Source organism: Serratia bockelmannii, from assembly GCF_008011855.1.
Lineage (GTDB): Bacteria > Pseudomonadota > Gammaproteobacteria > Enterobacterales > Enterobacteriaceae > Serratia > Serratia bockelmannii.
This window is the reverse complement of sequence record NZ_VOUX01000033.1, coordinates 1-55770: the sequence shown is the minus strand read 5'-3', so window position 1 is coordinate 55770 and position 55770 is coordinate 1. Positions and strand designations below refer to the sequence as shown.

At 61.4% G+C, this 55770-nt stretch carries 53 protein-coding genes and 1 pseudogene (1 of these 54 only partly in view); 30 read left to right on the top strand and 24 right to left on the bottom strand.

The window, feature by feature from the left end; translation table 11 throughout:
- Both FOT55_RS16865 and FOT55_RS16860 read right to left on the bottom strand, forming a co-directional pair.
- Positions 1–1176, bottom strand: partial view of an HlyD family secretion protein gene (locus FOT55_RS16865; RefSeq protein ID WP_049295529.1) — the 5' portion only. 111 nt of this gene lie to the left of the window's left edge; the window shows 1176 of its 1287 coding nt (coding positions 1–1176); it begins with the start codon at positions 1174–1176; the stop codon falls past the left edge of the window.
- A 430-nt stretch (positions 1177–1606) separates the two neighbouring features.
- Positions 1607–2521, bottom strand: coding sequence for a LysR family transcriptional regulator (locus FOT55_RS16860; protein WP_147823756.1), 915 nt, complete (start codon positions 2519–2521; stop codon positions 1607–1609).
- A 103-nt stretch (positions 2522–2624) separates the two neighbouring features.
- Here FOT55_RS16860 and FOT55_RS16855 point away from each other — a divergent pair, with 103 nt between their 5' ends.
- Positions 2625–3791, top strand: a complete 1167-nt coding sequence (locus FOT55_RS16855) for an MFS transporter (RefSeq protein ID WP_147823755.1) — start codon at positions 2625–2627, stop codon at positions 3789–3791.
- Here the strand turns inward: FOT55_RS16855 and guaD are convergent.
- Together guaD and FOT55_RS16845 are read right to left on the bottom strand one after the other, a co-directional pair.
- Entirely contained in the window at positions 3773–5089 is a 1317-nt protein-coding gene (gene guaD, locus FOT55_RS16850) for a guanine deaminase (protein WP_147823754.1), read from the bottom strand. The genes FOT55_RS16855 and guaD overlap by 19 nt on opposite strands.
- Positions 5090–5255: 166 nt before the next feature.
- Positions 5256–5471 (bottom strand): hypothetical protein, encoded by a 216-nt coding sequence (locus FOT55_RS16845; protein WP_141997976.1) that lies wholly within the window; start codon positions 5469–5471, stop codon positions 5256–5258.
- 46 nt (positions 5472–5517) lie between these two features.
- Here FOT55_RS16845 and fecI point away from each other — a divergent pair, with 46 nt between their 5' ends.
- The 5 genes from fecI (at position 5518) to ydfG (ending at position 11058) form a co-directional block, all read left to right on the top strand.
- Complete coding sequence (fecI, locus tag FOT55_RS16840; protein WP_025302726.1) at positions 5518–6042, top strand: ferric citrate uptake sigma factor FecI; 525 nt, start codon at positions 5518–5520, stop codon at positions 6040–6042.
- Positions 6039–6995 carry a ferric citrate uptake sigma factor regulator FecR gene (fecR, locus tag FOT55_RS16835; RefSeq protein WP_147823753.1) on the top strand — a complete coding sequence of 319 codons (957 nt, stop codon included), beginning with the start codon at positions 6039–6041 and terminating at the stop codon, positions 6993–6995. The genes fecI and fecR overlap by 4 nt, the downstream gene beginning before the upstream one ends.
- 115 nt (positions 6996–7110) lie before the next feature.
- Entirely contained in the window at positions 7111–9462 is a 2352-nt protein-coding gene (gene fecA, locus FOT55_RS16830; RefSeq protein WP_147823752.1) for a TonB-dependent Fe(3+) dicitrate receptor FecA, read from the top strand.
- 199 nt (positions 9463–9661) lie between these two features.
- Positions 9662–10183 carry a GNAT family N-acetyltransferase gene (locus tag FOT55_RS16825; protein WP_025302723.1) on the top strand — a complete coding sequence of 174 codons (522 nt, stop codon included), beginning with the start codon at positions 9662–9664 and terminating at the stop codon, positions 10181–10183.
- A gap of 125 nt (positions 10184–10308) precedes the next feature.
- Positions 10309–11058: a bifunctional NADP-dependent 3-hydroxy acid dehydrogenase/3-hydroxypropionate dehydrogenase YdfG gene (gene ydfG, locus FOT55_RS16820; protein ID WP_147823751.1), complete on the top strand. Its 750-nt coding sequence runs from the start codon at positions 10309–10311 to the stop codon at positions 11056–11058.
- Between the two features lie 36 nt (positions 11059–11094).
- On the opposite strand, the gene FOT55_RS16815 is transcribed toward ydfG, so the two are convergent.
- Positions 11095–11421 (bottom strand): YnfA family protein, encoded by a 327-nt coding sequence (locus tag FOT55_RS16815; RefSeq protein WP_025302721.1) that lies wholly within the window; start codon positions 11419–11421, stop codon positions 11095–11097.
- A gap of 148 nt (positions 11422–11569) precedes the next feature.
- On the opposite strand from FOT55_RS16815, the gene FOT55_RS16810 reads away from it, so the two are divergent.
- Together FOT55_RS16810 and FOT55_RS16805 are read left to right on the top strand one after the other, a co-directional pair.
- Positions 11570–11938, top strand: a complete 369-nt coding sequence (locus tag FOT55_RS16810; RefSeq protein ID WP_019455910.1) for a DUF1283 family protein — start codon at positions 11570–11572, stop codon at positions 11936–11938.
- A gap of 89 nt (positions 11939–12027) precedes the next feature.
- Positions 12028–12327: a DUF1161 domain-containing protein gene (locus FOT55_RS16805; RefSeq protein WP_019455911.1), complete on the top strand. Its 300-nt coding sequence runs from the start codon at positions 12028–12030 to the stop codon at positions 12325–12327.
- 50 nt (positions 12328–12377) lie between these two features.
- On the opposite strand, the gene FOT55_RS16800 is transcribed toward FOT55_RS16805, so the two are convergent.
- A complete protein-coding gene (locus tag FOT55_RS16800) occupies positions 12378–13844 on the bottom strand; it encodes an MDR family MFS transporter (RefSeq protein ID WP_147823750.1) in 1467 nt (488 codons plus the stop codon).
- A 510-nt stretch (positions 13845–14354) separates the two neighbouring features.
- Here FOT55_RS16800 and FOT55_RS16795 point away from each other — a divergent pair.
- The 5 genes from FOT55_RS16795 (at position 14355) to clcB (ending at position 19218) form a co-directional block, all read left to right on the top strand.
- A complete protein-coding gene (locus FOT55_RS16795; RefSeq protein ID WP_043143261.1) occupies positions 14355–15071 on the top strand; it encodes an ABC transporter permease in 717 nt (238 codons plus the stop codon).
- Between the two features lie 64 nt (positions 15072–15135).
- Positions 15136–15993: a glycine betaine ABC transporter substrate-binding protein gene (locus FOT55_RS16790; protein ID WP_187181970.1), complete on the top strand. Its 858-nt coding sequence runs from the start codon at positions 15136–15138 to the stop codon at positions 15991–15993.
- An 11-nt stretch (positions 15994–16004) separates the two neighbouring features.
- Positions 16005–16655, top strand: coding sequence for an osmoprotectant ABC transporter permease OsmW (osmW, locus tag FOT55_RS16785; protein ID WP_147823748.1), 651 nt, complete (start codon positions 16005–16007; stop codon positions 16653–16655).
- Positions 16652–17791, top strand: a complete 1140-nt coding sequence (osmV, locus tag FOT55_RS16780; RefSeq protein ID WP_016927861.1) for an osmoprotectant ABC transporter ATP-binding protein OsmV — start codon at positions 16652–16654, stop codon at positions 17789–17791. Before osmW ends, osmV begins: the two co-directional genes overlap by 4 nt.
- A gap of 125 nt (positions 17792–17916) precedes the next feature.
- Positions 17917–19218, top strand: a complete 1302-nt coding sequence (gene clcB, locus FOT55_RS16775; protein ID WP_025302717.1) for a voltage-gated ClC-type chloride channel ClcB — start codon at positions 17917–17919, stop codon at positions 19216–19218.
- On the opposite strand, the gene FOT55_RS16770 is transcribed toward clcB, so the two are convergent.
- Positions 19215–19607, bottom strand: coding sequence for a helix-turn-helix domain-containing protein (locus FOT55_RS16770; RefSeq protein ID WP_043143268.1), 393 nt, complete (start codon positions 19605–19607; stop codon positions 19215–19217). The two genes, clcB and FOT55_RS16770, sit on opposite strands and share 4 nt — an antisense overlap.
- Before the next feature lie 69 nt (positions 19608–19676).
- Between FOT55_RS16770 and FOT55_RS16765 the strand changes: the two genes are divergently transcribed.
- Complete coding sequence (locus tag FOT55_RS16765) at positions 19677–20171, top strand: DUF2938 family protein (RefSeq protein WP_141997966.1); 495 nt, start codon at positions 19677–19679, stop codon at positions 20169–20171.
- A gap of 5 nt (positions 20172–20176) precedes the next feature.
- Here FOT55_RS16765 and bioD read toward each other — a convergent pair whose 3' ends face one another.
- The 3 genes from bioD to FOT55_RS16750 form a co-directional block, all read right to left on the bottom strand.
- Positions 20177–20842 (bottom strand): dethiobiotin synthase, encoded by a 666-nt coding sequence (gene bioD, locus FOT55_RS16760; RefSeq protein ID WP_147823747.1) that lies wholly within the window; start codon positions 20840–20842, stop codon positions 20177–20179.
- A gap of 144 nt (positions 20843–20986) precedes the next feature.
- Positions 20987–22204, bottom strand: coding sequence for a sugar metabolism global transcriptional regulator Mlc (mlc, locus tag FOT55_RS16755; RefSeq protein WP_025302713.1), 1218 nt, complete (start codon positions 22202–22204; stop codon positions 20987–20989).
- Positions 22205–22363: 159 nt separating this feature from the next.
- A complete protein-coding gene (locus FOT55_RS16750) occupies positions 22364–23254 on the bottom strand; it encodes a LysR substrate-binding domain-containing protein (protein WP_025302712.1) in 891 nt (296 codons plus the stop codon).
- 147 nt (positions 23255–23401) lie between these two features.
- Here FOT55_RS16750 and FOT55_RS16745 point away from each other — a divergent pair, with 147 nt between their 5' ends.
- Entirely contained in the window at positions 23402–24670 is a 1269-nt protein-coding gene (locus FOT55_RS16745; protein ID WP_031300458.1) for an MFS transporter, read from the top strand.
- Positions 24671–24721: 51 nt separating this feature from the next.
- Here the strand turns inward: FOT55_RS16745 and FOT55_RS16740 are convergent, their stop codons facing one another.
- Together FOT55_RS16740 and FOT55_RS16735 are read right to left on the bottom strand one after the other, a co-directional pair.
- Positions 24722–26008, bottom strand: coding sequence for a glycoside hydrolase family 10 protein (locus FOT55_RS16740; RefSeq protein ID WP_187181957.1), 1287 nt, complete (start codon positions 26006–26008; stop codon positions 24722–24724).
- Between the two features lie 126 nt (positions 26009–26134).
- Positions 26135–27931, bottom strand: a complete 1797-nt coding sequence (locus tag FOT55_RS16735; protein ID WP_147823746.1) for a glycoside hydrolase family 3 protein — start codon at positions 27929–27931, stop codon at positions 26135–26137.
- Positions 27932–28297: 366 nt separating this feature from the next.
- Between FOT55_RS16735 and tus the strand changes: the two genes are divergently transcribed.
- The gene (gene tus / locus FOT55_RS16730; RefSeq protein ID WP_049295509.1) at positions 28298–29236 is read left to right on the top strand and encodes a DNA replication terminus site-binding protein; all 939 of its coding nucleotides are present in this window, start codon (positions 28298–28300) and stop codon (positions 29234–29236) included.
- Here the strand turns inward: tus and FOT55_RS16725 are convergent.
- The 3 genes from FOT55_RS16725 to FOT55_RS16715 all read right to left on the bottom strand — a co-directional run bounded on the left by FOT55_RS16725 (position 29226) and on the right by FOT55_RS16715 (position 31266).
- Positions 29226–29594: a VOC family protein gene (locus FOT55_RS16725; protein ID WP_147823745.1), complete on the bottom strand. Its 369-nt coding sequence runs from the start codon at positions 29592–29594 to the stop codon at positions 29226–29228. The two genes, tus and FOT55_RS16725, sit on opposite strands and share 11 nt — an antisense overlap.
- A gap of 90 nt (positions 29595–29684) precedes the next feature.
- Entirely contained in the window at positions 29685–30374 is a 690-nt protein-coding gene (locus tag FOT55_RS16720; protein WP_025302706.1) for a helix-turn-helix transcriptional regulator, read from the bottom strand.
- Position 30375: 1 nt separating this feature from the next.
- Entirely contained in the window at positions 30376–31266 is an 891-nt protein-coding gene (locus FOT55_RS16715; protein WP_025302705.1) for a LysR family transcriptional regulator, read from the bottom strand.
- Positions 31267–31369: 103 nt separating this feature from the next.
- On the opposite strand from FOT55_RS16715, the gene FOT55_RS16710 reads away from it, so the two are divergent.
- Positions 31370–32035, top strand: coding sequence for a peroxiredoxin-like family protein (locus tag FOT55_RS16710; protein ID WP_147823744.1), 666 nt, complete (start codon positions 31370–31372; stop codon positions 32033–32035).
- Positions 32036–32083: 48 nt separating this feature from the next.
- Here FOT55_RS16710 and fumC read toward each other — a convergent pair whose 3' ends face one another.
- Positions 32084–33481, bottom strand: a complete 1398-nt coding sequence (gene fumC, locus FOT55_RS16705; RefSeq protein ID WP_025302703.1) for a class II fumarate hydratase — start codon at positions 33479–33481, stop codon at positions 32084–32086.
- Between the two features lie 231 nt (positions 33482–33712).
- The gene (locus tag FOT55_RS16700; protein ID WP_025302702.1) at positions 33713–34045 is read right to left on the bottom strand and encodes a hypothetical protein; all 333 of its coding nucleotides are present in this window, start codon (positions 34043–34045) and stop codon (positions 33713–33715) included.
- Between the two features lie 476 nt (positions 34046–34521).
- Between FOT55_RS16700 and manA the strand changes: the two genes are divergently transcribed.
- On the top strand, positions 34522–35700 hold the full coding sequence (manA, locus tag FOT55_RS16695; RefSeq protein WP_025302701.1) for a mannose-6-phosphate isomerase: 1179 nt from the start codon (positions 34522–34524) through the stop codon (positions 35698–35700).
- 140 nt (positions 35701–35840) lie between these two features.
- On the top strand, positions 35841–37373 hold the full coding sequence (locus tag FOT55_RS16690; protein WP_025302700.1) for a YdgA family protein: 1533 nt from the start codon (positions 35841–35843) through the stop codon (positions 37371–37373).
- Between the two features lie 44 nt (positions 37374–37417).
- Here FOT55_RS16690 and FOT55_RS16685 read toward each other — a convergent pair whose 3' ends face one another.
- Positions 37418–38581 carry a serine hydrolase domain-containing protein gene (locus tag FOT55_RS16685; protein WP_049208133.1) on the bottom strand — a complete coding sequence of 388 codons (1164 nt, stop codon included), beginning with the start codon at positions 38579–38581 and terminating at the stop codon, positions 37418–37420.
- 102 nt (positions 38582–38683) lie between these two features.
- Here FOT55_RS16685 and FOT55_RS16680 point away from each other — a divergent pair, with 102 nt between their 5' ends.
- Positions 38684–39592: a LysR family transcriptional regulator gene (locus FOT55_RS16680; protein ID WP_025302698.1), complete on the top strand. Its 909-nt coding sequence runs from the start codon at positions 38684–38686 to the stop codon at positions 39590–39592.
- A 26-nt stretch (positions 39593–39618) separates the two neighbouring features.
- On the opposite strand, the gene blaSRT is transcribed toward FOT55_RS16680, so the two are convergent.
- Positions 39619–40755, bottom strand: a complete 1137-nt coding sequence (blaSRT, locus tag FOT55_RS16675) for an SRT/SST family class C beta-lactamase (protein WP_025302697.1) — start codon at positions 40753–40755, stop codon at positions 39619–39621.
- Between the two features lie 206 nt (positions 40756–40961).
- On the opposite strand from blaSRT, the gene FOT55_RS16670 reads away from it, so the two are divergent.
- A complete protein-coding gene (locus FOT55_RS16670) occupies positions 40962–41843 on the top strand; it encodes a LysR family transcriptional regulator (protein ID WP_043143290.1) in 882 nt (293 codons plus the stop codon).
- Here the strand turns inward: FOT55_RS16670 and FOT55_RS16665 are convergent.
- Positions 41840–42871, bottom strand: coding sequence for a Mal regulon transcriptional regulator MalI (locus tag FOT55_RS16665; protein ID WP_147823743.1), 1032 nt, complete (start codon positions 42869–42871; stop codon positions 41840–41842). The genes FOT55_RS16670 and FOT55_RS16665 overlap by 4 nt on opposite strands.
- 223 nt (positions 42872–43094) lie before the next feature.
- Here FOT55_RS16665 and malX point away from each other — a divergent pair, with 223 nt between their 5' ends.
- The gene (gene malX / locus FOT55_RS16660) at positions 43095–44714 is read left to right on the top strand and encodes a maltose/glucose-specific PTS transporter subunit IIBC (protein WP_025302694.1); all 1620 of its coding nucleotides are present in this window, start codon (positions 43095–43097) and stop codon (positions 44712–44714) included.
- Positions 44707–45888 carry a MalY/PatB family protein gene (locus FOT55_RS16655; protein WP_025302693.1) on the top strand — a complete coding sequence of 394 codons (1182 nt, stop codon included), beginning with the start codon at positions 44707–44709 and terminating at the stop codon, positions 45886–45888. Before malX ends, FOT55_RS16655 begins: the two co-directional genes overlap by 8 nt.
- 32 nt (positions 45889–45920) lie before the next feature.
- On the opposite strand, the gene FOT55_RS16650 is transcribed toward FOT55_RS16655, so the two are convergent.
- Both FOT55_RS16650 and FOT55_RS16645 read right to left on the bottom strand, forming a co-directional pair.
- The gene (locus tag FOT55_RS16650) at positions 45921–46289 is read right to left on the bottom strand and encodes an NUDIX hydrolase (RefSeq protein WP_142590429.1); all 369 of its coding nucleotides are present in this window, start codon (positions 46287–46289) and stop codon (positions 45921–45923) included.
- Positions 46286–46881 (bottom strand): annotated as a pseudogene (locus tag FOT55_RS16645) (NUDIX domain-containing protein). The gene FOT55_RS16650 and the pseudogene FOT55_RS16645 overlap by 4 nt, the downstream one beginning before the upstream one ends.
- Before the next feature lie 97 nt (positions 46882–46978).
- Here FOT55_RS16645 and FOT55_RS16640 point away from each other — a divergent pair.
- The 3 genes from FOT55_RS16640 to FOT55_RS16630 all read left to right on the top strand — a co-directional run bounded on the left by FOT55_RS16640 (position 46979) and on the right by FOT55_RS16630 (position 49524).
- Positions 46979–47734 carry a DeoR/GlpR family DNA-binding transcription regulator gene (locus FOT55_RS16640; RefSeq protein ID WP_049201919.1) on the top strand — a complete coding sequence of 252 codons (756 nt, stop codon included), beginning with the start codon at positions 46979–46981 and terminating at the stop codon, positions 47732–47734.
- A gap of 135 nt (positions 47735–47869) precedes the next feature.
- Positions 47870–48868 (top strand): adenosine deaminase, encoded by a 999-nt coding sequence (gene add / locus FOT55_RS16635; RefSeq protein WP_016927887.1) that lies wholly within the window; start codon positions 47870–47872, stop codon positions 48866–48868.
- Positions 48869–48978: 110 nt separating this feature from the next.
- Positions 48979–49524, top strand: coding sequence for an AAA family ATPase (locus FOT55_RS16630; protein ID WP_147823742.1), 546 nt, complete (start codon positions 48979–48981; stop codon positions 49522–49524).
- An 11-nt stretch (positions 49525–49535) separates the two neighbouring features.
- Here the strand turns inward: FOT55_RS16630 and FOT55_RS16625 are convergent, their stop codons facing one another.
- Positions 49536–50540: a bile acid:sodium symporter family protein gene (locus tag FOT55_RS16625; RefSeq protein WP_147823741.1), complete on the bottom strand. Its 1005-nt coding sequence runs from the start codon at positions 50538–50540 to the stop codon at positions 49536–49538.
- A gap of 72 nt (positions 50541–50612) precedes the next feature.
- A complete protein-coding gene (locus FOT55_RS16620; protein ID WP_147823740.1) occupies positions 50613–51653 on the bottom strand; it encodes an oxidoreductase in 1041 nt (346 codons plus the stop codon).
- Between the two features lie 222 nt (positions 51654–51875).
- Here FOT55_RS16620 and FOT55_RS16615 point away from each other — a divergent pair, with 222 nt between their 5' ends.
- From FOT55_RS16615 to rsxC, 4 genes are all read left to right on the top strand, one after another.
- Positions 51876–52316: a DUF2569 domain-containing protein gene (locus FOT55_RS16615; protein ID WP_016927891.1), complete on the top strand. Its 441-nt coding sequence runs from the start codon at positions 51876–51878 to the stop codon at positions 52314–52316.
- Between the two features lie 135 nt (positions 52317–52451).
- The gene (gene rsxA / locus FOT55_RS16610) at positions 52452–53033 is read left to right on the top strand and encodes an electron transport complex subunit RsxA (RefSeq protein ID WP_004938443.1); all 582 of its coding nucleotides are present in this window, start codon (positions 52452–52454) and stop codon (positions 53031–53033) included.
- The gene (gene rsxB / locus FOT55_RS16605; RefSeq protein ID WP_004938428.1) at positions 53033–53605 is read left to right on the top strand and encodes an electron transport complex subunit RsxB; all 573 of its coding nucleotides are present in this window, start codon (positions 53033–53035) and stop codon (positions 53603–53605) included. Before rsxA ends, rsxB begins: the two co-directional genes overlap by 1 nt.
- Positions 53598–55770: electron transport complex subunit RsxC (gene rsxC / locus FOT55_RS16600; RefSeq protein ID WP_147823739.1), on the top strand; the 2173-nt coding region annotated here is incomplete at its 3' end. The genes rsxB and rsxC, both read left to right, overlap by 8 nt.

The following is a 55770-nucleotide window of genomic DNA, read 5'->3' as shown; positions in this document are numbered from 1 at the left end:
GTTAGTGAGCTGCAACGCTTTGCCCTGGTAACTGACATGCGTTTTATCCAGGGAAACGGTCACCTTGTAAAAAGATGCCGTTTGCGCGCTGGGTTGATGCACGGGAGAACTGCTGTAAGTTGACATTTCTTGAATGGAGGCCGGTACATAAGCGATGCTTTCTATTCTGCCGGGAAACTGACCGAACTTCTCATAAGGGAAAGCGTCATAGCGAATGTTAATGCCGTCCCCCGCTGAAACATAAGGCACACTGGTGTTCGGCAACCATAAGACTAGCTGATAAATCGCGCCATTACGTGGAATAATCTGTACCAAGCTGTCACCGCTATTGACCATCTGACCCGGCGTAACGCTGAGAGACTCAATGCGGCCATCGCTTGGGGCGTTCACGATCAATGCGCCGCTGGCATCGGCTTCCGCTAACTGCCGTTGCAAATCATTACGCTGAAACTGGTACTGCGAAATTTGGTTATCGAAATCTGCCGCGCGCGTAACGATGTCACTTTCCAAATTCGTAATTTGCAACGACTCTTGAATGTGTTGACTATGCAGGTTTTGGAACAGACTTTGTTGTTGATAAAATGAATAGGTTTGCCCGCTAAGCTGATCCTTGGTAATCAGACCGCGTTGCTGATATTCCTTATAGGAACGCATGTTGTCCTGAGCAAATGCCACCCCCTCTCGTGCATTATCCAACAGCTGTTTGGACTGCATATGCGCCAATTCATACTGTTTTTTTTGCGCGCGTAGATTTTCCAGCGTCATACGCTTGTTGTCTTGCAACTTAAGAATGATGCTGTCGACATGTTTTAACTGGTTTTCAAGCGCCAGGCGCGTATTGGCGCTCACTTTCCCGTTATCCGTCACTCGGCTGACATCAATCTGATAAAGACGCTGGCCTTTTTTAACCACATCCCCCACTTCGACGAAGCGTTCCGAGATAAAACCCTGTTGGGGCGCAAACACGTTGACTGAGCGGGGGAAGGTGGTGATTTCACCATAAACATTAATGCGGCGTGTATAATGACTGAATATAAGAAAAGAGAGGAAAACAAGAATAAATAAAAACGATAAAAGACCAAAGCACCAGGCAGGCAAGCCGTTTATCAATAAAGCCTTACCCGCCCATTTCGCCCGCTGATGATCCGTGGCTTCCTGTCGAAACAAATCACGCATGACATCCCTTTCCAGAAATAAAATTCAAGCCAGCCTTGGCTCGTAAAATGCGGAAGCATATCGAAAAACAGCAGCAGAGATTAAAACAGATCTGTTGTTTTTAATTAGCGATATCGTAAAGATAATTATTCTCATTATGATATCGGGCGTTCCGAAGAAATGCAATTTTTTTTACGCACTTACCCAGCCACATAGCCGTATATCACTATGCATATCGATAAAAAACCAATAAAGAGCCTCCTAATCAAATAACTCTATTCATTCTATCTCTCGCCATATGTAATAGGCAGCGGCGTGACCGCCGGATCGAGCAGCAATGTGGATAAACGTATCAAATCGAAACGCCTCCATGTTCACGGAATAAGGTCTCGGGGAATGGCTCCCTCTGAGTCACCTCCTAGCTTAGGGCAGTTTGAGCAAAAACAAGTGATTAGACGTGAGCCGCCTCGCCGACCTGCTGTATCAGAAAGGTCAGCAGCGCGCGCGTTTTGGCCGGCAGATAGCGGCGACCGGGGTAAACGGCATACAGCTGCAGCGGCGCCGGCGGCAGTGCCAGCGGCACCTCAACCAAACGGCCATCGGCCAGAAACGGCCGGCAGCCGAGCTCAGAGAGCATGGCGAACCCCACGCCGGCCAAGGCCGCCTTCAGCGCCATCTCCCCGCTATTGACGCGATAGCGCGCATTGACCGGGACGGTAACGAAGGTTCCGTCCGGGCGGACGAACTGCCACGGCATGCCCTTCAGCGCATCCACCGTGCTGATGCAGGGCAATTGCGTGAATTGTTCAATCTCCGACGACGGCGACCACTGCGCCAGCAACGCCGGAGCGGCCACCACGATGCAGGGGAAAGACGCCAGCGGCTGCGCGACATAGTCGCTGTCGTCCAGCATGCCCCGGCTGATCATCACCGCCAGATCGACATCGTCGAGCAGCGACGTCATACCCGCCAGGTTGGTCACGCAGCTGATTTCGATCTGCGGATACTGCAGGGCGAACGCCGCCAGCGGCTCGCCCAACAGGTATGGCCCCACTTCATTGGGCACGCACAGGCGCAGCGGCCCACGCAGCTGTTGCTGCCGTTCGCTGAGGGTTTGCGCGGTGTGTTCCAGCGACGCCAGCAGCGGCTGGGTGCGTTCATGCAACAGCTGGCCGTTCGGCGTCAGCCGCATCGAGCGAGTGCTGCGTTCGAGCAATCGCTGCTCGAGCTGGCGCTCCAGCTGAGAGATATAGCGGCTGACGTTGGAGGTCGGCATCGCCAGCGCCCGCGCCGCCCCGACGAAGCTGCCTTGCTCCACCACCGCCACGAAGATGCGTAACAGGTTTAAATCCAATTTATCGCGCATGATTATCCCTGATTTGATAACAAACCATGCCATTTCTACCATCTAATCCCGATCAACGCCAAGCGCTACACTGCCGGCCTGACTCTGCAACCGATAGATGCTTATGACACCCACGAGAAAGCTGACGGCGATAGCGCTGGTCATCGCCTTTATTCAGTTCACCAACGCACTGGAATACATGGTATTCAACCCGATATTCCTCTATATGGCCGCCGATTTTTCCGTACCCGTCAGCTTCGCCGGCTATGTCAGCGCGGCCTATACGCTGGCGGCCGTGATTTCCGGCATCGGCGCATTTTTCTGGATCGGCGGCGTTGAGAAGCAGCGCTTTCTGATGCTCAATGTCACGCTACTGGCCGTAACCACCTTATTGATCGCCACAACCCAGCAGTTTTACTGGCTGTTAGCGCTGCGGCTGCTGGCCGGGCTGTTGGGCGGCACCACGATGGGCGTCGGGATCGGCTTGCTGCTCAACGCCGCGCCGGCCGCGCTGCACGGCAGAATGCTGGCGACGGTGATCGCGTCTTTTTCGCTGGTGAGCATTGTCGGCATGCCGGGCATGCTGTACCTGTGCGAAGTGGCAAGCTGGCGCGTTGCGCTGGCGGCTATCGGCGGGCTGTGTCTGCTGGCGGCGGTGTTGGTGGCGCTGTTCGTTCCCAGGGATGCGCCGCAGCCACAGGCTGCCGCGCCCGTCACGCTCGATCGCCGGTTGTTGCTGTTCGCCGCCGCCGCCGGCCTGACGCAGTTCAGCCCAATGCTGCTGATCCCGGTGCTGGCGCCGCTGCTCACCCAGCGGTTACAGGTGGTAGACGCGCATTTGTCCTGGCTATTTTTCATCGGCGGCGTGGCGGGTTATCTGGCGACAGTGCTGGCAGGCCGCTGGCTGCAACGCTTTGGTGCCGTGACGCTGACGGTGGGCGCCACGCTGTTGCTGCTGGGTAGCCTGTGGCTGGCGGCACGCGGTGGCGATCGCGGTGAGCTGTTCATGGTCGCGTTTCTCGCGGCGGCCTATGCGCGGCTGGTGGCGATCTCTTCCCTGAGCATGCGCTGGCCGGACAATCGGCAACGCGCCGCCTTCGGCGTACTGCAAACCGCCCTGATACACCTGAGCGCCACGGTGGCCTTCTTGCTCTCCTCCACGCTGCTGAGCGGCGGCCTCACCCCGCTCAGTTTGCAACGTCTGTTATGGCTGGGCGCGCTGAGTGCCGTCGCCGTCGCACCGCTCAGCGTTTGGCTGCAGGCGCGGCTGCGTCAGCGCGACGCCTCATAAACCACCTTACCATTCACATAGGTGCGATAAATGTTGCGATCGTCTCCCAGGGTCATCAGTACGAACCCTTGCTCCGCCGACGTGGCGCTGTTGGCGTAGCGCAACTGCTGCAGCGGCGTGACCGCCGGATCGAGCACCACGAAATCCGCCTCTTTGCCGACGTTGAAGTTGCCGATTTTGTCGTCCAGCGACAGCGCGCGGGCACCGCCTAGGGTGGCATGATAGAACGCTTCTACGGCGGCGAGCCGGTAATGCTGCAGTTGGCCGACCTTGTACGCCTCACCCAGCGTGCGTAGCATATTGAAGGTGGTGCCGGCCCCCACATCGGTGCCGATACCGAGCTTCACCCGCTTGCGCCAGGCCTGCTGCAGGTCAAACAGCCCGCTGCCGAGAAACAGGTTGGAGGTGGGGCAAAAGGCGATTGCCGAGCGGGTCTCGCACAGGCAGTCCCACTCCTGCTCCTCCAGGTGCAGGCAGTGGGCGAACACGCTTTTGCCGCCGGTCATGCCGTAGCGGTGGTAAACGTCCAGATAGCTTTGGCTCTGCGGGAACAGCGCTTTTACCCAGGCCACTTCCTGCGGATTCTCGCTCAGGTGCGTCTGCAGCCAAACGTCGGGGAATTCTTCGCGCAGCCGCTGCACCTGCGCCAGCAGCGCCGGCGTACTGGTAGGCGCAAAGCGCGGCGTAATGGCGTAACCGAGGCGGCCTTTGCCGTGCCAGCGTTCGATCAGCTCACGCGTCTGGCGATAACTTTGCTCCGGCGTTTCCAGCAGCGCCTCCGGCGCATGGCGATCCATCATCACCTTACCGGCGATCAGGCGCATATTCAGCGTTTGCGCCTGGGTGAACAGCGCATCGACCGACTGCGGATGCACGCTGCCGAACACCAGCGCGGTGGTGGTACCGTTGCTCAGCAACTCCCGCAGAAAGAAGGCCGACATCTCGTCGGCGTGCTGATCGCAGCCATAACGGCTTTCGGTCGGGAAGGTGTAATTGTTTAACCAGCCCAGCAACTGGTCGCCATAGGCACCAATCATTTCGGTTTGCGGGTAGTGGATATGGGTGTCAATAAACCCCGGTACGATCGGTTTGTCGCGATACTCCGTGACCGCAAAGCCCGGTGGCAGCAGCGCCTCGCCCTGCTGCCAGCTGCCGAACCAGACGATGGTGCCCTCGTTGAGCAGCAGCAAACCGTCGGGAATGTGCCGCAGGCGTTCCTCAAGCTGTTGCGGCGCCTCCACACAGGCGGCGATATCAAAAAAATTGCCACGAATAGCCGTGGTGAATTGCAGTGCCATTATTTTCTTCCTTGTGACGACCGGCCAAGCTCACCCGCGTAATAACTTGCGATGATGAAACAAGGCCTTTTTTACCCAAACATAAAGACCGGATTAAGCATAGCAAGCCGTGTGCCAATAGGCGGTCATAAAATATATTTTTATTCAAAAACAGAGTGATAATAATTCAACCAAAGAAAACCAACCGATAAAAAAGAATAAAACGCGTGGCGGTCTTCAACGGCAGACGAATAGCAACCGTTTGCTTGCCGAAATAACACCGCGCCGCTGCACCTTTATTGGGCAAGCGGATAATTTCGCGGCCGTGACGTTTATTCCAACACGATGCAAAGCGGTCTGGCCCATTCCGCAGGCCACCCGACAAACTTGAAACGATAACCATTCTCAATTATCATCCGCGCATCTTTTTGACCAGCAATGCGAAAACCATGTCCGCCACCGCTTCCGCCCCGCACACCGCGCTGTCGCGCCTTTACGCCACCCATCATGCCTGGTTGCAGGGATGGTTGCGCAGGCGGCTGGGCTGCGCGTTCGACGCGGACGATGTGGCGCAGGACACCTTCATGCGCCTGCTGAAAAGCGACGCCGCGGCGACCCTGCGCGAGCCGAAAGATTTTCTGGTCACCGTCGCCAAGCGGGTGATGGTCGATCTGTTCCGCCGCAGAACGCTGGAACGCGCCTATCTGGAGATGCTGGCGCTGATCCCGGAAGGCTACGCCCCGTCGCCGGAGCAGCGCCAGAGCCTGCTGGAAAGCCTGCAGCAGATCGACGCCATGCTCGATGGCCTGGGGCCGAAGGTAAAACAGGCCTTTCTGTTGTCGCAGCTCGAAGGTCTGGGCTATGCGGACATCGCCGCGCGCCTCGGCGTGTCGGTCAGTTCGGTTAAAAAATACATGGCCAAAGCCACCGAGCATTGCCTGCTGTTCAGCCTCGAAAACGACGTTTATTCATGAGCAACGCCATCACCCCCGAGCAGCGCCAGGCGCTGAAAATGGCCGCACACTGGTATGCCCTGCTGTGCGATGAGCACGTCACCGAACGCCAGCGCCAACAATGGCAAGCCTGGCACCAGCAGCATGACGATCACCGCTGGGCCTGGCAGCGCGTCGAAGCGCTGCAGAGTCAGTTGCAGGGCGTGCCGGGCAAGTTCAGCTACCGTGCGCTCGATCGCGCCGACCGCCAGTCGGCGATCGATCGCCGCATCCTGCTGAAGAGTCTGCTGTTGCTGCTCGGCGTGGGCGGCGGCGGATTCTTCTACCAGTCGCCGCTCGGCCGGGAGCTGCGCGCCGACTACCGCACCGCCACCGGCGAAATCAAACCCATTGTGTTAAGCGACGGCACCCAGCTGGTGTTGAACACCGCCAGCGCGGTAGACGTGCATTACGACGATCGCCAACGGTTGATCCGCTTGCACGCCGGAGAAATCAGCCTGGTGACCGGACGCGATCCCCGGCCGCTGTGGGTACAAAGCCCGCAGGGGGCGATGCGCGCGCTCGGCACCCGTTTTTTGGTGCGCGAGAGCGACGGCGAGACGCGCCTGGCGGTGCTGGAACACGCGGTCGAGGCGCAGCTGGCGCAAGACGCGCAACAAAAGCGCCGGGTGAACGCCGGAGAACAGATCAGCTTCAGCACCACGGCCTTCAGCGACAAACAACCGGCCACGACGGAGGACGGCTGGCTGCGCGGCGTGTTGAGCGTCAGCCAGTGGCGGCTGGACCGGGTGATCGCCGAACTGGCGCGCTACCGGCGCGGCCACCTGAGCTGCGATCCGGCCGTCGCCGGCCTGCGCGTCAGCGGCAGTTTCCCGCTCAACGATACCGATCGCGCCCTCGCCCTGCTCAGCCAGACCCTGCCGGTGCGCCTGCAGAGCTTTACCCGCTATTGGCTGCAAATCGTCCCCGCCTGAATCTTTTTAAATAAAAATGATAAAAAATCGTATTCTTGATTGTCCCTTTTGCTTCGCTCATCCGACTCCCAGGAAAACACTGCAGCAATAAATAAAAAATGATTCAGGAGAAGGTATGAACAACGCTTGGGGAAAGGTCGCTCCGGCTTCGCTTTGGGGAAAACGGGCCACGCCGCTGGCCGTGGCCATTGGCCTGGTCTTCGCTGCACCGCTGGCGGCGAGCGCCGCCAGCGGTGCAGCCACCTATCACATTCCGGCCGGTGAGCTGGATGGCGCGCTGAACGCGTTCGCTGCGCGCGCCGGTATCGCGCTCTCGGTGGACGGCACGCTGACCGCCGGTAAACGTTCGCTGGGCCTGAGCGGCAGCTACGGCGTCGATGACGGCCTGAACGCCCTGCTGGCCGGCAGCGGCCTGCAGGCTAAAGCGCTCGGCAACAACGGTTACACGCTGGCCAAACTGCCACAGCCACAGAAGGAAGAGGACATCACCGTGGTCGGCGACTGGTTGGCGGAAGGCCGCCAGATCGACGTGTTCGAACATCCCGGTGCACGCGACGTAGTGCGCCGCGAAGACTTCGTCAAAACCGGCACCACCACCGTGCGCGAAGCGTTGAACCGAGTGCCGGGCGTAGTGGCGCCGGAGAACAACGGCACCGGCAGCCATGACATGGCGCTGAACTTCGGCATTCGCGGCCTCAATCCGCGCCTCGCCAGCCGCTCCACCGTGCTGATGGACGGCATCCCAGTGCCCTTCGCCCCTTACGGCCAGCCGCAGCTGTCGCTGGCGCCGATCTCGCTCGGCAATATGGACGCGATTGACGTGGTGCGCGGCGGCGGTGCGGTGCGCTACGGGCCGCAGAGCGTCGGCGGCGTGGTTAACTTCGTCACCCGCGCCATCCCGAAAACCTTCGGCATGGAGGCCGGCATGCAGGGGCAGCTCAGCCCGACCTCGCGCCAGGATCACCCGAAAGGCACCGGCAACCTGATGATCGGCGGCACCGCCGACAACGGCTTCGGCGCGGCGCTGCTCTACTCCGGCACCCGCGGCAGCGATTGGCGCGAGCACAGCGCGACCAAGATTGACGACGTGATGCTGAAAAGCCGCTACGCCCCGAACGAGGTGCACATCTTCAACAGCCTGCTGCAATACTACGAAGGCGAAGCGGACATGCCGGGCGGCCTGAGCCGGGCGGACTACAACGCCAACCCATTCCAGTCGACGCGCCCGTACGACAAGTTCTGGGGCCGCCGCCAGTTGGCCAACTTCGGCTATCAGTATCAGCCGGATCAACAGCATAAGTTCGACGTGCAGAGCTTCTACACCTACACCCTGCGCAGCGGCTATCTGGATCAGGGTAAAAACCTGACGCTGTCGCCGCGCGAATACTGGGTACGCGGCGTGGAACCGCGCTACAGCCAGAGTTTCCGCTGGGGCGATTCGGCGCATGAGGTCGGCGTCGGCTACCGCTACGTCAGCGAATCCACCCACGAGCTACGCTACACCAGCAAGGCCAGCACCGGCAGGCTGCCGTCCACCGCCAGCCCGTACGATCGCGACACCCAGTCCGGCACCGAGGCGCACGCCTTCTATATCGACGATCGCATCGACATCGGCGACTGGACTATCACGCCGGGCATGCGCTACGAGTACATCAAGTCGTATCAGAACAACTACATCAAGAACAACCGCCTCGACGTTAGCTATAACGCACCGCTGCCGGCGTTGAACGTGATGTATCACCTGAACGAATACTGGAACCTGTACGCCAACACCGAAGGCTCCTTCGGCACCGTGCAATACAGCCAGATGGGCAAAGCGGTCGACAGCGGCAAGATTGAACCGGAGAAGGCGCGCACCTGGGAGCTGGGCACCCGCTACGCCGGCGATGCGCTGACCGGCGAGATCGGGCTATTCCTGATCAACTTCAACAACCAGTACGACTCCAACCAGGTGACCGACAGCGTGACCGCGCGCGGCAAAACCCGCCACGCCGGGCTGGAAGGCAGCCTGCGTTACGATCTGTCGCAGCTGACGCCGAAACTGGACGACCTGACCGCCTACGCCAGCTACGCCTACGTCAACGCCACCATCCGCGAAGACGGCGGCTACAAGGGCAACCAGGTGCCGTTCTCGCCTAAGCATAAAGGCACGCTGGGGCTGGACTACACGCCGGGCAACTGGGCGTTTAATCTTAACGGCGAGTTCCAGTCCAGCCAGTTCGCCGACAACGCCAACACCGTGGCGGAAAGCGCCGACGGCAGCACCGGCCGCATTCCCGGCTATATGCTGTGGGGCGTGCGCGCCGCCTATGATTTCGGCCCGGAAATGGCCGGTCTGAATCTGGGCGTCGGGGTGAAAAACCTGTTCAACCACGAGTATTTCACCCGCGCCTATGACGACAACAACAAAGGTCTGTACATCGGCCAGCCGCGCACGATCTATCTGCAAGGTTCAGTGAAGTTCTGATCTTCAGCGGCGGGTGCGGTTAACCGTGCCCGCCGCCTTTCCCATCAACGTGACGATGTCACATAAAACCGCTCCTCCGCGCCGCCGCAACGGCGAAAAATAAGTCGCTTCTGACGCCAATACGCGTAGTATCGACGATCCGCCCCGATTTATGGGCGCGGATTTTTTGCCGTTCTGGCCTGAAAAGCGAGGGAATAAGATGAATCATAATGACCTTTCTCAGTGCCGCGTGGACACCGACCGTTTGTTGATTGCCCCCTTTACCGCAGCAGACGCCGACGATGTTTACCAGGCGATCACCCCCACTCTGACGCGCTTTATGACCTTTGAGCCGGAAGCGTCACCGGAAGATTTCGCCAACGTCTGGCAAGGCTGGCTGCCGCTGATGCGCGAAGGCGAAGAAGTGATCTTCGTCGCCCGCCGGCGCGAAGACCGAGAGTTCGTCGGCGTCGGCGGCGCACACAACCTGCGCAGCCACACCCCGGAGCTGGGCATCTGGGTCAAAGAGAGCCTGCATGGCCAGGGTTACGGCCGCGAAATCGTTGAGAGCATCGCGCGCTGGGTCAGCGAACGCTTTCAGCCGCAGCACCTTATCTACCCGGTGGCCGAACAGAATACCGCCAGCCGCCGCCTCGTCGAGTCGCTGGGCGGCGTGCTGGCCGGCCGTTGCGAACGCGTCAAGTATGACGCCGTAGTGTACCACTTACCGCCTCAGCGCTAATCTGCATCGGGCCGCCGGCCCGGTGTGACCTTTTTTGCTTTCCGCCGTGATAACCGCTGCCACTGCCTGCGGGTTTGTGCTAATGATAGAGGCATGTAGGGTAAAAACAGTTGAGGAACAGCAACATGATTATTTTTGTTACCGGCGCCACCTCCGGTTTCGGCGAAGCCATTGCGCGCCGTTTTGTCCGTGAAGGCCACCAGGTGATCGCCGCCGGGCGCCGCCTTGAGCGTCTCGAAGAGCTGCAGGACGAATTAGGGCAAGCGCTGCACATCGTGCGGCTCGACGTGCGCAACCGCGCCGCCATTCAACAGGCGATCGAGGCACTGCCGGCCGAGCTGCGTCAGATCGACGTGCTGGTGAACAACGCCGGGCTGGCGCTGGGGCTGGAGCCGGCGCACAAGGCCAACGCCGATGACTGGGAAACCATGATTGACACCAACGCCAAAGGGCTGGTAAACATGACGCGCGCGCTGCTGCCGGCCATGGTCGAACGCAACGTCGGCCACGTGATCAACATCGGCTCCACCGCCGCCAACTGGCCTTACGCCGGCGGCAACGTGTACGGCGCCACCAAGGCGTTCGTCAAACAGTTCAGCCTGGGCCTGCGTGCCGATCTGCACGGCACGCGCATCCGCGTGACCGATATCGAGCCGGGCCTGGTGGGCGGCACCGAGTTTTCCAACGTGCGCTTCAAGGGCGATGACGGCAAGGTCAATAAAACCTACGAAGGCGCCGATGCGCTGACGCCGGAAGACATCGCCGAGTCGGTGTTCTGGGTCGCCACGTTGCCGGCGCGCGTCAACATCAACACGCTGGAAATGATGCCGGTCAGCCAGTCCTTCGCCGGGCTGAACATCCACCGCGGCGCCTGATCCCTGGCGGCGGGAGGCGACTCCCGCCCTGTTTCCTCAGGCCGCGCGCCAGCCGGAAACGATGATCAGCATGCCCACCAGCGCCACCCCGGCGCCCACCCAGTCCAGCGCAGACAGCTTCACCCCATCCACCACCCGCAGCCACAGCAGCGCCGTCGCCACATACACGCCGCCATAGGCCGCGTAGACTCGCCCGCTGGCCGCCGGATGCAGTGTCAACAGCCAGACAAACAGCATCAGGCTTAATGCCGCCGGCAGCAGCAGCCAGGCGCTGCCCTGCTTCTTGAGCCACAGGTAAGGCAGGAAACAGCCGATAATTTCGGCGAGTGCAGTGGCGAAAAACAACAGCGTGGTTTTTAACATCGGTCGCAGTTTTCTCTCGATAAAGTAAACGAATCGGCGCTTGGCTGGTGAATTCCAGGAACGCAGTGGTATATTTGTCACCACGCCTGCGGGCGAGGTAACGCCAGTGCCGCCATCATCAGGCGCACTCACTCATAAGGATGAAACGATGAAAACATTTTCGACCCAACGACTGCTGCGCGGGATGCTGCCGGTCGCCATGCTGGCCGTTATGGGCGCCTGGCAGGCGCCGGCGCTGGCCGCCACCTGCACTCAGGGCAGCACCTGCGTCACCGTCGATGGCAAAGGCAGCGGCGCGATGAGCACCGAAGAAGCGCGCCAGAGCAAAGAGCAGTGGAATGATACCAAAACCCTGCGCCACAAGGTTAACACTCGCGTCGAGAAAGAGTTCGACAAGGCCGATCGCGCCGCGGATGACGAAGACCGTTGCAACGACAGCAACAACGTCAACGCCTACTGGGAACCGGACACCCGTAAATGCCTGGATCGCCAGACCGGCCGTCGGATTAATCCTTAATCCGCCTGCGGCGGGCGGGCAAGCGTGAAACCCGGTCGCCGTTGCTGCTATCCTGTTACAGGAAGTCCATTGTCTAAAAGGATGACGTGATGAAAAAAACGCTGATATTAACCGCTGTGTTGCTGGCCGGCGCCCCGCTGGCGGCACTGGCCTCCTGCGAAAGCGTGAAAGCGGACATTTCGCAAAAAATCGTCAATAACGGCGTACCGGAGTCCGGCTTCAAACTGGAGATCGTGCCCAACGATCAGGCCGATCAAGCGGGCGGCCAAGTGGTCGGCCACTGCGAAAACGACACCCAGAAGATCGTCTATACCCGCCTGAACAACGGCGACGATCGCGGTGACGCGGCGCAGACCGGCACCAGCCAGGATACCTCCAACACGCAGTAAGCCACACCGGCTATCCCGGGCGCTCTGCAGCAGCGCCCTTTCCTTCTCCCTTACGCCTGCTCCGCCTCTTCTTCTTCGCCCTGCGGCCGACAACGCGCCGGGATCAGCATGGCTGCCGCCAGCGCCAGCAAGGACACCAACGCCGACACCAGAAATACCCAATGCAGCGAAGCCGCCACCTGCTGGGTCAACTGCGCCAACGCCTCGCTCCCCATGCTCTGCCGCACCGCCGGTTCCATCAGACGCTGCACCGGATCGTCGATTTCCGGCAGACGCCATTGCAGGTTGAGGTTCAGCGTGGCGCCCAGAATCGCGGTGCCGATGGCCGACCCCACCATGCGGGTAAACACGGTACAGGCGGTGGCGATGCCGCGAATGCTGTAATGGGCCGCGTTCTGCACCGACACTAAAAATGTGGTGTTGCACAGCCCCATGCCGGCACCGACCATAAACGCCGCCACCCGGCCCCACAGCAGGCCGCCGTTCGGCTGCAGCATCAGCAGGATCAGGCCGCCCGCCACCAACAGCAGCGCCCCCAGCAGCGCCGTGGCGCGATACGAGGTCATCAGCATCAAACGGCCGCTCAGCGTGCTGGCCAGCGGCCAACCGATCGACATCAGCGCCAGCGTGGTGCCCGCCTCCAGCGGCGAGCCGCCCATCACGCCCTGAATGAAGGTGGGCAGGAAGGCGCTGATGCCCATCATCGCCGCGCCGATCACCAGCCCGCCGATGTTACCGGCGACAATCACCCGGCTTTGCCACAGCGCCAGCGGGAACAGCGGTTCGACCGCGCGCCGCTCCTGGCGGACAAGCAGCGCCAGCAACGGCGCCACCCACCATCCCAGACTTTCCATCTGCAACAGCGCCAGCAGCAGCGCCGAAACGAACAGCGTCAGCCAGGCGGTGCCCGCCAGATCCAGCGCGTGCCGCCGCAGCTGCTGATGCGCCGGCAGATAGCGCCAGAGGAAGAACATCGCCAGCAGGCCGATCGGCAGGTTAACCCAGAACACCAGCGCCCACGGCAGATGCTGGACGATAAACGCCCCCAACAGCGGGCCGATGATCGCCGACACGCCCCATACGCTCGACAGGTAGCCCATCACCTTCGGCCGCTCGGTGGCGCTGTAGATGTCGCCGATGATGGTGGACGCGATCGGCATGATGGCGCCGGCGCCCAACCCCTGCAGCAGACGAAAGCCGATCAGCCAATACATGTCGGGGGCGAAGCCGCACAGCACCGATCCCAGCAGGAACAGCGTGGCGCCGAAGAAGAACACCCGCTTGCGGCCGTAGAGATCCGCCAGCCGCCCGTAGATGGGGATGGTGATCGCCTGCGCCAGCAAATAGACCGCGAATACCCACCCCAGCAGCGAGAAGCCGCCGAGATCGCCGATAATGGTGGGCATGGCGGTGGCGACGATGGTGGCTTCGATTGCCGACATGAACATCGCCAGCATACAGGCGATCAGAATCAGCGGCCGGTGGGCGATGGGTGCGGGTGAAACGTTATTTGTCATGGCGTTATGCAGCTTTCCTGGCGTTTTTATTTTCTCTGAGTATATCAGCAAGCGCCTGCGCCGAGTCTATCCGCCCTCACATCCTGTCTTTGCCGGCGGCGAATCGCACCATTTGCGACTCATTGTTACGGCGTAACGTTATGCGGCGGATTTTTTTCACTTTCCATGCATCCCAGCGCTGACGCGGGCTGAGGCGCAGATCGGCGTAAACTCAATCACCTGATTTTGTTCATAAAACTTGGCACGACCAACGACAGGGTGCTATACCTTCCCTAGCCGACGCCTTTGGGCTTCGTGCTTTCTTGGGTTTAAATATCAGTATCTTATGCTGATTAACTCACGTATTGAGCCTACGTTCAGCACGCTGTGCCGAACGCACCCTTCGCTCAATGTCGCTAACCTCATGCGAAACGCCCGTTTTGTACCGCCACGCCCGCCGGGCCGTGGGTAACAATCAGAGCGGAATGCGCCGTCTCGTCGGCCGCTCCGCGCAACGGAGGACGCAACATCATGCACAAGTCAGCGCCATACCGGCGCCTGCTCCTCGGGAGCCTGCTGTTTATCGCCGTCATCGCGCTGCTGGTTTACGGCATCGGTTGGGACACCCTCAAGTCGCGCCGGGAAGATTTGATCTATCTCGGCCAGCAACACATGTTCCTGGTGGCCTGCTCCATGCTGCTGTCGCTGCTGGTCGGCATTCCCAGCGGCATCCTGCTGAGCCGCCCCTTTGCCCGCCGCTGGGCGGAACACGTGATGCAGATCTTCAACGTCGGCAACACCCTGCCGCCGCTGGCGGTGCTGGCGCTGGCGATGGTAATCATCGGCATCGGCGATCGGCCGGCGGTGGTGGCACTGTTCCTCGCCTCGCTGCTGCCCATCGTGCGCAATACCTATGCCGGCCTGCGTTCGGTGCCACCGGCGCTGGTCGAGGCCGCCAACGGTATTGGCATGACCGCCGGGCAGCGACTGCGGCAGGTTGAACTCCCTAACGCGCTACCGGTGATCTTCGCCGGGGTGCGCATCGCGATGGCGATTAACGTCGGCACCGCGCCGCTGGCGTTTTTAATCGGTGCCAGCAGCTACGGCGAGCTGATCTTCCCCGGCATCTACCTGAACGACTTCCCGACGCTGATCCTCGGCGCCGCCGCCACCGCGCTGATCGCCCTGTTGCTCGATCTGGCGCTGGCCGGTCTCGGCCGCCGGCTCAGCCCTCATACCGCATCTTGACGGGAGAAACGCGATGACTCGATGGTTACAACGACTCCGCCACGCTCTGCTGCTCTCCTTGCTGATGACCGGCGCGGCCGCCTGGGCCGCCCCACTGACGCTGGCGAGCAAGAACTTTACCGAACAGCGCATTCTGTCGGCAATCACCGTGCAATACCTGCGGGCCAAAGGTTTTCAGGTCGAACCCAAGACCAATCTGGCCACGGTGATCACCCGCAACGCGATGATCAACAAACAGATCGACATGACCTGGGAATACACCGGCACCTCGCTGATCATCTTTAACCACATCAATAAGCGCATGACGCCGCAGGAAACTTACGACACGGTGAAAAAACTCGACGCCAAGCTAGGCCTGGTGTGGCTGCAGCCGGCGGACATGAACAACACTTACGCCTTCGCCATGCAGCGCCAGCGCGCGGAAAAAGAGCAGATTCGCACGATGTCGCAGCTGGTGGCCAAAGTGGAACAGGTGCGTAAAACCGACCCGAAACACAACTGGCTGCTGGGGCTGGACCTGGAGTTTGCCGGCCGCTCGGACGGCCTGAAGCCGATGCAGGCGCTGTACGACATGCCGCTGGACCGCCCGCAAATCCGCCAAATGGACCCCGGCCTGGTCTACAACGCCATCCGCGACGGCTTCGTCGATGCCGGGCTGGTGTACACCACCGACGGCCGGGTGAAAGGCTTCGATCTGCAGGTGCTCGAAGACGACAAGGGCTATTTCCCGAGCTATGCGGTCACGCCGGTGGTGCGCGCCGAGGTGTTGCAAAACACGCCGGGGCTGGAAGCGGCGCTGAACACGCTGTCGAAACAGTTCAACAATCAGGTGATCACCGAGCTGAACGCTAAGGTGGATATCGACTACCAGACGCCGCAACAGGTCGCCGATGCGTTCCTCAAGCAGCGCGGCCTGATTTAGGGAGGCATGTGATGAATACTGTACTTTACGCCTGGCAAAACTGGGCCTATATCGCCGGCTTGACGCTGGAGCACCTGCTGCTGGTCGGCGTCGCCGTCGGCCTGGCGATACTGATCGGCGTGCCGCTCGGCGTGCTGATCGTCCGCCACAAATGGCTGGCGACGCCGGTGCTGAGCCTAGCCACGCTGGTGCTCACCGTGCCCTCCATCGCCCTGTTCGGGCTGATGATCCCGCTGTTTTCCTTAATCGGCCACGGCATTGGCTACATACCGGCGATCACCGCGGTGTTCCTCTACTCGCTGCTGCCGATCGTGCGCAATACCCACACCGCGCTCGACAACCTGCCCGGCGGGCTGCGCGAAGCCGGCCGCGGCATCGGCATGACGTTCTGGCAACGCCTGCGCTGGGTAGAGATCCCGGTGGCACTGCCGGTGATTTTCGGCGGCATTCGCACCGCCGTGGTGATGAATATCGGCGTGATGGCGATAGCCGCAGTGATCGGCGCCGGCGGCCTTGGCCTGCTGCTGCTCAACGGCATCAGCAGCAGCGACATCCGCCAGTTGATTACCGGCGCCGTGATGATCAGCCTGCTGGCGATCGTCCTCGATTGGTTATTGCACCGCTTGCAAATTGCGCTAACGCCCAAGGGGATCCGCTCATGATTAAATTGGAAAATCTGACCAAACAGTTCATGCAGAAGAACGGCACACCGTTCAACGCCGTCGACAACATCAATCTGGACGTGCCGGAAGGTGAAATCTGCGTGCTGCTCGGCCCTTCCGGCTGCGGCAAAACCACCACGCTGAAGATGATCAACCGCCTGATCGAACCCACCGGCGGCACCATTCTGATCAACGGCGAGGACACCAGCGCGCTGGATACCGTCAGCCTGCGCCGCAAAATCGGCTACGTCATCCAGCAGATCGGTCTGTTCCCCAACATGACCATCGAGGAGAACATCACCGTAGTGCCGCGCATGCTGGGTTGGGACAAAAAACGCTGCCACGATCGCGCCGAGGAGCTGATGAGCATGGTGGCGCTGGATCCCAAGCGCTTTTTGCACCGCTACCCGAAAGAGATGTCCGGCGGGCAGCAACAGCGCATCGGCGTGATCCGCGCGCTGGCCGCCGATCCGCCGGTGCTGCTGATGGATGAGCCCTTCGGCGCGGTAGACCCGATCAACCGCGAAACCATCCAGAACGAGTTTCTCGACATGCAGCGCCAGCTGAAAAAGACCGTGATGCTGGTCAGCCACGACATCGACGAAGCGCTGAAGCTCGGCGATCGCATCGCGGTGTTCCGCCAGGGCAAAATCGTGCAGAACGCCAGCGCCGATGAGCTGCTGGCGCGCCCGGCGAACGACTTCGTCGCGTCCTTTGTCGGCCAGGATCGCACGCTGAAGCGCCTGCTGTTGGTGCAGGCCGGCGACGTGGCCGATCAACAGGAAACGGTGACGGTGCGCCGGGAGACGCCGCTAGTGGAGGCGTTCGGTCTGATGGACGATATCGACGCCCGCTCGGTGACGGTGGTGGATGCCGACGGCAAACCGTTGGGCTACGTCAAACGCCGTGAGGCGCGCGGCGCGCCCGGGGTCTGCGCCGACAGCCTGCACCGTTTCCGCGTCACCGCCCGTGCGGAGGAGAACCTGCGCGTGGTGCTGTCGAAACTGTACGAGCACAACACCTCCTGGATGCCGATCGTCGATGAAGACGGCCGCTACAGCGGCGAAATCTCGCAGGATTATATCGCCGACTACCTCAGCTCCGGCCGCACGCGCCGGGTGTTGACGCCGCAATAACCCCCGCCGGGGCGCTCGCCGCCCCGCCTATGCCGCAGTTTGCTAAAGATTCACTGGTCATCGGCCGGAGCGCCAAGCACAATGCGCTGATGACCCTTTGATTTTTCTCACGACGCCGCCCACGCATGAAAAGATTGGTCCACCTGCACCACTATCGCGCCCTGCTGCGCAGCCTGCTTATCGCCGTGTTTATCGGCGTCGCCGCCGCCCTGGCGGTGTGGCTGTTCCACCGTTCGATGATTGGCCTTGAGTGGCTGCTGCTCGGCAATGCCGACGGCAGCCTGGTGGCCGCCGCCGCCGCGCTGCCCGGCTGGCGACGCGCGCTGACGCCCGCGCTGGGCGGTCTGGCGGCGGGCCTGCTGCTGTATATTCACCAGCGCTACCGCCACCAGCGTCCGGCTGCGCCCACCGACTATATGGAAGCGATTGAGACCGGCAACGGCAAGCTGGATACCGGCGCCAGTCTGGTGAAGTGTCTGGCGTCGCTGCTGGTGGTGTCGAGCGGCAGCGCCATCGGCCGCGAAGGCGCGATGATCCTGCTGGCGGCGCTGGTGGGCTCGTTGTTTGCCCAGCGCTTTACGCACGAGAAAGAATGGAAACTGTGGGTGGCCTGCGCTGCCGCCGCCGGGATGGCCAGCGCCTATCATGCGCCGCTGGCGGGCAGCCTGTTTATCGCCGAGATCCTGTTCGGCACCCTGATGCTGGCCTCGCTCGGCCCGGTGGTGATCGCCGCAGTGAGCGCCCTGCTGATGACCAACCTGCTCAACGGCGGCCAGGCGCCGCTCTACCTGGTGACGCCGCTATCCGCCCCTCTGCCGACACAATACCTGCTGATGGCGCTGGTCGGCGTGGTGGCCGGCGCCGGCGGGCCGCTGTTTTTATGGCTGATGACCGCCACCGGCCGCGCGTTCCGATCGCTGCGTTTGAAGCCGCCGTTGCAGCTGGCGTTGGGCGGCCTGATCGTCGGGCTGCTTTCGCTGCTGTTCCCACAGGTGTGGGGCAACGGTTACAGCGTGGTACAGGCGCTGCTGATTGCGCCACCGGGGGTGTTGCTGCTGGGGGCGATCCTGGTATGTAAACTGTTGGCAATCCTTGCCAGCAGCGGGTCGGGAGCACCCGGCGGGGTCTTCACCCCGACGCTGTTCGTCGGCGCCGCGCTCGGCTCGATCATCGGTCAGCTGTTTGGCCTGTGGCCGGGCATGGATGCGGCGGTGCCGCTGCTGCTGGCACTGACCGGCATGGCTACCCTGCTGGCCGCTACCACCCATGCGCCGATCATGGCGGCGCTGATGGTGTTTGAAATGACCGGCGAATACGCGCTGCTGCCCGGCATTCTGCTCGCCTGCGTGATCGCCACCACCGTGTCGCGCGGCCTGCGACCGGTGTCGGTGTACCACACGGCGCCGCCGCCCAAACGCGAGGCTTAGAACTCACCCTGCTGCAATATTTTCCTGAACTGCGGGCACTGAAGGTGCTCGGGTTCAGGACAATCGACCATGTGCCGCAGCCCGTCGCGCACCTGCATCAGGCGCTGGATATGGCGATCCAGCTCATCCGCCCGCGCCGCCAGCAGCCCGCGATCGATCGCGATTTGGCCCCGTTCGTCAAACAAGGCACTCATCTCATCCAACGTAAAGCCGGCCAGGCGCGCGAGCGCAATCAGCCGCAGTTGATCGAGCACCCCGGCGGCGTATTGACGGCGCAAACCGTGGCGACCTATCGACGCGATCAGCCCCTTTTTCTCGTAATGCCGCAGCGCAGAAGGCGCGACTCCGCTCAGGCGCGCCACCGCGCCGATATCCAGTTCTTTTGCCATTGACTTGAAGCCGACTTTAAGTTGCACACTGTGCGCACATTATCACGTCACTGAGTTAAGGACACCCGTATGACCCCCGATATGTTAGTGCGCATCCTGTTAACCGGCGCCGGCGCCACCCTCTGCATGGATTTGTGGGCGTTGCTGCTGAAGCGGCGCTTTGGCATCCCTTCCCTCGATTACGCGCTGGTGGGCCGCTGGTTTCTCGGCATGTTCGACGGCCGCTGGTTTCACGCCACCATCGTCACGGCGCCGCCGCGCCGGGGTGAGAGAAAAATCGGCTGGATACTGCACTACGCCATCGGCTTGGCGTTCGCCTTTATCCCGCTCGGTTTGGCGGGCATCGAGTGGTATGCGGCGCCGGAACCGCGCATCGCGCTGTTGAGCGGCTGGCTGAGCCTGGCGGCGCCGTTTCTGGTGATGCAGCCCGCGCTGGGCTTTGGCGTGGCGGCGGCGAAAACCGCCAATCCGCGCAGAGCGCGGCTCCTCAGCCTGCTCACCCACACGGTGTATGGGCTGGGCCTGCTGATCGCCGCCCGATTGTTGGCGACGTTCTGTGCCTGAATGGGCTACAGCAACGTGGAAATATCGAGGTAGTGCGCCAGTTCGCGCTGCTCCGCGCGCGGCAGATACGGAATTTCACCCAGCAGCGGCGCGGAAATGCGCTGCTGCAGCGCCGTGATGGTTTCGGCGTAGTGCGCCAACCCCGGATTGATGCGGTTGGCCACCCAGCCCAGCAGCGGCAGGCCGTCGTTGATGATCGACTGCGCGGTCAGCAGCGCGTGGCTGACGCAGCCCAGCTTGATGCCCACCACCAGCACCACCGGCAGTTGCTCCTGCACCACCCATTCGGCGTACGGCCGCAGATCGTTCATCAGCACGCGCCAGCCGCCGCTGCCCTCCACCACCACCGTATCAGCTTTGGCGGACAGATCCCGCAGGCCGCTGCTCATCAGGCCATAGTTGATATCCTCGGTCGCATGCGCGTGAAACACCTCATCCAGACAAGTGATGGGGTTGATCTCCTCGTAGGGCAGCGGCAAGGTTGAAGATGCCTGCAACACCAAAGCGTCTTTATTGCGGATGCCCTCGCTGGTTTCCTGGCAGCGCGCGGCGATCGGCTTGTAGCCGGCCACTGAACGGCCTTCGGCGGCCAGCGCCTGCATCAACCCGCGGGAAACCACGGTTTTACCGACGTCGGTATCCGTGCCTGTCACAAATAAACGCTTCAACATGAATAAAATGCCCCAGAATGCCCCGTTAACAATGTGTCGCCGCATCGGCGGCGAAGAAGTCTTTCGGAAAAATTCTAGGGGATGCTGCCACGTAGGGGCTTGAGGTAGCTCAATCTTTTGCGGGATTAATAAGAAGTTCTGATGTTAGCCTTGCAGCAATTGCACCAGCAGCGAACCGTTGTACAGCGCCTCTTTCACCAGCGCGGCGCCGGGCATGGTGCCCTTATTGAAGAACTGCGTGGATTCGACCTTGACCTGCTCGCTGTAGGCCGGCAGCGCCTGCTGGCGAATGCAGGACGCGATGGCCGGGTGCAGGATCTCCGCCGCGCGGTTGAGCGGCGAGCCCACCAGGATCTTCTCCGGATTGAACAGGTTGACCATGATCGCCAGAATGCGCCCCACGCTGTGGCCGACGCCGAGAATGATGTCCCGCGCCAGCTGATCGCCCGCCAGCGCGGCGTCGCACAACGATTCAACGGTCAGCGGCGCGCCGTGCAGGCTGGAGCTCATCGAACCGCTCAGCCGCTGCTGGGCGATCTCCAGGATGTTCTCGATGCTGGCTACGGTTTCAAGGCAGCCGTGGTTGCCGCAATAGCAGCGTTTGCCGTACGGATCGACCTGGGTGTGGCCGATCTCCACCACGCTGTGGCTGCCGGCATGCAGCACGTGGCCGCCGGTGATCACCCCGGCGCCGACGTTGTGGTCGATCACCACCTGAATCACGTTCTGGCTGCCGCGCGAGGCGCCATACAGCGCCTCGGCCATGGTCCAGGCGCTGATGTCATGCTGCAGGTAAACCGGCAGGCCGGTGCGGGTTTCCAGCGCCGGGCCGAGCGGCATCTCCAGCACGTCGTAAAACGGCATGCGGTGCACCACGCCGGACTGCACGTCGATCATGCCCGGCAGCGTGATGGCGATCGCCGTCAGCCGCTCCAGCTTGCTTTGGTGGCGGATAAAGAATTGGTCGACTTCGGTCAGGATGCGTTTCAGCAGCGGTTCAGGGTGTTCGGCCGCCAGCGGCAGCAACTCTTCCACCACCAGTTTGCTGCTGAGATCGCGCAGCGCCAGCGTGATGCTGCCGCGGCTGATACGGGCGGAAAGGTAATGCCAAGCCTCGGTGTCCAGCACCAGCCCCACCGCCGGGCGGCCCCGGCTGCCGATTTCCTGGTACTCGGTTTCCTTGACCAGATGGGCTTCCAGCAGTTCGCGCACGATCTTGGTGATGCTGGCGGGCGCCAGCTGTGCGCGTTTTGACAGTTCGATACGCGAAATCGGGCCCAGCTGATCGATTAGCCGATAAACCGCCCCCGCATTGGTCTGCTTGATTTGATCGATATGCCCAGGCTGCCCAACCGCAATCACAAACCGGCTCCTACTATTTTTCGCGCTTCTAAATAAAGACTAGGGGTTATGGTGGGGCTTTTGTCATACAGCGTCAACTATTTGATTCGTTATGTGATTTGCTGCACAAATTCCTCGCAATTTCAGCGTGAATTGATTTTTATTTGCCCAACCTCAACGTCATTTCAGCATCAACGCCATCAGCGCCTGCGCCGCGGCGGTCAGCGGCCGGCGGCGGTGATGAACCAGCCAAACTTCGGTGGTGGCGTCCGGCTCCGCCAGCGGCAAATAGCGCACGCCGTCCACCCGCACTCGGGCGAATGACGCTGGCAAAATCGACACCCCCAACCCGGCGGAGACCAGCCCGATGATGGTCATCGCTTCCCCCACTTCCTGGGTGATATAGGGAGTAATGCCGGCCTTGCTGAGCAGCAGCAGGATTTCGTCATACAGCGCGGTGCCCACTTCGCGCGAGAAGAACACGAACGGCTCCTGCGCCAGGTGTTGAAAACGCAGCGCGCCGCCGGGCGTTTCCGCCAGCGGATGCCCCTCCGGCACCACCGCCACCAGCGGTTCGCGCAGCAACAGCTGATAGTGCAGCGCTTCCGGCAGCCGCGTGTTGCGCATCACCCCCAGATCCAGCTCACCGTTCAGCAGCGGTTCGATCTGCTGTTTGGTGTTGATTTCGCGCATTTTGATATGCACCTGCGGGGACTGCTGACGAAAGGTGCGCAGGCTGCGCGCCACCACGCCGATAAAGGGCGCGGAAGAGGTAAAGCCGATGGTCATTTCCCCCAGTTCGCCACGATCCAGACGCGCCGCCTTTTCCGCCGCGCGCCCGACCTGATCGAGCACCTGGTAGGCTTCTTTGAGGAACATTTCCCCGGCCTGGGTCAAACTGACGTTGCGGTTGTTGCGCGCCAGCAGCCGCGCGCCGACCATCTCTTCCAGCGCCTGGATTTGCTGGCTGAGCGGTGGCTGGGAGATCCGCAACCGCTCGGCGGCACGGCCAAAATGCAGCTCTTCCGCCACGGCAATAAAGTAACGCAGGTGTCTCAGCTCGATATTCATATTTAAAACGTCTTAATTTTAATTATTAATATATTAGACAAAAAAATCGCCACTCCCTATCATTTTGTTATCTGCAAAGTGTCTGTTTATCTCCCCGAAGTTCGGTAAGGAAACGCTGTGACAACCCCTGTGCGTTCTGCGGCCGTGATGCCGTCGACGCTGGCCGCCAACGATGACGCGGCCGCTGCGCCAAAAGTAAAACGCTCCACCCTCAACAACAAACTCCCCTATATCGAACGCGGCACGCCGCAGTTTATGCGCGTAACGCTGGCGCTGTTTTCCGCCGGGCTGGCGACCTTCGCGCTACTCTACTGCGTGCAGCCGATCCTGCCGGTGCTGTCGCAAGACTTCGGCGTATCGCCGGCGGAAAGCAGCCTGTCGCTTTCGGTCTCTACCGGCCTGCTGGCGATCGGCCTGATGTTCACCGGGCCGCTGTCAGACGCCATCGGCCGTAAATCGGTGATGGTGGTAGCGCTGCTGCTGGCGGCGGTCTGCACGCTGATCTGCGCCTTTATGACCAGTTGGCACGGCATTTTGCTGATGCGCGCGCTGATCGGCCTGTCGCTGAGCGGCGTGGCGGCGGTCGGCATGACCTATCTCAGCGAAGAGATCCATCCCAGCTTCGTCGCCTTCTCGATGGGGCTGTACATCAGCGGCAACTCGATCGGCGGCATGAGCGGTCGCCTGGTGACCGGGGTATTGACCGACTTCTTCTCCTGGCGCGTATCGCTCGGGGTCATCGGCCTGTTCGCCCTCGCCGCCGCCTGCATGTTCTGGCGTATCCTGCCTGCCTCGCGGCATTTTCGCGCCAGCTCGCTGCGCCCGCGCACCCTGCTGATCAACTTCAAGCTGCATTGGCACGATAAGGGCCTGCCGCTGCTGTTCGCGGAAGGTTTCCTGCTGATGGGCAGCTTCGTCACCCTGTTCAACTATATCGGCTATCGCCTGCTGGCGGATCCTTACCACCTGAGCCAGGCGATTGTCGGCCTGCTGTCGGTGGTGTACCTCACCGGTTCCTACAGCTCGCCCAAGGCCGGCGCGCTCACCTCGCGCTTCGGACGTGGCCCGGTGCTGCTGGCGTCAATCGTGATTATGCTGATCGGGATCCTGATTACCGCGCTGCCGCAGGTGCCGGCGATCTTTATCGGCATGATGCTGTTCACCGCCGGTTTCTTCGCCGCCCACTCGGTGGCCAGCAGCTGGATTGGCCGCCGTGCGCGCCGCGCCAAAGGCCAGGCGTCGTCGCTGTATCTGTTCTGCTATTACGTCGGCTCCAGCGTGGCCGGCACCCTCGGCGGCGTGTTCTGGCACAGCTTCGGCTGGAATGGCGTAGCGGCGTTTATCAGCCTGATGCTGTTGCTGGCGCTGCTGGTGGTGCATTACCTGAAACGCCTGCCGGAAGCCGCTCGTCTTTGAAAAGAAAAAGCCGCGGCGATTTGCCGCGGCTCGTCCTGCCAGTGCCTGTGATTATTGACCGGTTTTCCAGCGGGTGCGCAGGTACTCCACGGCCTTATCCGTTTGCGGCTCGGTCAGATAGCGTTGCCGGAACAGGATGGTTCCCCCCATCCCCGGCAGGCTCTCGTTGAGATCCAACTGCCTTTTCAGCTCGGGAACGCCGCCATCGACGGTCCAGGCCGGCTCGCTGGCCGATGGCGTGCCCACTTTATACAGCGCCACCCCGGCATAGAGCCGAACCGGCGTGCCTTTCACCACCTCGGCCCACCAGTTGGCCAGCACGTCGTAGCGGACAATTTCACGATCAAAAGGCCAATACAGCTGTGGTGCGATATAGTCGAGCAGCCCCAGTTTTACCCACTGGCGCGTATCGGCATAGGCCGTATCGTACGATGGCGCCCCTGCCCGCGTCGCCGAGCCGGCAGGATCGTCCGCTTGGTTTCGCCATACGCCCGCCGGGCTGACGCCAAACGCAACCGCGGGTTTCAACGCTTTGACGGTGGCTGAAACCTGTTTTATCAATTGCAGCGTGTTGTCCCTGCGCCAGGCGGCTTTGTCTGCAAACCCTTTGCCGTAGGCGCGATACGTCTTCCCATCATCCAGCGGCGATTGCGGCGTTTCGTAATAGAAATAATCGTCAAATTGAATGCCATCGACATCATAGTTTTTGACTATTTCAGCCACCACGCCGGTGATCCAGTTGCGCACGTCGGGTAAGCCAGGATCGAGCACGAAGCGGTCGTTGGCCGTGCGGATCCAGTCAGGATGCAGCGCATAGACGCTGGCCGGTGGGGACTGCAACGTCTGATTAAGTGCATCAATCGTTTGCTGTCGGGTATTCATGGAAACCCGATAAGGGTTCAGCCAGGCGTGGACCTTGATACCGCGCCGGTGCGCTTCTTGCAGCATAAAGGCCAGCGGATCATAACCCGGATCCTGGCCCACGGTGCCGGTCAAGACCTCAGACCAAGGCAAGATGTCAGAACGCCACAGGGCCGTTCCGTCCGGTTTAACCTGAAAATACACCGTGTTAATCCCGGTTTTCACCATGTCGTCCAGTGCGTCCGTCAGCCCCTGCTGCTGCAGGCGCACCCGCTCTTGCGCCGTTTCCGCTTTCAGGGAGGCCGCCGGCGGCCAGTCCAAGCCAATGACCGTGGCCAGCCAGATGCCCCGCATCGGTGTAACCGGCGGTGTCGGCTGTGCAGGTTTCTCCGGTTCGGGGGGCTTGGCGCATCCGCTCACGCCCAGCATGGCGGCCATCAACAGCCATCCGCCTAGTTTTGTTGCGCCTGTCGGCATAAATATTCTCCTTCCGTGAGTGACGGTTATCCCATGTCGTTTCGTGCAGAGCAAGAAACCGCCCGCTTTCTCAACGCGAGCAAGCTGCCGGCGTCGCCCTTTCTGACGACGCCGGTACTTGTCCCATTACCAGCTCAGCCCGGTCCCGCGAGGGAATGCGATCTTGCCCGTGTTGGTCTCCACATCGTAGTCATGCCAGGTGTTGACCGGCAGTTTTCCGTGCGGTGTGATTTTTCCCGTCAGCACCTGTGCCAGAGATATCATCGAGGGACCGCGCCACACGCCGCTGTCATACCCGTAGTAAGAATAGGTGGCGACGGCCGCCTCCACGTCTGCGGCATAGTTCACGATATCGTAAGGTGCGCGCAGTGAGAGGTGAACGCGCTTTTTCCCCTGTTCGGCGGCGTATTTCAACCAGCCCAGATAAGGGCTGCTGTCATTACTCGCTCCGGTTGCGGAGGTAATGACCCCATCCTGTTCAGCAGGCGTAAAGCGGGTCGAAAGCGTGCCGAGCAGGAACACGTCGCAATCGGCAATATGCGCCCTGACCTGAGCATCGCTCAGTTCCGTTTCCTTCGCGGCAACGACGTTCTGGTAGCCTTCCTGTGCCATCACGTTAGCGATGCCTTTGGCCTGCTCACCCCACGGGGTCAGGATAAAATAGCGCAGCGCTTTGTCTTTCAACGGCAGCAGGCTGTGACGGTTGATAACCACGGTAATGGAGCGATCGGCAATGCGCTTTTCCAGCTTGTGTGCTGACAACGCGGCGTCGTTGGAACAAGGTTTATCGCTATGCCCCATCAGGCCATGGCGTAATTTCAGGCGCAAAATGCGCTCGACCGAGGCATCGATATCAGCCTCGCTGAGATGCCCCGTTTTCACCCTTTCCGCAAGATAACGAATCAGGTCCGGCAGCAGGTTAGCCTGGGCCGGCGAAGCGATGCTGACAGGCATCAGGGCGATATCCACCCCGGCGGCAAAGACGTTTTCAGCCGCCCCCTGTTGGGTGAAGTGCTCAGCAATCGCGCCCATATCCAGCGCGTCTGAAATCGTTACGCCGGCATACCCCAACTCATTGCGCAGAATCTGTGTCTGAATTTCATGCGACATGGTGGCCGGCACCGTGATTTTATCACCGTTGCGGGTGTCGATCTGGCGGTTGTCCAGAGCCGGATACTGAATATGCGCGGTCATGACCATGTCCGGCGCCGCGCAGCGATCGATAGCTTGCTTATAAGGGGCGATATCGATGGCGAAAGCCTCTTCCCGCGTGCGATCGACGCGCGGCAAACCGGTATGCGAGTCGGTGGAGGTGCTGCCATGGCCAGGGAAGTGTTTGTAAGCGGTGATCAGCCCTTGCTTCTTCATCCCCGCCACTATTTTCTCGGCCAGGCGGGACACTGTGTTCTTATCATCGCTGAAGGCGCGAACGTTAATCACCGGGTTGAACGGGTTGGTGTTGACGTCCACGACCGGGGCAAAGTTGGTATTGATATGCAACGCGCGCATATCCTGGGCCATCAGCTTGCCCTGTTCAACGGCGAGCTGTTTATCCGCACCGTCCTCAATCGCCGCCGCCAGCGCCATATTGCCGGGGAATGAGGCATAGTCGCCGCGCGGCAGCCGGAAAACGTTACCGCCCTCATTATCCGTGCCGATAAACAGGCGAATGCCGGCGTGCGTTTTCATCGCGGCATACCAGGCCGTCAACGTTTTGATCTGCTGCTTGTCTTTAAGATTATTGGCGAACAGGATCACCCCGCCCACGTGGTTATCGGCGATCAGCTTGCCAATGGCTTCATCGGGAACGGTCATATCCTGATTGCTGCTACCGTTCCGATCCCAGTAGCGAAAATCCAGCATGATTTTTTGCCCGATCTTCTCTTCCAGCGTCATGTTTTTGACTTTCTGTTTAATATCCACAGTAAACCTCCTGTTAAAGCACCCGTTAATGACAGAAGAAAAGATAACCCCAAGGGCTCATAGCGTCCTGCCATTCTGTTTGTTCCAGCGATTGGACAACGGCAAACGAGAAATGGACTAAACAAAAAATAAACGAGCGGGAAAAAATTCATCCATGAATCAAAACCATAAGAAGACCAGGTTTATTTTCGACAATCACGCTTACCCGCATGTGTGGCAGACGAGCGAGAGAATTCCCCCTGCTACCCGCCCTATTTCCCCCTGGTAAGCCGGGCGGGCAGTTAAGCCGAGTATTTCCCCATCGCCGATGTTGCCCCCAGCCTGCTACTCTCCTATAGTATGTTGTAACTAAAATAGGAGCGTACGATGAGCAGATACGATGTGATTGGCCGAATGAATGCCTGCTTTGTCGAGCTAGAGCAGGCGCTGGGCGCATTGCAGCAGCAGATCACCCCGCTGCGCTTGCTGGCAGCGCGGGTGTTCAGCCTGCCTGAGGTTGAAAAAGGCCAGGAACATCAGGCTATCTCGCATATCGCGGTCGAACAGCATGTGGGACAAGCGGCGCGCGATCTGGCGCTGGAGCATTATCAGCGGCTGTTCATCCACCATAACCGGGAGAATGTCAGCAGCAAGGCCGCCGTGCGCCTGCCCGGCGTTATCTGTCTGGCGGTGGAGCAACCGGAATATCTGACGCTGCAGGCGCAGCTGGCGCTGATCAACCGCCTGAAGGGCGAACTGGAGCAGATTATCACCGTCGATTCCGGTCTGGCGCCGGAGCAGCGTTTCGAGTTCGTACACACCCATTTGCACGGGCTGATTACCCTCAGCGCCTACCGCACCCTCACCGCCCTGACCAACCCCGACTCGGTGCGCTTCGGCTGGGCCAACAAGCACATCATCAAAAACGTCAAGCGGGACGACATCCTGGCGCAGCTGGAGAAAAGCCTGAAAGCCGGCCGCGCGGTGCCGCCGCACAGCCGTGAACAGTGGGCCGCCCTGGTCAGCCGCGAAATAGACGATGTCAGCCGTCTGCCGCAGCACGCGACGCTGAAAATCAAGCGGCCGGTCAAAGTACAACCTATCGCCCGCGTGTGGTATCAGCAGCAGCAAAAGCAGGTGCAGCACCCCTGCCCGCTGCCGCTGATCGCCCTGTGTCAGGTAGAGAGCGGCGCCGCAGTGCCAAAGATTGGCGAGCTGCTCAACTACGACGTCGACGCGGTGAAACACCGTTACAAACCCGACGCCCGGCCGCTGCGGCTGCTGGTGCCGCGCTTGCACCTGTATGCCGATGACGCTACTCGTTGAGGGCATATACTCGCAGGCGATGGCCGTCCGGATCCCGTGCGACGAAGGTGTAACCGAATTCCATCTCGGTCGGCGTTTGCTCGATAGGCAGCCCGAGTTCGCGCCACTGGTTATAGCGCGCCTCGACCTCTTGCGGATCCTGGCACAAGAAGCCCAGCTCACCGCCGCCGCCGGTCAACGTGGCAGCGGGTTTTACCCCCTGTTTGGCCCACATCCCCAGCTTGAAGCCGTTGTTGAGCACAAACAGGGCGAAGCCGGGAGAAAGCTCTACCGGCGCCTGTCCCAGTAAACGTTGATAAAAGGCGGCACTGTTCAGCGGATTGTCGACGTAAAGCAGGGTCATGCTGGGAAGGGTCATCGGTCTGTCCTCTGGATGATGGGAACCGGCCGGTTCCCGATAGGCACAGACTAAGGCGCGCGACTGACAGTTTATGGCAGCAGCGTGCCGCTATTGCTCCGCAATGCCCTCGCTGAGGCGCCACTCTTTCAGCAGCCGCCGCCGTCCGCGCGGATAGCGCGGTTCCAACGGCGTGGCGGCCTGGATGCGGTCGAGGCGAAAATGACGAAAGGCCTGGCGTAGCTCGCACCAGGCGACCAACATCTGGAACTGGTCGAAAAAGCCCAGTGCAAAGGGCCACAGCAGGCGTTCGCTGCGCTGCCCCGCCAGGTCAAGATAGTCGATATGCAGCTTGCGCTCGCGGCGGATGGTGTCACGGATCAGCACCCGCAGCTCATCCGCCACCGGCGGCGCCTGAACCGGCGCTATCAACAGCGTGTTGGCCTCAAGCTCCTCCCGCAGTGCCGGCGGCAGCACGTCGGCGATCTTGGCCAGCGCCTGGCCCGCCGCACTCGCCAGCTGACTGTCGCCGTGGCGGCTGACCCAGCGCATCCCCAGCACCAGTGCTTCTGTCTCCGCCTGCGAGAACATCAGCGGCGGTAGCATGAAGCCGGGGCGCAGCACATAACCGACGCCCGCCTCGCCGGCGATCTCCGCCCCCTGCTGCTGCAGCGTGGCGATATCGCGGTACAGCGTGCGCATGCTGATGCCCAGCGTCTGCGCCAGCGCATGGCCCGCTACAGGATAACGGTGGCTACGCAACAGCTGCATCAGATCGAGTAAACGTTGTGCGCGCGACATATCACGGCTCCCTGCATAACGCGGTTTGGACAAAATCGGCAAAGGCCCGCGCCTTGGCCGAAACGAAATGGCCGCCGGGGAACACCGCCCACAGCGCCAGCGGCGGCAGTTGCCAGTCCGCTAAGGCCGCAATCGCCGCCCCGCTTTGCAGCTCGTTGCGAAACATGCCTTCGCTGGCGACGGTAGCACCGAAGTCCGCCATCACCAGCTCGCGCACGCACTCCGCCGCGTTGACCCGCATGCGCCCTGGCAGCCGCAGCGTGCGCTGTTCCTCTCCACGGCTGAAGCGCCACTGCTCGCCGCCGCCACGGTGATGGTAAATCACCATCTCATGCTGCAACAGATCTTCCGGCCGCTGCGGCATACCGGCAGCGGCAAAATAGCCGGGCGTGCCGATCACGCATTGCTTTACCTCACCCAGCTTGCGGGCGGTAAAGCCGGAATCCTCCAATTCGCCAATACACAGGGCAATATCGATGCCCTCTTCAATCAGCGACAAATTGCCGTCATCCAGCAGCAGATCGACGTTCAACCGCGGATTGGCGCGCATAAACGCCGTCAAATCAGGCAAGGGAACGATGCGGGCGAACACCGCCGCCGAAGCGACCCGAAGCCGGCCGCTCAGGGTCTCGCCAGCGCTCTGCACCAGCGCTTCGGTCTCCGCCAGCTCGTTAAGGATACGTCGGGTGCGTTGATACAGCTGCTGTCCCGCATCCGTCGGCTGCAGGCCGTGGGTCGAGCGCAGCATCAGGCGCGTGCCGAGCTGCTGTTCCAGCCGCGCCACCGCTTTTGAGACCGCCGGCTGCCCCACATGCAGCCGCCGCGCTGCCGCGGTAAAGGAACCGCTCTCGTAAACGCAGGCATAGGTTTCGTAATCGGCAAATTTACCCATGACATTCCTTGATGGAATAACGGTTAGCATTTATTGCAGTCTACACGCGCCATTTAGGAATGGGCAAGATGAGCGCTCCCCCTCATTCCCATCAGGAGAACGCATGACACTGCAAGACAAACTCGATGCCTTCAAAGTGGCATTCGAAACCGACCAACTGCCGTTCAAACTCGCGGCGCAAGATCACGCGCTGATGCGTGAGGCGACCCAGGCGCAGATCGCGTCGGGCATTACCGAATGCGCGCTGACGGTCGGCGACGCCGCGCCCGGCTTTATCCTACCGGACAGCGAAAACCGGCCATGCTCTTCCGCGGCGCTGTTGGCGAAGGGCCCACTGGTCATCAGTTTCTATCGCGGGGTCTGGTGCCCTTACTGTACGCTCGATCTGCAGGCGCTGCAGGCCGCACTCCCCGCCATCACGCATCACGGCGCGCAGCTCGTGGCCATTTCACCGCAGAGCGCGGTGCATAACCGCCAGGCCGCGCGCGATCACGATCTCACCTTTCCGCTGCTCAGCGATGCAGGCAATCGCCTGGCGGCTCAATTCGGCCTGCGTTACCGCCTGCCGGACGCGCTGATCGCCCTGTATCAACAGCGGCTCGGCCTCGATCTGGCGCAGTTCAACCAGGATGACAGCTGGACGCTGCCGCTGCCGGCGCGGTTCGTCATTACTCCCGATGGCCGTATTGTCTACGCCGAAGCGCACGCCGATTACACCCGGCGGCCGGAGCCGCAGGCGCTGTTGTCGGTGCTGGAAGGATTAGCATGAAAAGACGGGGCGCAACCGCGCCCCGTTAAGAGATGGTGATGAACGCGGTTACTTCTGCATGCTGCCGACCATCGCCTCCGGGCGTACCCATTCATCGAACTGCGCTTCGGTCAGATAGCCGAGCTTCAGCGCCGCGGCTTTCAGCGTCAGCCCTTCCTTGTGCGCTTTCTTGGCGATTTCCGCCGCTTTGTCATAACCGATATGGGTGTTGAGCGCCGTCACCAACATCAGCGATTCATTCAGCAACTGGGTGATGCGATCGCGGTTCGGTTCGATGCCCACCGCGCAGTGCTCGTTAAAGCCCTGCATGCCGTCGGCCAGCAGGCGAATCGACTGCAGGTAGTTGTGGATCACCATCGGGCGAAACACGTTCAGCTCGAAGTTGCCGGAAGCCCCGCCGATGTTCACCGCCACGTCGTTGCCCAGCACCTGCGCGCACAGCATGGTCATCGCTTCGCACTGGGTCGGGTTGACCTTGCCCGGCATGATGGAGCTGCCCGGCTCGTTCTCCGGGATCGAGATCTCGCCGATGCCGCAGCGCGGGCCAGACGCCAGCCAGCGCACGTCGTTGGCGATCTTCATCAGCGAAGCCGCCAGCCCTTTCAGCGCGCCATGCCCTTGCACCAACGCATCGCAGGTCGCCAGCGCTTCGAACTTGTTCGGCGCGGTGACGAACGGCTGATGGGTCAATTCCGCCAGCGCTTTAGCGACGCGCACCGCGTACTCCGGATGGGTATTCAGGCCGGTGCCGACCGCCGTGCCGCCCAGCGCCAGCTCGGCGATGTGCGGAATACTGTCCTCGATGTGTTTCAGATTGTGCGCCAGCATCGCCGCCCAGCCAGAGATTTCCTGCCCCAGGGTCAGCGGCGTGGCGTCCTGCAGGTGGGTGCGGCCGATTTTAACGATGTCGCGGTAGGCTTCGGCCTTGTCGCTCAGCGTCTTGTGCAGCACTTTCAGCTCGGGGATCAGGTGCTCGCGCAGCGCAATCACCGCCGCCACGTGCATCGCGGTGGGAAACACGTCGTTGGAGCTCTGGCTTTTATTGACGTCGTCGTTCGGATGCACCTTGCGCTCTTCACCGCGCACGCCGCCCAGTAGCTCGCTGGCGCGATTGGCCAACACTTCGTTCATGTTCATGTTGGTCTGGGTACCGGAGCCGGTTTGCCAGATGGACAGCGGGAACTGGTCAGCATGACGATCCGCCAGCACTTCGTCGGCGGCGTTGATGATGGCGGCACCCCGCTCGGCCGGCAGCAGCCCCAGATCCACGTTCACCTGCGCGGCGGCGCGCTTGGTCAACGCCAGCGCGTGGATCAGCGCGGTCGGCATCTTTTCGGAGGAAATACGGAAATGCGCCAACGAACGCTGGGTTTGCGCGCCCCACAGCTTGTCGGCCGCGACTTCGATGGGGCCCATAGAGTCTTTTTCGATACGAACGCCTGCCATCATGATCTCCTTAGCATAATTCCTAAAATTGTAGGGTTAGGCCGACGCGCTACCCCCCCGTCGGCATGCACTCCCAGTATAGTGACATAATAACTATTCGCATTAAGAGAGTTATCTCACAGCACGTTTCATCTCTTTTACCCATCAATGACGCGGTTATTTTCCGCCGGTTAACCCGCGCCGAAATAAACGGCCGGAAATGAGTCCGGAGAATAAAAATGTGGGTAGCCATTAACGCGGATGACGCGAATTAAAATTATTGATGCGTTGCGCCTGTAAATGATTGAGCTCATCGATACGTTGTTGCTGCAGATGATTGATCTCGTCATAGGCGTCCTGCCGTTCATTATGCCGATACGCCCCGGTCGCCACCGCGCCGGCGGTAAGTGCCAGCGGGTGCGCCACGGGTGCGATCGCGGTGGGAACTGCTACCGGCGCGGGTGCAACGACGATCGGTGCCGGCGCGATCACCACGGCGCGCGGAGCCGCGTAGGGATAGGCGACAATCACCGCCGCCTGAGCTGCGCCGGTGCAAAAGCCCAACAACAACAACAGTTTTTTCATGCAACAGACCTCTTGTTTCGTTAAATCGACTCGTTGGCCGTTACGGTAAAGGGGTCTGACGCGCCGGTTTAAGCTCGGCGTGTGATCGCCCGGCGCAGCGCGAAAATAATAATAAGGGAATGGCTCAGACGGTAAAAAATAAATTCAGCCGACATAGTTTGACATGTTGAAGAATAAATAATGACGCAGGATAAGCGGGCTATCGGCAATAACCCATTCTCCCAAAGAATAATCTTGCGACGGATTTTCTGGGCCGCGTTGAGACTTGCGCACCAATTGAGACGCCGATCGTTATCACGCTATACTTTGGCCCCGTTGCCGGGCGCGACGTTATCCGGCGATGTTTTGATCGCGCCCATGATTTTTCCTGCCGACGCGAGGGTATGATGGTCGTCGGCATAGATTGAGTTAACCGTATAAAATCATAAGGTTAATTGCCAATAGTGCGGCAATGACGCAGAAGGACGTTTATCGACATGCAAAAAATGACCAACGCGGTACAGAATTACGCTTGGGGCAGCCACGACGCGCTGACCCGTCTTTACGGCATCGCCAACCCGGATAATCAGCCGATGGCCGAACTGTGGATGGGCGCCCATCCCAAGAGCCCTTCCCGCGTGCCGGGCGCCGACGGTGAACTGCGTTCGCTGCGCGATCTGATCGACGAAGACCAGCCAAAACAGCTGGGCGCCAACGTCGCCAGCCGTTTTGGCGAGTTGCCGTTCCTGTTTAAAGTGCTGTGCGCCGATCAGCCGCTGTCGATCCAGGTCCACCCGAGCAAAGCGGCGGCCGAGGTCGGATTCGCGAAAGAGAACGCCGCCGGCATCCCGCTGAGCGCCGCCGAACGCAACTACAAAGATCCCAATCACAAGCCCGAGCTGGTGTTCGCGCTGACGCCGTTCCTGGCGATGAACGGTTTTCGTGAATTGGCCGATATCGTTTCCCTGCTGCAACCTATCGCCGGCGCGCACCACGATATCGCCGCCTTCCTGCAGCAGCCGGACACCGCCCATCTGTCTACCCTGTTCGCCAGCCTGTTGACGATGAGCGGCGAGCAGAAGTCGCTGGCACTCGGCGTGCTGAAAGCCGCGCTCAACAACCAGCAGGGTGAACCCTGGGATACCGTGCGGTTCATCGCCGGTTTCTATCCGGACGACAGCGGCCTGTTCTCACCGCTGCTGCTGAACGTGGTGCAGCTCGCGCCGGGCGAAGCGATGTTCCTGTATGCCGAAACGCCGCACGCCTACCTGAAAGGCGTGGCGCTGGAAGTGATGGCCAACTCGGATAACGTGCTGCGTGCCGGCCTGACGCCGAAATTTATCGACGTGCCCGAGCTGCTGGCCAACCTGCAGTTTCGCCCGCAGCCGGCTTCCGGCCTGCTGACCCAACCGGAGCGGCGCGGCAACGAGCTGTTCTTCCCGATCCCGGTGGAAGATTTCGCCTTCTCACTGCACGATTTGACCGCCGCGCCGCAGGCGCTGGCACAGCGGAGCGCGGCTATCGTGTTCTGCGTCAGCGGCGAAGCAACGCTGGAAAAATCCGGGCAGCGCCTGACGCTCAAACCGGGTGAATCCTGCTTTATCGGCGCCTTCGAATCCCCGGTCAACGTCAGCGGCAGCGGCCGCATCGCCCGGGTTTATAACCAACTGGCCTAACCGTTGATAAATTTCAGCAAATTGCTTGCTGAAAGCGAGAGCTGCCCCCACAATTAAACGCCTGCGGGCGTTTTTTGGCGGCCCCTATTTGCCCCTCCCACGCAACGGAGGGTGATAAGAAAAAAGGATGAAACAGAGCTATGAAAAAATCGTTAGTCGCTGTCAGCGTCATTGTCGTTCTTGGCGCAGCATGGACCGGGGCATCCTGGTACACCGGGAAACAGATCGAGCAGCACATGGGCGAAGTCGTCGACAACGCCAACGGCCAACTGAAAGCCTACCTGCCGAAAGCCGGCGTCAAGCTGAGCTATGAAAATTACCAGCGCGGCCTGTTCAGCAGTAAAGTGCGTTATGTGCTGCGTTCCGACGGCACGGATACCAGTGAAAACGCGGCGCTGAAAGCCGGTGAAGAAGTGGCGTTCCTGGAAACCATCGATCACGGTCCGTTCCCGTTCGCGCAGCTGAAAAAATTCAACCTGCTGCCGAGCATGGCGTCGGTGCATACCGAGCTGGAAAACACCCCGGCGGTGAAAGGCCTGTTTGAAACCACCAAAGGCAAATCGCTGTTTACCGCCGATTCGCGCATCTCGTACAGCGGCGATACCGCGTCCACCATCGACTTTATCCCACTGGACTACCAGAAGGATAAATCTTCGTTGAAATTCAGCGGCGCCACCATTGACGCCGACGTGTCCCGCGATCTGAAAAAATTCGCGCTGGACGCCAATAGCGACACTATCGTGTTCGCCAGCCCGAACGAATTCGGCCAAAACGAGCAGATCACCTTCCAGGGCTTCAACCTGAAAGGCAACAGCAACGAAAGCAAGTTCGGCGTGAAGCTCGGCGATCAGACGATGACCCTGAAACAGTTCAAACTGACGATCGACGGTAAAGACACCGTGGCGTTGGACGGTTTCAATCTGGTGAGCAAGTTCGGCGAGCAAGGCAGCAGCAACATCGGCGGCCAGATCGATTACACCATGGACGCGCTCAAGGTGCAGGGCAACGACTTCGGCGCCGGTAAACTGACGCTGAAAATCGACAACGTCGACGGCAAGGCGCTGAAAGACTTCTCCGACAGCTACAACCGCCAAACCATGGCGCTGCTGCAGCAGGGCGAGAACCTGGATCCGGACGTCTACGAACAGCAGACCTCCGAGATGCTGCAAAAGAACCTGCCGATGCTGCTGAAAGGCAACCCAAGCCTCAGCATCGCCCCGCTGAGCTGGAAAAACAGCAAGGGTGAGAGCCTCTTCACGCTGGATCTGGCGATGACCGATCCGAGCAAGGCCGCCTCCCCGGCACAGTCGCCGGATCAAGTGATCGCTCAGGCGGTCAAAAAGCTGGATCTCAGCCTGACCATTCCAGAAGCGATGGCCACCGAAGTGACCGCGAAGACCGCTCTGTTGCAGGGTTACAATGAGGAAGACGCGCAGAAACTGGCGCAGCAGCAAGTGCAGGGCCTGGCGGCCATGGGCCAGATGTTCAAGCTGACCACCCAGAAAGACGGCGTGATCGCGAGCAAGTTCCACTACGCTGACAATCAGGTTGACCTGAACGGCAACAAGATGTCGCTGCAGGAGTTCATCGGCCAGTTCGCCATGCTGGGCGCCCCGGCGGAAGACGCTGAACCGGCGCAGGAAGCGGAACCCGCTCCGGCACCGGCGCAGTAATCGCCTGAAAGCCTGACAAGGGCCCCCTGCGGGGCCCTTTTTATTTACCCCTGCAGCGCCGCATACACCGCATCGCGGATCTGCTGCGGATAGCGGCCGCACATGCCCTCAAACGCGGTGTTGGTCAGTATCACCACGCTCAGCTGCGCCTGTGGATCAAAGAACCAGCTGTGGCCATAAACGCCGCCCCAGGTCAGCGTGCCGACATGCTGCGGCGTCTGCGCCGCTTCTGCGTCCACCAGCAGCGCGCCGCCGAAACCAAATCCCCAGCCCGGCCCTTGCGTTTGCGCCTGCGCCCCCACATGCGGACTGCGCAGCAACGCCACCGTGTCCGGCTGCAAGATGCCCTGCCCGCCGCTGCGCAACGCTTCCACCAGCTGCAGCACATCGTCGGCATCGCCGACCATGCCCGCGCCGCCGGAAGGATAAGCCTCCGCGTTAAGCGCCCGCGCGGGTGAAAACAGCACCTCGCCCCCCGCCATCTCCTCCGGCAGCGCCACCCGCAGGCCTTCATGCATGCGCTGCGGCCCTTGCGGCGTGTTGTAATACGGCGTCGCCAGATTCGCGGCGTCCGTCGTATAAAACGCGGTATTGCCGAGCCCCAGCGGCCGCGCCACCCATTCGACAAACAGCTGCGGCAGCGGCATGCCCGTCACCCGCTCCAACACCGCGCCAAGCACGTCGATAGCCAGCGAATAATTGAAGCGCTCTCCCGGTTGCGACAGCAACGGTGCCTGCGCCAACAGCCGCAGGTTTTGCTCCAGCGTCAGCGTCGACAGCTCCACGCCGTCCTGGATCCCCAACTGATGGTAAACGCCTGCCGGCGGTTGGTTCAGCCGATAGTCCAGCCCGGCGGTATGACTCAGCAAATGACGGATCTTGATCGTCGGGCGCCGGCCATCCGCCAGCGCCGGGGTAAACCACGGCAGCCAGTCGCTGACCGCATCGTCCAGGCTCAGCTTGCCCCGTTCAATCAGGCGCAGCGCCGCCAGCGTGGTATAGGGTTTGGAAACCGACGACAGCCGAAACTGCGTTTCTCGCCGCATCGGCCGCCGCGCTTCGCGATCGGCATAACCGGCCGCGCCGGCGTAACAAATCTCGCCCTGCCGCGCCACCAGCACCACGCTGCCCACGATGCGCCCTTCGGCCATCGCCTGTTGATCGATCGCCGCGATCCGTTCTGTTAACGCCCGTTGTGTTGCCGACATGATTTTTATCTCGCTGAGGGAAAGTAAAACCAGTCTAAAACGTTCTTCATAAATTAAAATAAGGCATAATTTAATGAATCATTAAGCACAGGTTATTAATAGATGAGTTCACTCCTGCAACTGCTGCCCTATTTCGAAGCCGTCGCACGCCTGGGCAACTTTACCCGCGCAGCCAACCAACTGGGCGTCACGCCGCCGGCGGTGTCACAAAACATTCAGGCGCTGGAGAATCAGCTGGGGGTGCGCTTATTTCACCGCACCAGCCGCTCGGTGCGCCTCAGCGACGAGGGCCGGTTGTTCTATCAGAAGGTCTCGCCGGCCATGAGCCAGATCGACGTGGCGGCAGACGACGTGCGCACCCTGGGCGCACAGCCGGCGGGCCTGCTGCGCATCACGCTGCCGCAACTGGCCGCTTCGCTGCTGGTGATGCCGCACCTGGCGGAATTTCAACGGCGCTATCCCGAAGTACAGCTTGAGCTGTTTACCGAAGACCGCTTTTCCGATCTGGTACTGGGCAGTTTCGATGCCGGCATTCGCATGCACGCGATGCTGCAAAAGGACATGATCGCCGTGCCAATCGACAACGGCCAGCGCCGGGTGCTGGTCGCCTCGCCCGACTATCTGACGCGCTGCGGCGTACCGGCCACGCCGGACGATCTGCCAGCTCACCACTGCCTGCGCTACCGCTTTCCCGGCAGCGGAAAAATGGAGCCCTGGTATTTCAGCCTGGGCGACGATGAACGCGCGCTGGACGTCAGCGGCAGTTTGATCTTTAACGAGGATCGGTTGATCAAGGATGCGGCATTGGCGGGCCTGGGTATCGCACAGCGTTTTCAGGGCACGGTGGTGCAAGAACTGGCGCAGGGGCAACTGGTGGAAGTGCTGCCGGAGTATGCCAGCGAGGCATCGGGATTTTTCATCTACTTTCCCGCCGGCAGGCATCTGCCGCTCAAGCTGCGCGCCTTTATCGATTTCATGCGCGAGCGGCGTGAACGGCAGCATCGGTGGTAGGGGCGCCTCGCCGTCGCCCCTGAGCGTCAGTGCTTCTCCAGCGCCTGGATGATGTGGTAAGCCGCCTCGACGCGATCGTCATTCGGGAACCACTTGTTGGCCAACATCACCACGGCGATATTCTTCGCCGGGATAAACACCGCGTAGGTGGAGAAACCGCCGGTAGAGCCGGTTTTGTTATACCAGCCGGCGCGCAATTCCGGCTGCGGCGGCGTGATGGCGGTGGCCGGCGTGCCGTTCATGATCATCCCGGCGTTGTTGCCTTCAACCAAACGCGACAGCTTCACCGGATACGGGTAGTTCTCCCACATCAGATCCTGCGTGAACGCACCCGCCTTGTAATAACCGACGTGCGTGGCGGCCAGCGCCTCGCGCCACGGCTGCGCCACCTTCACCTGCTGCAGGTTGGCGTCCAGATAGCGAATCAGATCGCGGGCGTTGGACTTGATGCCGTAAGACTCGGCGTCCAGCGGGCCGGGATTGACCCGCACCGGTTTATCGTCCTTGCTGTAGCCCTGCGCATAGTTGGCCATCTGCGCAGCCGGCACCTGAACGTAGGTGTGGCTCATGCCCAACGCCGGCAGCATCCCCTGTTCCATCGCCTGGATAAACGGCTGGTCGAGGCTCTTGGCGGCGATCATGCCCAGCATGCCGATGCCGAGGTTGGAATAGACGCGGTAGCTGCCCGCCGGGTGTTTCGGCTGCCAGGCCCGGTAGTACGCCATCAGTTGGGCGTTGTCGGTTACGTCGTCCGGCACGAACAGCGGCAAACCGGAGGTATGCGTCGCCAGATTCAGCAGGCTGACGCCGTCGAAGGCGCTGCCGCGCAGCTCGGGCAGGTAGCGGCTGGCCGGGTCTTTAAACGACAGTTTGCCCTGCTGCTGCGCATAGACCGCCAGCGTCGCGGTGAAGGTTTTGCTCAGCGAGCCCACTTCGAACAGCGTCTGCTCGGTGATCGGTTTGCCGGTCTGCTTCGAGGCAACGCCATACGGGTAAATCTGCTGTTTGCCGTCGACCGACACGGCGATCGCCATGCCCGGCACGCCATATTTTTTCATCAGCGGCTGAATAACGGCGTCGATATCCTGCTGCTGCGCGGCGTGCGCGGTCGGCAGGATCAGTGCGGCGATCAGCGCGGCCGCCAGGCGGTTCATTTTCGTCATGATAGAAGCTCTTAGGTTGCAGGGCATCGGCCGCGGCCAAAAGTTTTTGTTGGCGTTATACACGGCGCTTTCCCTGATTGATGATGTCATTCCTTTACGGCTGCCGCGACGTTCTCAGCAGCCGCGCCAAATATCGGATTTTGCCGCCGGGTTGACAAGCGATAATAATTTCAGCCAGCATAAAGAAAAACTTATGGCTATCAACAATGCGCAATCGACTTCCCCTCAACGCCCTGCGGGCGTTCGAATCCTCCGCCCGCCACCTGAACTTCACCCGCGCCGGCCTGGAGCTGCGGGTGACCCAGGCCGCCATCAGCCAGCAGGTACGCATGCTGGAAGAACAGCTGGGCATCCAGCTGTTCCGCCGCCTGCCGCGCGGGCTCGATTTGACCGAAGAGGGTCAGGCGCTGCTGCCGGTGTTGAGCGACGCCTTCGACAGCATTGAGGCGGTGCTGCAGCAGTTCGAAGGCGGGCATTTCCACGAGGTGCTGACGGTGGCGGTGGTCGGCACCTTCGCCGTCGGCTGGCTGATGCCGAGGCTGGCGGCGTTCCGCACGGCGCACCCGTTTATCGATCTGCGGGTGCTAACCCACAACAATCTGGTCAATCTGTCGGCCGACGGTATGGATTTCGCCATCCGCTTCGGCGAAGGCCTCTGGCCCGCCACCTGCAATATTAAGCTGTTCGACGCGCCGCTGACGGTGCTCTGCCCGCCGACGGTCGCCGCGCGCCTGAGCACGCCGCAGGATCTGCAGCACGAGCAGCTGATGCGCACCTACCGCAAGGATGAATGGGAGCGCTGGTTCACGGCGGCGCAGGTGACGCCGTGGCGGATCAACGGCCCGGTGTTCGACTCGTCAAGGCTGATGGTGGAAGGCGCGATCCAGTGCGATGGCGTGGCGCTGGCGCCGGTCAGCATGTTCCGCCGCGAACTGGCCGCCGGCGCGCTGCAAAGGCCGTTTGCCACCGAGGCCGCGCTCGGCGCCTATTGGCTGACCCATTTGAAGTCGCGGGATCTGACGCCGGCGATGAAAACCTTTATCGGTTGGATCCGCCGGGAGGCGGAAGAGGAGCAGCGGCGGGACTAGGCGGAGCCGCGCCGGATCAGCGTCGGCGGCAGAATGACGTTCTGCGCCGGCAGGTCGGCGTCACCGATACGCTGCAGCAGGCGCGCAGCGGCGCTGCGCCCCACTTCCCGCGCCGAGCTGGAGACGAAGGTCAGCGGCGGTTCGGTCAGCTCGGCCTCCGGCACGTCGCCGAAACCGATCAGCGCTACCTGCCGGCCGTAGTAGGCGTCGACCCCGTCCGAGCCGATGCTGCGGCCGCTGCGCGTCAGGCCAAAATAGGCGCCGAGCGCGACCGACGCCTTGTGGCAAACGATGGCGGTAATGTTCGGGTAGTGGCGCAGCAGCTGTTCCGCCGCTTCCGCCGCCTCACGCTGCCGGCAATCACACTCGACGATCCATTCGCTGCGAAACGGCAGGCCGTACTGTACCAGCGTGGCGCAAAATCCGCCCAGCCGCTCGGCGCGCGTCAATGAGTCGCTCTGGCCGCCGAGGTAAGCAATTTGGCTGTGGCCGCGTTTGATCAAAAATTCGGTGGCCAGCTTGGCGGCCTGCATATTGTCCGGCCGCACCACGTCCACGCCCTCGAGACCGCTGGAGCGCGCCACGCACACCAGCGGCACGCTCTGCTCGGCCGCCTTTTCCTTCAGGCCCGCCGCCGCGCGGATGCCGCCCGCCAGCACGATGCCGTCAACGCCCTGCGCCAGCAGCGCGTCAAACGCCCGCTGCAAGCCTTGGCCATCGCGCCCGCTCTGGGTTAAAAACAGCAGCTTGTCGTGCGCCTCCAGCGCCTCGCTCAGCCCGGCGGTCATTTCGGCATAGAAGGGTTCGCAGATGTCGCGCAGAATAAGGCCAATCACTCCGGACTCCGCGCCGCGCAGCGTCGCCGCCTGGCGATTGCGCACATAACCCAGCTGCTCTATCGCCTGATTGACCTTCTCGACGGTGGTCGGCGAAATGCGCCCCTTGCCGCTCAACACCAGGGAAACCGTGGTGACCGACACGCCCGCCTGCTGCGCCACATCGGTGATGGTGATTTTTTTGATGCTCATAGTCTCTGCGAACCCGTTCCTGGGCAACCCGCGCCGTAATGATCAAGGGTATACCGAATCCGTTAGCTCAGTAAAACGTTTTACTGCCTGCCGCATTGTCGCCAAAAACCGGGCGACAGATTTGTGATTGGCGGCGCATTTTTTCTAGGTAAAACGTTTTATCTTCTTTTTACCTAATCAGAAGTCCCCTTTTTGCTCGTCTTTTCGCCAGGAGAAGTCGGTTATGTCAGCAGCCAACAAACCCAAAATCACCCTCTGGGAGTTCTTCCAGAGCCTGGGCAAAACCTTCATGTTGCCAGTCGCCTTGCTCTCTTTCTGCGGCATCATGCTGGGGATCGGCAGCTCGCTGAGCAGCCGCGACGTGATCACCCTGATGCCGTTTATCGGCCACCCGATCTTCCAGCTGATCTTTACCTGGATGAGCAAGGTAGGCTCCTTCGCCTTCAGCTTCCTGCCGGTGATGTTCGCCATCGCCATTCCACTGGGCATGGCGCGTGAGAACAAAGGCGTCGCCGCTTTCTCCGGCTTCGTCGGCTTCGCCGTGCTGAATCTGGGCACCAACTTCTACCTGACCGCCGCCGGCGTGCTGCCCACCAGCGATCCGCTGGTGCTGAAAGCCAACAATATCCAGAACATTCTCGGCATTCAGTCGATCGATACCGGTATCCTCGGCGCGGTGATCGTCGGCATCATCGTCTATCGCCTGCATGAACGCTTCCACACCATCCGCCTGCCGGACGCACTGGCGTTCTTCGGCGGCACGCGCTTCGTACCGATCGTCACCACCGTGGTGCTGGGCCTGTGCGGCCTGGTGATCCCGCTGATCTGGCCGTGGTTCGCCGCCGGCATCACCGGGCTGGGCTGGGTGATCAACAGCGCCGGCGCCTTTGGCCCGATGCTGTTCGGCACCGGCGAACGCTTGCTGCTGCCGTTCGGCCTGCAGCACATTCTGGTGGCGCTAATCCGCTTTACCGAGGCGGGCGGTACCATGGAGGTGTGCGGCCACAGCGTCAGCGGTGCCCTGACCATCTTCCAGGCGCAGCTCTCCTGCCCAACCACCACCGGCTTCGCCGAGAGCGCCACCCGCTTCCTGTCGCAGGGTAAAATGCCGGCGTTTCTCGGCGGCCTGCCGGGCGCGGCGCTGGCGATGTACCACTGCGCCAAGCCGGAGAACCGTCATAAAATCAAAGGGCTGTTGATTTCCGGCGTGGTGGCCTGCGTGGTTGGTGGCACCACCGAACCGATCGAGTTCCTGTTCCTGTTCGTCGCGCCGTTCCTGTATCTGATCCACGCGCTGCTCACCGGGTTGGGCTTTACCGTGATGGCGCTGCTGGGCGTGACCATCGGCAACACCGACGGCAACATCATCGACTTCGTGGTGTTCGGCATTCTGCACGGCACCGCCACCAAGTGGTATCTGGTGCCGGTGGTGGCCGCCGTCTGGTTCGTCGGCTATTACGCCATTTTCCGCTTCGCCATCCAGCGTTTTAACATCAAAACGCCGGGCCGTGAGAGCGACAGCGCCGTCAGCCAAAGCGCGCCGAGCGGCGCGGTGGGCAAATCCGGCTACAACGTGCCGGCGATTCTGGCGGCGCTCGGCGGCCCGGGCAACATTATCACGCTGGACAACTGCATCACCCGCCTGCGCCTGTCGGTCAACGACATGAGTCAGGTGGACGACGCGGCGCTGAAGGCCCACCGCGCCATCGGCGTGGTGCATCTCAACGACCATAATCTGCAGGTGGTGATCGGTCCGCAGGTACAATCGGTGAAGGATGAATTAGACTCACTGATAGCCACGGCGCAACCTGCCGCGGCGCTGCAGGGAGCCACCCATGTTTGATTTCTCCACCCCGATCGACCGCCACGGCACCTGGTGCACCCAGTGGGACTATATCGCCGATCGTTTCGGCAGCGACGACCTGCTGCCGTTCACCATCTCCGATATGGATTTCGCCACCGCGCCGTGCATTCTCGAGGCGTTGCAGCAACGCCTGCAGCACGGCGTGCTGGGCTACAGCCGCTGGCAGCATGAGGATTTTCTCGGCGCGCTGCGCCACTGGTATCAGCAACGCTTCAACACCGCTATCGACACCGCAACGGCGGTGTACGGCCCTTCCGTTATCTACATGGCGGCGCAGCTGATCCGCCAATGGTCCATACCGGGCGACTATGTGGTGACCCATACCCCGGCCTATGACGCCTTCTACAAGGTGATCCTCGCCAACCAGCGCCAGCTGCTGGCCTGCCCGCTGCACAAGGCCGGCGACGACTGGCGCTGCGACATGGCGCATCTCGAAGCGTTGCTGGCGCGGCCGCAAACCAAGATCCTGCTGCTGTGCAGCCCGCATAACCCCACCGGCAAAGTGTGGCGCCGCGACGAGCTGCAGCAGATGGCCGAACTGTGCGAGCGCCATGACGTGCGCGTGATCAGCGATGAAATCCACATGGACATGGTCTGGGGTGAACACCGCCATACGCCGTGGAGCCAGGTGGCGAGCGGCGCCTGGGCCTTGCTGACCTCCGGCTCCAAGAGTTTCAACATTCCGGCACTGACCGGCGCCTACGGCTTTATCAGTGACGACGCCAGCCGCGAAGCCTATTTCCAGCAGCTCAAAGCCCGCGATGGCCTCTCCTCGCCGGCGGTGCTGGCGGTGGCGGCGCACGTGGCCGCCTACCGCCACGGCGAACCCTGGCTGGACGCCCTGCGCGACTACCTGCAGGATAATCTGACCTACGTCGCCGAGCGGCTGGAGCAGGCGTTTCCCGCGCTGGGCTGGCGCCCGCCGCAGGCCACCTACCTGGCCTGGATCGATCTGCGGCCGCTGGCCGTGGACGATCGGGCGCTGCAGCAGGTGCTGATCGAGCGTGAAAAGGTGGCGATCATGCCGGGCTTTACCTACGGCGAGGAAGGCCGCGGGTTCCTGCGTCTCAACGTCGGCTGCCCGCGCAGCAAGCTGGAGGCCGGCATGGACAAGCTGATCGCCGGATTGAGGTTGGTGCTGGACGAGCAATAACGCGAGGGGGCGAGCCTCTGCCCGCCCCGGCGTTACGCCTGAACAGACGGGATCTCCTCCAGATGATGATAAACCGTCAATCCCCACTCGTTGGCCAGCCGCACGTCGTTATCGGCCCCCGCAGACGCCCCTTCGATGCGATACACCGCCTGACACTGTGCAATCAGCCGATGCGCCACCGGGTAAAGAAACGCCTCGCTCACCGCATCGCCAACCTGAGTGGAACCTGCCGCCGCCGCCAAAGGCAGCGCCAGCCACTCGCCGATCACCGGCACGTGCCCCCGCTGGTAAACCGCCAGCGCGGCCTGTTCCAGGCGCGCCAGATTGGCGGCGATACGCTGCGGATCGCCATCGGTGCCGCTGCGATAAGGGCCGGCAATCAAGATTTGTTGTGCTTTCATCGTTCTTCCTCCAACGTCCGGTTCAAGGCGACAAACTGCAGCAGCATGATGGTCTTGGCATCAACGATCGTGCCCTGGCGAATCGCCTGCAGGGCTTGCGCCAGCGGCAGCTCGAGCACCTCCAGATCCTCCCCCTCAGCCGCCACCCCGCCGCCCTCGTTGATGCGATCGCCCGCCTGATATTCGCCGACGAAAAAGTGCAGCTTCTCGGTGACCGAGCCTGGGCTCATGTAGGCTTCGAACACCTTTTCCACGCTCTGCACGAAATAGCCGGTTTCTTCTTCCGCTTCGGCGCGAATGCGCGCCTCCGGCGACGCGTTGTCCAGCAACCCGGCGGCAGCCTCAATCAACATGCCGTCATGGCCGTTGACGAAGACCGGAAAACGGAACTGGCGCGTCAGAATCACCGTTTGCGCCTGCCGGTTGAACAGCAAAATGACCGCGCCATCACCGCGATCGTAGGTCTCGCGACTTTGCCGCTGCCAGACGCCGTCGCGCCGCAGAAAATCAAAGGTGGTTTTTTCAGCAGGTACCAGTCATCGGACAACACCCGGGTTTCGACAATGCGAACCCTGTCTTTGGTGGCTATCATCGGTTTACTCCGCCAGAGGAAGGAAATTGATACTATCGTGCAGTTTCGTGTATTATCAAGATATTTCGTGCAAACCAAATTTGAGAGGAACATGGCCATGTTGACCAGCCAGCGCAAGAAAATCATTCTGGAAAAACTGGCTCAGGACGGCCAGGTATTGGCCAAGCAGCTCAGCGAAATGTTCGGGCTGTCGGAAGATACTGTCCGGCGCGATTTGCGCGAACTGGACGCCGAGGGGTTGCTGCAGCGGGTGCATGGCGGCGCCCTGCCGGTTTCTTCCGCCATTGCCAGCTTTGCCGAACGCAATCAGTTGGAATCCGGCGCCAAACGCGCGATCGCCAAAGCAGCAGCTGCGCTGATCGCCCCCGGCCAGGTAGTGATTATCGACGGTGGCACCACCTCTGCAGAGCTGGTCAGGCAGTTGCCGCTCAACCTGAACGCCACCATCGTCACCCACAGCCCCAGCGTCGCCGTGGGCCTGGTCGATCACCCCACGGTCGAGGTGATTCTGATCGGTGGCCGGCTGTACAAGCATTCGATCGTCAGCGTCGGCGCCGCCGCGGTGGAAGCGATGTCGCATATTCGCGCCGATCTCTATTTTATGGGCGTGACCGGCGTGCACCCCACTGCGGGGCTGAGCACCGGCGATCTGGAGGAGGCTTACATCAAACGCGCGCTGGCGGCCCGCGCGGCGGAAACCGTGGTGCTGGCTTCCGCCGCCAAGCTTAACGCCGCCTCGCAGTATGCGATCGGTGACATTACGCTGGCGCACACCATCATCGTTGAGCGGGCTACCGATGACGCGCTGATCGCGCCGTTGCAGCAGGCGGGCGTCAGCGTGTTGAAAGCCTGATTCACGACGATAATGCGATATATCTCGCATTATTTGTGATTCACGTCACTTTTTTATGCAACGCGATGGCAAGTTTCATCCATTTGTTTTTATACTGTTCTGCACTTTACCTACGATAATTAGCGAGTGCCCAGCATGATCGATCCCCGCCTACCGCTTACCGACATTCACCGCCATCTCGACGGCAACATCCGCGCGCAGACCATTCTCGACCTCGGTCGCCAGTTCAATCTCGCCCTGCCGGCCAATGATTTGGAGAGCCTGCGCCCGCACGTGCAGATCACCCATGCCGAACCGGATCTGGTCAGCTTCCTGCAGAAACTGGACTGGGGCGTGGCGGTGCTGGGCGATCTGGACGCCTGCCGCCGGGTGGCTTACGAAAACGTCGAGGACGCCGCCAACGCCGGCCTGCACTACGCCGAGCTGCGTTTTTCCCCTTACTACATGGCGATGAAGCATCAGTTGCCGGTCGCCGGCGTGGTGGAAGCGGTGATCGACGGGATCCGCTCGGGCTGCCGCGATCGCGACATCGACATTCGCCTGATCGGCATCATGAGCCGCACCTTTGGCGAGGCTGCCTGTCTGCAAGAGCTGGAAGGATTGCTGGCGCACCGCGACGGCATTACCGCGCTGGACTTGGCGGGCGATGAGCTGGGCTTCCCCGGTAGCCTGTTCCTCAGCCACTTCAACCGCGCGCGCGACGCCGGCCTGCGCATCACCGTGCACGCGGGCGAAGCCGCCGGCCCGGAAAGCATCTGGCAGGCGATCCGCGAGCTGGGTGCCGAACGTATCGGCCACGGGGTGAAAGCGGTCGAAGATCCAGCGCTGATGGACTTCCTGGCGGAACACGGCATCGGCATCGAGTCCTGCCTGACCTCCAACATCCAGACCAGCACCGTGCCGTCGCTGGCGCAGCATCCGCTGGCCACTTTCCTGCGCCACGGCGTGCTGGCGTCGATCAACACCGACGATCCGGCGGTTCAGGGCATCGAGATCGAGCATGAATACCGCGTCGCCGCGCCGCAGGCCGGGCTGACGCCGGAAGAAATCCGCACCGCTCAGGAAAATGGCCTGAAGCTGGCTTTCCTCAGCGAACAGGAAAAACAGGCACTGCGCGCCAAAGTGCAGGGCTAAATCTCCCAAGGCGCCAAACGGCGCCTTCTTCTCATCCCCCGTTTTCTTCCGCCTGCTCGTCTTTATCGCTGTTTTCACCCCATCACTCTGTGGCAAGAGAGGAATTCCGTATGTCTGACAAACTACGCCGCATCGTGCTGACCGGCGGCCCGGGTTCGGGCAAAAGCACGCTCATCGACGTTCTTCATCGCCGTGGTTACCCGCACTCCTTGGAGGCGGGCCGGGCGATTATTCAGCATCAGGTGAATATTGGGGGTAATGCGCTACCGTGGGGCGATCGTCAGGCCTTCGCCGAGCGGATGCTCGATTGGGAACTGCATTCATGGCGCGAAGCGACGGGTGCAACATGTTGGTTCTTCGATCGCGGCCTGCCGGATATCGCCGGTTACCTGACGCTGTGCGGATTATCGATCCCCGCCCCCTTAACAGCGGCGATCGACGCCTTTCGCTATGCCGATACGGTGTTCATCACCCCGCCGTGGCAAGCGATCTATGCGCAGGACAGCGAGAGGAAACAGTCTTTCGCCGAAGCCGAGCAGACCTATCGGGCGATGGTGGCCATCTATCGCCGCTATGGCTATCGGCTGCAAGAGCTGCCGCGCGTTTCACCCGATGAGCGCGCCGACTTTCTGCTCGACGCGCTGAGCCACCGTTAGCGGCCTGCGGCCTATTTGGCCACCAGCGCCTCCGCCTCGGACCGCTGTTTAGCGGTTTTACGCGCATAGCGCTGCGCCAGCACCGCGCACACCATCAGTTGAACCTGGTGGAAAATCATCAGCGGCAGCACCATGGCGCCCACCGCCGCGGCCGGGAACAGCACGTTGGCCATCGGGATGCCGTTCGCCAGGCTCTTTTTCGAGCCGCAGAAGACGATGGTGATCTCATCGGCGGTGTTGAAGCCCAGCCAGCGCGCCGCGTAGGTGTTGATCACCAGCACCACCGTCAGCAGCACCAGCGACATCACCAGGATAGTCAGCAGCGACCAACCGTCGATACGGTGCCAAATCCCTTCCACCACCGCCGCGCTGAATGCGGTATACACCACCAGCAGGATCGATGAACGGTCGGTCAAGTTGATCAACTTGCGATGGCGATCGACCCACTTGCCGATCAATGGCCGCGCCAGGTGGCCGATCACGAACGGCACCATCAATTGCAAAATGATCGAACCGATGGCGTGCAGCACGTCGGTATTGCCGCCCTGAGTATGCATCAGCGCCCCCACCAGCAGCGGCGACAGGAACACGCCGAGAATGCTCGACGCCGAGGCGCTGCAAATCGCCGCCGCCACGTTACCGCCCGCCGCCGACGTAAAGGCGATGGCCGATTGCACCGTGGCCGGCAGCGCGCACAGGTAGAGGAAGCCGAGATAGACCGTCGGCGTCATGATGCCCGGCACCAGCAGGTTCATCGCCAGCCCGAGCAGCGGGAACAGCGCAAAGGTGCTGAGGAACACCAGCAGGTGCAGCTTCCAGTGACTCATGCCGGCGATGATCGCCTCACGCGACAGCTTGGCGCCGTGCATAAAGAACAGCAGCGCGATGGCGGCGGTGGTCAGGTGTTCAAAGAAGGTTTTCCAGATGCCTTCGCAGGGGAACAGCGAGGCGACGATCACCACAAAAATCAGAACCAGCAAAAATTTATCAATGCGCAAACGCTGCAACCAGGACATGAAACGGATTTCCTTGCACGTAAAGTCGTAAAAAGGCCCGACGTTGCGCCGGGCACAGAGGAATGAACGGGATCAGACCACCAGCAGCGCCTGCTGCAGCCGGGCCGATTCCAACCCCAGTTCGATCAATGCCATTACCGCGATGGCGTCGGCGGCCGGCACCGGATTTTCACCTATGCCGGCAATCGCGTCGCGCACCGCCGCGTAATAAGCCGGGTAATTGCCGGGAATATTGAGCAGCGGTTTCTCAGCCAGCAGATCGTCACGTGACAGCGTCACTACACCATCGCGCATGTCATAGCCCCAATCGGCCTGTGGCAGGCGCTCACCGGCCTTCAGTCGGTCTTCCTGCGGATCCAGACCGTATTTGACATAGCTGCCACGGGTGCCGTGCACCACGTAGCGCGGGCTCTCTGCCGCAGCCAGCATGCTGGCGTGCAGCACCACACGGCGATCGCCATAGCTCAGCAGCGCGTGGAAATAGTCCACCGCCTGCGCCCCCGGCCGCAGCTCACCCAGATCGACAAACAGCCGTTCGGGTTTGCCGAAGAGTTGCAGCGCCTGATCGAGCAGATGCGGCCCCAAATCGAACCAGATACCGCTGCCGACGCCGCCCTGTTCGCGCCAGCGCTGGCGCACCTGCGGCCGATAGCGATCGAAATGTGACTCGAAATACACCACCTCGCCCAGCGAACCGTCGTTTAACAGCGCTTTAAGGGTGAGGAAATCGCTGTCCCAGCGGCGGTTGTGGAACACCGACAGCAATAAACCACTCTGCTGCGCCTGCTGTTGCAGTGCCTGCGCTTGTGACAATGTCACGGTAAACGGTTTATCCACCACCACGTGCTTGCCGGCGGCCAACGCCTGCTGCGCCAGCGGGAAATGGGTATCGTTGGGGGTAGGAATGACGATCAGATCGAGGGCCGGATCGGCGAACAGCGCCTGCGCACCACCCACCACCGTCATCGACGGCCAGTCGGCGTGCACTTTGCCGGCATCGCTGCTGGAGACGGCGGCCAGCTCCAGCCCCGGTGTACCGGCAATCAGCGGCGCATGAAAGGTTTTGCCGGCGTAGCCGTAACCGACCAGCCCGACACGAATTTTCTCAGCCATGGGATTTCCTCTTGCTGGCTCACGACAGACCCTTTCGATTTGACACCATGCGGCCGGATGGAACAAGAAGTAAATGAGATGTTAATTCGAAGCGAGGCCGGCGTAGCCAAACGTGCGGCCCGGCGTCGCGATGCCGAGCTATCCGGTTGATAGAGATGACGAAGCCTATATTACCCGCTAAGCTATGCCGCCTGTGATCCCCGTTTCAATCAGGAAGCCTTTATGTCTCAAGCTGAATACACTCGTATCGGCGGTTGGTTGCTGGCCCCGCTGGCCTATCTGATCGTCACCCTGCTCAGCGCCAGCCTGATGCTGCTCCTGTACGCCATGGCGATCTTCATGCCCGAGTCGCGCGACTATCTGTTGACCAACGCCCAGGCATTTACCCTGCAATGGTACTTTTCGGTGCTGACCACGCTTTTGATGTGGGGCTTCACCCTGTGGCTGGTGTTTCTGTTTTGCCAGCGCTCGCAGCGCTTCCCCAAGCTGTTCTTGTTATGGCTGCTGATCACGGTAATTCTGGCGGTGAAAGCCTTCGCCTTCGCGCCGGTGCCGGATGAAGTGGCGGTGCGCAGCCTCGGCTGGCCGCTGCTGATGGCGGCGCTGCTGGTGCCTTACATCAAGCGTTCGCAGCGGGTCAAAGGGACCTTTACCGAACGTTAAAGGGAGTTGCAGCACGTTTTATTGGGTGATTTGTGTAAATTTTCACCAAAAAAGGCAATACCCCTGCGATTCATATGTTGTCGTCCGGCCGCCGATTCCCGATAATAGGCGGCTTTTATTTTTTTAGGCATCGCAATGACCGAATACCTGCTCCTGTTTGTCGGCACCGTACTGGTGAACAACTTCGTTCTGGTGAAGTTTCTTGGCCTGTGCCCGTTCCTCGGCGTTTCCAAGAAGCTGGAAAGCGCCATCGGCATGGGAATGGCCACCACCTTCGTTATGACGCTGGCCTCCGTCAGCGCCTGGGTGATCAACACCTTTATTCTGGTTCCGCTGGATCTGGTGTATCTGCGCACGCTCTCCTTCATTCTGGTGATCGCCGTCGTCGTTCAGTTCACCGAGATGGTGGTGCGCAAGACCAGCCCGGCACTCTACCGCCTGCTGGGCATCTTCCTGCCGCTGATCACCACCAACTGTGCGGTGCTGGGCGTAGCGTTGCTTAACGTCAACCTCGGCTATAACTTCCTGCAGTCCGCCGTTTACGGCTTCAGCGCCGCCGCCGGTTTCTCGCTGGTTATGGTGCTGTTCGCCGCCATTCGCGAACGTCTGGCGGTCGCCGACGTCCCAGCGCCGTTCCGCGGCTCCTCGATCGCGCTGATCACCGCCGGGCTGATGTCGCTGGCCTTTATGGGCTTTACCGGGCTGGTGAAATTCTAATGACTGCGTTGTGGATAGCTATCGCGGCTTTAAGCGCGCTCGGGCTGCTGTTCGGACTGGTGCTGGGTTACGCCGCGCGCCGTTTTGAGGTGGAAGAGGATCCGGTCGCCGAGCAGGTCGACGCAATCCTGCCGCAGAGCCAGTGCGGCCAGTGCGGCTACCCCGGCTGTCGCCCCTATGCCGAGGCAGTGGCCAACGGCGAGATGATCAACAAATGCGCGCCAGGCGGCGAACAGGTGATGCTGAAACTGGCGGAGCTGCTCAACGTAGAGCCGCAGCCGCTGGGTAGCGAAGCCGCCGCCGAGCCGGAGCGTAAGGTGGCCTATATCGACGAGGCCAACTGCATCGGTTGCACCAAGTGCATTCAGGCCTGCCCGGTGGACGCCATCGTCGGCGCCACCCGCGCCATGCATACCGTCATTACCGACCTCTGTACCGGCTGCGATCTGTGCGTCGCCCCTTGCCCTACCGACTGTATTGAAATGAGACCGGTCGCTACCACCACCGCCAACTGGAAGTGGGACATGAAGACGATCCCGGTGCAAGTGATCCACGTGGAGCAACATGCTTAATCTGTTCGCCGCCTTTAAAAAAGACCGGATCTGGGATTTCGACGGCGGGATCCATCCACCGGAAATGAAAACGCAGTCCAGCGGTACGCCGCTGCGTGTCGCTCCCCTGCCCAAGACCTTTATCATTCCGCTGCAGCAGCACCTGGGGCCGGAAGGCGAACTGTGCGTCAACGCCGGCGATCGGGTGTTGAAAGGCCAACCGCTGACCGTCGGCCGCGGCCGCACCGTGCCGGTGCATGCCCCGACCTCGGGCACCGTCAGCGCCATTACGCCGCACATCACCGCCCATCCGTCCGGGCTGACGGAGCTGTGCGTGATAATCGAGGCAGACGGGGAAGACCGCTGGTGCGAGCGCGATCCGGTGGCGGACTATCGTCAATCCCCTGTCGCGGAACTGATTCAACGTATTCATCAGGCCGGCATCGCCGGTTTGGGCGGCGCCGGTTTCCCGACCGCCAGCAAGCTGCAAGGCGGCATGAGCGGCGTGGAAACGCTGATCCTCAACGCCGCCGAGTGCGAGCCTTACATCACCGCCGACGACCGCCTAATGCAGGAAAATGCCGATCAGATCATTGAAGGCACGCAGATCCTGCAACACATTCTGCAGCCCAAGCTCACGCTGATCGGCATCGAAGACAACAAACCGGAGGCAATCGCGGCGCTGAAACAGGCGTTACGCGGCCAGTCCAGCATTGCGCTGCGCGTCATCCCGACCAAATACCCGTCCGGTGGCGCCAAGCAGCTGACCAAAATTTTGACCGGCAAGGAAGTGCCGCACGGCAAACACTCCTCCGCTATCGGCGTATTGATGCAAAACGTCGGCACCGCCTTCGCCATCAAGCGAGCGATCGTCAACGGCGAACCGCTGATTGAGCGCGTAGTGACCCTGACCGGCGAGGCGATCGAGCGCCCCGGTAACCTGTGGGCGCGCATCGGCACGCCTGTGCAGCACCTGCTTGACTTCACCGGTTTCCGCCCGCAGGCGCAGCAGATGGTGGTCATGGGCGGCCCGCTGATGGGCTTCACCCTGCCCGCGCTGAACGTGCCAATCGTCAAGATTAGCAACTGCATTCTGGCGCCGACGGTCGATGAAATGACGCCGCAGGAACCCGAGCAATCCTGCATCCGCTGCGGCCTGTGCGTGGACGCTTGCCCCGCCGGGCTGCTGCCGCAACAGCTGTACTGGTTCAGCCGCGGGCAGGAGCACGACAAGGCACGTAACCACAACCTGTTCGATTGCATCGAATGCGGCGCCTGCGCGTTCGTCTGCCCCAGCAACATTCCGCTGGTGCAGTACTACCGGCAGGAAAAGGCCGAAATCAAGGCTATCGATCTGGAGGCGGCGCGCACCGCCGAGGCCAAGGCCCGTTTCGAAGCCAAACAGGCCCGTCTGGAGCGCGAGAAACTGGCGCGCGAAGAGCGACATAAAAAGGCCGCCGTGAAACTGACCGACGACGATCAGGGCGCGGTGCAGGCCGCGCTGGCGCGCGTACGCAGCAAGAATGCCGAAGCGGCGGTTACGCCGGTCGACGGCCAGCAGCCGGACAACAGCGAGATGATCGCTGCCCGCGAAGCACGTAAAGCGCAGGCGCGCGAACGGCGTGCCCAGCTGGCTGCCGAGGTGGAAACGAAAGCACCGCCGGCGGCCTCCGGCGACGACGCGCGTAAAGCCGCCGTGGCCGCGGCGCTGGCCCGCGTGAAAGCGCGTAAAGAAGCGCCGGCCGCAGACAATACCGCCCCGGCCGCAACAGAGGACGATCCTCGGAAAGCGGCCGTTGCTGCCGCCTTGGCGCGCGTGAAGGCCAAAAAAGCGGAGCAACAATCTGACGCCCATGCAGCGGCGGAACCGGCTCCGGCAACCGCCGAGGAAGATCCGCGCAAGGCCGCGGTGGCAGCGGCTATCGCCCGCGCCAAAGCCAAAAAAGCCGCGCAGCAGGCCGATGCCCCTGCAGCGGCGGAACCGGCTCCGGCTGCCGCCGAGGAAGACCCGCGCAAAGCCGCGGTTGCCGCGGCACTGGCACGTGTAAAAGCCAAGAAAGCCGCGCAACAGGCGGATGCTCCTGCAGCGGCGGAACCGGCTCCGGCAATCGCCGAGGAAGATCCGCGCAAGGCCGCGGTGGCAGCGGCTATCGCCCGCGCCAAAGCCAAAAAAGCCGCGCAGCAGG

What these genes read in the sequence shown, in the direction of transcription:
- FOT55_RS16770 (WP_043143268.1), bottom strand. Translation starts at nt 19,607, where the DNA reads ATGGCAAAAGAACTGGATATCGGCGCGGTGGCGCGCCTGAGCGGAGTC.
- FOT55_RS16625 (WP_147823741.1), bottom strand. Translation starts at nt 50,540, where the DNA reads ATGTCCTGGTTGCAGCGTTTGCGCATTGATAAATTTTTGCTGGTTCTG.
- FOT55_RS16810 (WP_019455910.1), top strand. Translation starts at nt 11,570, where the DNA reads ATGAAAACATTTTCGACCCAACGACTGCTGCGCGGGATGCTGCCGGTC.
- FOT55_RS16790 (WP_187181970.1), top strand. Translation starts at nt 15,136, where the DNA reads ATGACCGGCGCGGCCGCCTGGGCCGCCCCACTGACGCTGGCGAGCAAG.
- FOT55_RS16640 (WP_049201919.1), top strand. Translation starts at nt 46,979, where the DNA reads ATGTTGACCAGCCAGCGCAAGAAAATCATTCTGGAAAAACTGGCTCAG.
- FOT55_RS16795 (WP_043143261.1), top strand. Translation starts at nt 14,355, where the DNA reads ATGCACAAGTCAGCGCCATACCGGCGCCTGCTCCTCGGGAGCCTGCTG.
- FOT55_RS16650 (WP_142590429.1), bottom strand. Translation starts at nt 46,289, where the DNA reads ATGAAAGCACAACAAATCTTGATTGCCGGCCCTTATCGCAGCGGCACC.
- FOT55_RS16620 (WP_147823740.1), bottom strand. Translation starts at nt 51,653, where the DNA reads ATGGCTGAGAAAATTCGTGTCGGGCTGGTCGGTTACGGCTACGCCGGC.
- FOT55_RS16665 (WP_147823743.1), bottom strand. Translation starts at nt 42,871, where the DNA reads ATGAGCATCAAAAAAATCACCATCACCGATGTGGCGCAGCAGGCGGGC.
- fumC (WP_025302703.1), bottom strand. Translation starts at nt 33,481, where the DNA reads ATGGCAGGCGTTCGTATCGAAAAAGACTCTATGGGCCCCATCGAAGTC.
- FOT55_RS16825 (WP_025302723.1), top strand. Translation starts at nt 9,662, where the DNA reads ATGAATCATAATGACCTTTCTCAGTGCCGCGTGGACACCGACCGTTTG.
- fecA (WP_147823752.1), top strand. Translation starts at nt 7,111, where the DNA reads ATGAACAACGCTTGGGGAAAGGTCGCTCCGGCTTCGCTTTGGGGAAAA.
- FOT55_RS16740 (WP_187181957.1), bottom strand. Translation starts at nt 26,008, where the DNA reads ATGCCGACAGGCGCAACAAAACTAGGCGGATGGCTGTTGATGGCCGCC.
- osmV (WP_016927861.1), top strand. Translation starts at nt 16,652, where the DNA reads ATGATTAAATTGGAAAATCTGACCAAACAGTTCATGCAGAAGAACGGC.
- ydfG (WP_147823751.1), top strand. Translation starts at nt 10,309, where the DNA reads ATGATTATTTTTGTTACCGGCGCCACCTCCGGTTTCGGCGAAGCCATT.
- FOT55_RS16750 (WP_025302712.1), bottom strand. Translation starts at nt 23,254, where the DNA reads ATGAATATCGAGCTGAGACACCTGCGTTACTTTATTGCCGTGGCGGAA.
- FOT55_RS16720 (WP_025302706.1), bottom strand. Translation starts at nt 30,374, where the DNA reads ATGTCGCGCGCACAACGTTTACTCGATCTGATGCAGCTGTTGCGTAGC.
- fecI (WP_025302726.1), top strand. Translation starts at nt 5,518, where the DNA reads ATGTCCGCCACCGCTTCCGCCCCGCACACCGCGCTGTCGCGCCTTTAC.
- FOT55_RS16690 (WP_025302700.1), top strand. Translation starts at nt 35,841, where the DNA reads ATGAAAAAATCGTTAGTCGCTGTCAGCGTCATTGTCGTTCTTGGCGCA.
- rsxA (WP_004938443.1), top strand. Translation starts at nt 52,452, where the DNA reads ATGACCGAATACCTGCTCCTGTTTGTCGGCACCGTACTGGTGAACAAC.
- FOT55_RS16630 (WP_147823742.1), top strand. Translation starts at nt 48,979, where the DNA reads ATGTCTGACAAACTACGCCGCATCGTGCTGACCGGCGGCCCGGGTTCG.
- blaSRT (WP_025302697.1), bottom strand. Translation starts at nt 40,755, where the DNA reads ATGACGAAAATGAACCGCCTGGCGGCCGCGCTGATCGCCGCACTGATC.
- FOT55_RS16860 (WP_147823756.1), bottom strand. Translation starts at nt 2,521, where the DNA reads ATGCGCGATAAATTGGATTTAAACCTGTTACGCATCTTCGTGGCGGTG.
- FOT55_RS16670 (WP_043143290.1), top strand. Translation starts at nt 40,962, where the DNA reads ATGCGCAATCGACTTCCCCTCAACGCCCTGCGGGCGTTCGAATCCTCC.
- tus (WP_049295509.1), top strand. Translation starts at nt 28,298, where the DNA reads ATGAGCAGATACGATGTGATTGGCCGAATGAATGCCTGCTTTGTCGAG.
- FOT55_RS16715 (WP_025302705.1), bottom strand. Translation starts at nt 31,266, where the DNA reads ATGGGTAAATTTGCCGATTACGAAACCTATGCCTGCGTTTACGAGAGC.
- malX (WP_025302694.1), top strand. Translation starts at nt 43,095, where the DNA reads ATGTCAGCAGCCAACAAACCCAAAATCACCCTCTGGGAGTTCTTCCAG.
- FOT55_RS16745 (WP_031300458.1), top strand. Translation starts at nt 23,402, where the DNA reads ATGCCGTCGACGCTGGCCGCCAACGATGACGCGGCCGCTGCGCCAAAA.
- bioD (WP_147823747.1), bottom strand. Translation starts at nt 20,842, where the DNA reads ATGTTGAAGCGTTTATTTGTGACAGGCACGGATACCGACGTCGGTAAA.
- fecR (WP_147823753.1), top strand. Translation starts at nt 6,039, where the DNA reads ATGAGCAACGCCATCACCCCCGAGCAGCGCCAGGCGCTGAAAATGGCC.
- FOT55_RS16725 (WP_147823745.1), bottom strand. Translation starts at nt 29,594, where the DNA reads ATGACCCTTCCCAGCATGACCCTGCTTTACGTCGACAATCCGCTGAAC.
- FOT55_RS16815 (WP_025302721.1), bottom strand. Translation starts at nt 11,421, where the DNA reads ATGTTAAAAACCACGCTGTTGTTTTTCGCCACTGCACTCGCCGAAATT.
- add (WP_016927887.1), top strand. Translation starts at nt 47,870, where the DNA reads ATGATCGATCCCCGCCTACCGCTTACCGACATTCACCGCCATCTCGAC.
- osmW (WP_147823748.1), top strand. Translation starts at nt 16,005, where the DNA reads ATGAATACTGTACTTTACGCCTGGCAAAACTGGGCCTATATCGCCGGC.
- FOT55_RS16615 (WP_016927891.1), top strand. Translation starts at nt 51,876, where the DNA reads ATGTCTCAAGCTGAATACACTCGTATCGGCGGTTGGTTGCTGGCCCCG.
- FOT55_RS16805 (WP_019455911.1), top strand. Translation starts at nt 12,028, where the DNA reads ATGAAAAAAACGCTGATATTAACCGCTGTGTTGCTGGCCGGCGCCCCG.
- FOT55_RS16765 (WP_141997966.1), top strand. Translation starts at nt 19,677, where the DNA reads ATGACCCCCGATATGTTAGTGCGCATCCTGTTAACCGGCGCCGGCGCC.
- FOT55_RS16845 (WP_141997976.1), bottom strand. Translation starts at nt 5,471, where the DNA reads ATGGTTATCGTTTCAAGTTTGTCGGGTGGCCTGCGGAATGGGCCAGAC.
- FOT55_RS16680 (WP_025302698.1), top strand. Translation starts at nt 38,684, where the DNA reads ATGAGTTCACTCCTGCAACTGCTGCCCTATTTCGAAGCCGTCGCACGC.
- FOT55_RS16800 (WP_147823750.1), bottom strand. Translation starts at nt 13,844, where the DNA reads ATGACAAATAACGTTTCACCCGCACCCATCGCCCACCGGCCGCTGATT.
- manA (WP_025302701.1), top strand. Translation starts at nt 34,522, where the DNA reads ATGCAAAAAATGACCAACGCGGTACAGAATTACGCTTGGGGCAGCCAC.
- guaD (WP_147823754.1), bottom strand. Translation starts at nt 5,089, where the DNA reads ATGGCACTGCAATTCACCACGGCTATTCGTGGCAATTTTTTTGATATC.
- clcB (WP_025302717.1), top strand. Translation starts at nt 17,917, where the DNA reads ATGAAAAGATTGGTCCACCTGCACCACTATCGCGCCCTGCTGCGCAGC.
- rsxB (WP_004938428.1), top strand. Translation starts at nt 53,033, where the DNA reads ATGACTGCGTTGTGGATAGCTATCGCGGCTTTAAGCGCGCTCGGGCTG.
- FOT55_RS16700 (WP_025302702.1), bottom strand. Translation starts at nt 34,045, where the DNA reads ATGAAAAAACTGTTGTTGTTGTTGGGCTTTTGCACCGGCGCAGCTCAG.
- FOT55_RS16710 (WP_147823744.1), top strand. Translation starts at nt 31,370, where the DNA reads ATGACACTGCAAGACAAACTCGATGCCTTCAAAGTGGCATTCGAAACC.
- FOT55_RS16685 (WP_049208133.1), bottom strand. Translation starts at nt 38,581, where the DNA reads ATGTCGGCAACACAACGGGCGTTAACAGAACGGATCGCGGCGATCGAT.
- FOT55_RS16655 (WP_025302693.1), top strand. Translation starts at nt 44,707, where the DNA reads ATGTTTGATTTCTCCACCCCGATCGACCGCCACGGCACCTGGTGCACC.
- FOT55_RS16855 (WP_147823755.1), top strand. Translation starts at nt 2,625, where the DNA reads ATGACACCCACGAGAAAGCTGACGGCGATAGCGCTGGTCATCGCCTTT.